The organism is Comamonas sp. FG99 (genome assembly GCF_057808605.1).
Genome location: NZ_JBMDII010000001.1, coordinates 284,286 through 326,108 on the forward strand (window position 1 = coordinate 284,286; position 41,823 = coordinate 326,108).

Annotated in this window: 39 protein-coding genes; 13 read left to right on the forward strand and 26 right to left on the reverse strand. The window is 69.3% G+C overall.

Going from position 1 to position 41,823, the window contains the following annotated elements; genetic code table 11:
* The first annotated feature begins 58 nt into the window (after positions 1-58).
* Both ACODRX_RS01270 and ACODRX_RS01275 read left to right on the forward strand, forming a co-directional pair.
* The gene (locus ACODRX_RS01270; protein ID WP_488869212.1) at positions 59-1,255 is read left to right on the forward strand and encodes an ABC transporter substrate-binding protein; all 1,197 of its coding nucleotides are present in this window, start codon (positions 59-61) and stop codon (positions 1,253-1,255) included.
* Positions 1,256-1,356: 101 nt separating this feature from the next.
* Positions 1,357-2,271 (forward strand): dienelactone hydrolase family protein, encoded by a 915-nt coding sequence (locus ACODRX_RS01275; protein WP_488869213.1) that lies wholly within the window; start codon positions 1,357-1,359, stop codon positions 2,269-2,271.
* Positions 2,272-2,275: 4 nt separating this feature from the next.
* Here the strand turns inward: ACODRX_RS01275 and ACODRX_RS01280 are convergent, their stop codons facing one another.
* Both ACODRX_RS01280 and ACODRX_RS01285 read right to left on the reverse strand, forming a co-directional pair.
* On the reverse strand, positions 2,276-2,554 hold the full coding sequence (locus tag ACODRX_RS01280) for a DUF333 domain-containing protein (RefSeq protein ID WP_488869214.1): 279 nt from the start codon (positions 2,552-2,554) through the stop codon (positions 2,276-2,278).
* Positions 2,555-2,580: 26 nt separating this feature from the next.
* Entirely contained in the window at positions 2,581-4,503 is a 1,923-nt protein-coding gene (locus ACODRX_RS01285; RefSeq protein WP_488869215.1) for an MFS transporter, read from the reverse strand.
* Positions 4,504-4,771: 268 nt separating this feature from the next.
* On the opposite strand from ACODRX_RS01285, the gene ACODRX_RS01290 reads away from it, so the two are divergent.
* Positions 4,772-4,999 (forward strand): DUF3820 family protein, encoded by a 228-nt coding sequence (locus ACODRX_RS01290; protein WP_488869216.1) that lies wholly within the window; start codon positions 4,772-4,774, stop codon positions 4,997-4,999.
* A 119-nt stretch (positions 5,000-5,118) separates the two neighbouring features.
* Here the strand turns inward: ACODRX_RS01290 and ACODRX_RS01295 are convergent, their stop codons facing one another.
* The 12 genes from ACODRX_RS01295 to ACODRX_RS01350 all read right to left on the reverse strand — a co-directional run bounded on the left by ACODRX_RS01295 (position 5,119) and on the right by ACODRX_RS01350 (position 16,039).
* Positions 5,119-5,757, reverse strand: coding sequence for a 2-hydroxychromene-2-carboxylate isomerase (locus ACODRX_RS01295; protein ID WP_488869217.1), 639 nt, complete (start codon positions 5,755-5,757; stop codon positions 5,119-5,121).
* Positions 5,754-6,041: a DUF1289 domain-containing protein gene (locus ACODRX_RS01300; protein ID WP_488869218.1), complete on the reverse strand. Its 288-nt coding sequence runs from the start codon at positions 6,039-6,041 to the stop codon at positions 5,754-5,756. Before ACODRX_RS01300 ends, ACODRX_RS01295 begins: the two co-directional genes overlap by 4 nt.
* Complete coding sequence (locus tag ACODRX_RS01305) at positions 6,042-6,542, reverse strand: YbaK/EbsC family protein (RefSeq protein WP_488869219.1); 501 nt, start codon at positions 6,540-6,542, stop codon at positions 6,042-6,044. It abuts the gene before it with no gap.
* 5 nt (positions 6,543-6,547) lie between these two features.
* Positions 6,548-7,456: a hydroxymethylglutaryl-CoA lyase gene (locus ACODRX_RS01310; protein ID WP_488869220.1), complete on the reverse strand. Its 909-nt coding sequence runs from the start codon at positions 7,454-7,456 to the stop codon at positions 6,548-6,550.
* Positions 7,457-7,481: 25 nt separating this feature from the next.
* The gene (locus ACODRX_RS01315; protein ID WP_488869221.1) at positions 7,482-9,053 is read right to left on the reverse strand and encodes a sulfatase-like hydrolase/transferase; all 1,572 of its coding nucleotides are present in this window, start codon (positions 9,051-9,053) and stop codon (positions 7,482-7,484) included.
* Positions 9,053-9,973 (reverse strand): 2-hydroxyacid dehydrogenase, encoded by a 921-nt coding sequence (locus tag ACODRX_RS01320; protein ID WP_488869222.1) that lies wholly within the window; start codon positions 9,971-9,973, stop codon positions 9,053-9,055. The genes ACODRX_RS01315 and ACODRX_RS01320 overlap by 1 nt, the downstream gene beginning before the upstream one ends.
* Before the next feature lie 63 nt (positions 9,974-10,036).
* Positions 10,037-12,046 carry an acetyl/propionyl/methylcrotonyl-CoA carboxylase subunit alpha gene (locus ACODRX_RS01325; protein WP_488869223.1) on the reverse strand — a complete coding sequence of 670 codons (2,010 nt, stop codon included), beginning with the start codon at positions 12,044-12,046 and terminating at the stop codon, positions 10,037-10,039.
* Between the two features lie 50 nt (positions 12,047-12,096).
* Entirely contained in the window at positions 12,097-12,834 is a 738-nt protein-coding gene (locus ACODRX_RS01330) for a DUF4126 domain-containing protein (RefSeq protein ID WP_488869224.1), read from the reverse strand.
* 59 nt (positions 12,835-12,893) lie between these two features.
* On the reverse strand, positions 12,894-13,682 hold the full coding sequence (locus ACODRX_RS01335) for an enoyl-CoA hydratase/isomerase family protein (protein ID WP_488869225.1): 789 nt from the start codon (positions 13,680-13,682) through the stop codon (positions 12,894-12,896).
* Between the two features lie 85 nt (positions 13,683-13,767).
* On the reverse strand, positions 13,768-14,169 hold the full coding sequence (gene vapC, locus ACODRX_RS01340; protein ID WP_488869226.1) for a type II toxin-antitoxin system VapC family toxin: 402 nt from the start codon (positions 14,167-14,169) through the stop codon (positions 13,768-13,770).
* Complete coding sequence (locus ACODRX_RS01345) at positions 14,156-14,392, reverse strand: type II toxin-antitoxin system VapB family antitoxin (RefSeq protein ID WP_488869227.1); 237 nt, start codon at positions 14,390-14,392, stop codon at positions 14,156-14,158. The genes vapC and ACODRX_RS01345 overlap by 14 nt, the downstream gene beginning before the upstream one ends.
* Before the next feature lie 39 nt (positions 14,393-14,431).
* A complete protein-coding gene (locus tag ACODRX_RS01350) occupies positions 14,432-16,039 on the reverse strand; it encodes a carboxyl transferase domain-containing protein (RefSeq protein WP_488869228.1) in 1,608 nt (535 codons plus the stop codon).
* Between the two features lie 87 nt (positions 16,040-16,126).
* On the opposite strand from ACODRX_RS01350, the gene ACODRX_RS01355 reads away from it, so the two are divergent.
* The gene (locus ACODRX_RS01355) at positions 16,127-17,851 is read left to right on the forward strand and encodes a Na+/H+ antiporter (RefSeq protein WP_488869229.1); all 1,725 of its coding nucleotides are present in this window, start codon (positions 16,127-16,129) and stop codon (positions 17,849-17,851) included.
* A 36-nt stretch (positions 17,852-17,887) separates the two neighbouring features.
* Here ACODRX_RS01355 and ACODRX_RS01360 read toward each other — a convergent pair whose 3' ends face one another.
* On the reverse strand, positions 17,888-19,606 hold the full coding sequence (locus tag ACODRX_RS01360; RefSeq protein WP_488869230.1) for an AMP-binding protein: 1,719 nt from the start codon (positions 19,604-19,606) through the stop codon (positions 17,888-17,890).
* Between the two features lie 112 nt (positions 19,607-19,718).
* Here ACODRX_RS01360 and ACODRX_RS01365 point away from each other — a divergent pair, with 112 nt between their 5' ends.
* The 5 genes from ACODRX_RS01365 (at position 19,719) to ACODRX_RS01385 (ending at position 25,351) form a co-directional block, all read left to right on the forward strand.
* The gene (locus ACODRX_RS01365) at positions 19,719-20,777 is read left to right on the forward strand and encodes an AraC family transcriptional regulator (protein ID WP_488869231.1); all 1,059 of its coding nucleotides are present in this window, start codon (positions 19,719-19,721) and stop codon (positions 20,775-20,777) included.
* Between the two features lie 54 nt (positions 20,778-20,831).
* Positions 20,832-21,596: a YoaK family protein gene (locus ACODRX_RS01370; RefSeq protein WP_488869232.1), complete on the forward strand. Its 765-nt coding sequence runs from the start codon at positions 20,832-20,834 to the stop codon at positions 21,594-21,596.
* A gap of 55 nt (positions 21,597-21,651) precedes the next feature.
* Positions 21,652-22,932, forward strand: a complete 1,281-nt coding sequence (locus ACODRX_RS01375; RefSeq protein ID WP_488869233.1) for an MFS transporter — start codon at positions 21,652-21,654, stop codon at positions 22,930-22,932.
* Positions 22,933-23,032: 100 nt separating this feature from the next.
* Positions 23,033-23,701 (forward strand): glutathione S-transferase family protein, encoded by a 669-nt coding sequence (locus ACODRX_RS01380; RefSeq protein ID WP_488869234.1) that lies wholly within the window; start codon positions 23,033-23,035, stop codon positions 23,699-23,701.
* An 18-nt stretch (positions 23,702-23,719) separates the two neighbouring features.
* A complete protein-coding gene (locus ACODRX_RS01385) occupies positions 23,720-25,351 on the forward strand; it encodes an AMP-binding protein (protein ID WP_488869235.1) in 1,632 nt (543 codons plus the stop codon).
* Positions 25,352-25,443: 92 nt separating this feature from the next.
* Here ACODRX_RS01385 and ACODRX_RS01390 read toward each other — a convergent pair whose 3' ends face one another.
* From ACODRX_RS01390 to ACODRX_RS01410, 5 genes are read right to left on the reverse strand one after another with little or no spacing between them, the layout of a single operon-like run.
* Positions 25,444-26,442, reverse strand: coding sequence for a Bug family tripartite tricarboxylate transporter substrate binding protein (locus tag ACODRX_RS01390; RefSeq protein WP_488869236.1), 999 nt, complete (start codon positions 26,440-26,442; stop codon positions 25,444-25,446).
* A 39-nt stretch (positions 26,443-26,481) separates the two neighbouring features.
* Positions 26,482-27,261 carry an SDR family NAD(P)-dependent oxidoreductase gene (locus ACODRX_RS01395; protein ID WP_488869258.1) on the reverse strand — a complete coding sequence of 260 codons (780 nt, stop codon included), beginning with the start codon at positions 27,259-27,261 and terminating at the stop codon, positions 26,482-26,484.
* 22 nt (positions 27,262-27,283) lie between these two features.
* Positions 27,284-27,745, reverse strand: a complete 462-nt coding sequence (locus ACODRX_RS01400) for a MaoC family dehydratase (protein ID WP_488869237.1) — start codon at positions 27,743-27,745, stop codon at positions 27,284-27,286.
* Positions 27,746-27,766: 21 nt separating this feature from the next.
* Entirely contained in the window at positions 27,767-28,867 is a 1,101-nt protein-coding gene (locus ACODRX_RS01405; protein ID WP_488869238.1) for an acyl-CoA dehydrogenase family protein, read from the reverse strand.
* A 12-nt stretch (positions 28,868-28,879) separates the two neighbouring features.
* Positions 28,880-30,133 (reverse strand): acyl-CoA dehydrogenase family protein, encoded by a 1,254-nt coding sequence (locus tag ACODRX_RS01410; RefSeq protein ID WP_488869239.1) that lies wholly within the window; start codon positions 30,131-30,133, stop codon positions 28,880-28,882.
* Positions 30,134-30,372: 239 nt separating this feature from the next.
* On the opposite strand from ACODRX_RS01410, the gene ACODRX_RS01415 reads away from it, so the two are divergent.
* Complete coding sequence (locus ACODRX_RS01415; protein ID WP_488869240.1) at positions 30,373-31,302, forward strand: LysR substrate-binding domain-containing protein; 930 nt, start codon at positions 30,373-30,375, stop codon at positions 31,300-31,302.
* Here ACODRX_RS01415 and ACODRX_RS01420 read toward each other — a convergent pair.
* From ACODRX_RS01420 to ACODRX_RS01440, 5 genes are all read right to left on the reverse strand, one after another.
* A complete protein-coding gene (locus ACODRX_RS01420; RefSeq protein WP_488869241.1) occupies positions 31,268-32,503 on the reverse strand; it encodes an MFS transporter in 1,236 nt (411 codons plus the stop codon). The two genes, ACODRX_RS01415 and ACODRX_RS01420, sit on opposite strands and share 35 nt — an antisense overlap.
* On the reverse strand, positions 32,500-33,657 hold the full coding sequence (locus ACODRX_RS01425; RefSeq protein ID WP_488869242.1) for a thiolase: 1,158 nt from the start codon (positions 33,655-33,657) through the stop codon (positions 32,500-32,502). The genes ACODRX_RS01420 and ACODRX_RS01425 overlap by 4 nt, the downstream gene beginning before the upstream one ends.
* 15 nt (positions 33,658-33,672) lie before the next feature.
* Positions 33,673-34,071, reverse strand: a complete 399-nt coding sequence (locus ACODRX_RS01430; RefSeq protein WP_488869243.1) for a Zn-ribbon domain-containing OB-fold protein — start codon at positions 34,069-34,071, stop codon at positions 33,673-33,675.
* A 93-nt stretch (positions 34,072-34,164) separates the two neighbouring features.
* The gene (locus tag ACODRX_RS01435) at positions 34,165-35,289 is read right to left on the reverse strand and encodes a CaiB/BaiF CoA transferase family protein (protein WP_488869244.1); all 1,125 of its coding nucleotides are present in this window, start codon (positions 35,287-35,289) and stop codon (positions 34,165-34,167) included.
* 84 nt (positions 35,290-35,373) lie between these two features.
* A complete protein-coding gene (locus ACODRX_RS01440; RefSeq protein ID WP_488869245.1) occupies positions 35,374-36,156 on the reverse strand; it encodes an IclR family transcriptional regulator in 783 nt (260 codons plus the stop codon).
* Positions 36,157-36,462: 306 nt separating this feature from the next.
* Between ACODRX_RS01440 and ACODRX_RS01445 the strand changes: the two genes are divergently transcribed.
* The 3 genes from ACODRX_RS01445 to ACODRX_RS01455 are packed head-to-tail and all read left to right on the forward strand — an operon-like array spanning position 36,463 to position 40,433.
* Complete coding sequence (locus tag ACODRX_RS01445) at positions 36,463-37,218, forward strand: gluconate 2-dehydrogenase subunit 3 family protein (protein WP_488869246.1); 756 nt, start codon at positions 36,463-36,465, stop codon at positions 37,216-37,218.
* Between the two features lie 18 nt (positions 37,219-37,236).
* A complete protein-coding gene (locus tag ACODRX_RS01450; protein WP_488869247.1) occupies positions 37,237-39,012 on the forward strand; it encodes a GMC family oxidoreductase in 1,776 nt (591 codons plus the stop codon).
* An 11-nt stretch (positions 39,013-39,023) separates the two neighbouring features.
* Positions 39,024-40,433 (forward strand): c-type cytochrome, encoded by a 1,410-nt coding sequence (locus ACODRX_RS01455; protein WP_488869248.1) that lies wholly within the window; start codon positions 39,024-39,026, stop codon positions 40,431-40,433.
* Between the two features lie 18 nt (positions 40,434-40,451).
* On the opposite strand, the gene ACODRX_RS01460 is transcribed toward ACODRX_RS01455, so the two are convergent.
* On the reverse strand, positions 40,452-41,765 hold the full coding sequence (locus ACODRX_RS01460) for a nucleobase:cation symporter-2 family protein (protein ID WP_488869259.1): 1,314 nt from the start codon (positions 41,763-41,765) through the stop codon (positions 40,452-40,454).
* Between the last annotated feature and the right edge of the window lie 58 nt (positions 41,766-41,823).

The window sequence follows — 41,823 nt, forward strand, 5'->3', positions numbered from 1 at the left end:
CCGCATGGTTGAGACGGCAACCGCCTCCGCCCTAACCACACCTCTTACAGGAGACTTCATGAAACGCAATCGCTTGACCCTGGCGCTGGCCGCGCTCGGATGCCTGGGCACTCTCGGCGCCGCGCACGCGCAGGACAAGGTGAAGATCGGCTACATCAGCGACATGTCCAGCTTGTATGCCGACCTCGAAGGCAAGGGCGGCGCCACCGCCATCCAGATGGCCATCGACGACTTTGGCGGCAAGGTGCTGGGCAAGCCCATCGAGCTGCTCGTCGTGGACCACCAGAACAAGGCCGACATCGCCGCCAGCAAGGCGCGCGAATGGATAGACACGCAGAACCTGACCATGATCTTCAGCGGCACCAACTCCGGCACCGCGCTGGCGCTGGCCAAGGTGGCGGACGAGAAAAAGCGCGTGATGATCAACAACGGCGCCGGCTCCTCGGCGCTGACCAACGAGGCCTGCACCCCCTACTCGGTGCACTACGCCTACGACACGGTGGCGCTGTCCAAGGGCGCGGCCGGCGCCATCGTCGACAACGGCGGCAAGAGCTGGTTCTTCCTGACCGCGGACTATGCCTTCGGCCACGCCATGGAGGCGGATGCGTCCACCGTCGTCAAGGCCAAGGGCGGCTCGGTGGTGAGCGCCGTGCGCCACCCGCTGAACGCCTCGGACTTCTCCTCCTTCCTGCTGCAGGCGCAGAACTCCAAGGCCCAGGTGCTGGCGCTGGCCAATGCCGGCGGCGACACCATCAACGCCATCAAGGCGGCCAAGGAATTCGGCATCGACAAGACGATGAAGATCGCGCCGCTGCTGGTCTTCTACAGCGACATCCACAGCCTGGGGCTGAAGAACACGGCCGGCATGCAGTTCGTCACCAGCTGGTACTGGGACATGAACGATGCCTCGCGCAAGTTCGCCGACGCCTACATGAAGAAGACCCAGCGCCGCCCCACCGAGATCCAGGCCGCCGACTACTCGGCCACCATGAACTACCTCAAGGCGGTGCAGGCCGCCGGCACCACCGATGCCGACAAGGTGATGGCTACCTGGCGCGGCATGAAGATGGACGACTTCTTCGCCTCGGGCTCCATCCGCGCCGACGGCAGCTACATCCACGACATGTACCTGGTGCAGGTCAAGACGCCGCAGGAGTCCAAGGGCACCTGGGACTACTACAAGATCGTGAAGAAGCTGCCCGGCGACGAAGTCTTCACCACCAAGGCCGAGACCAAGTGCGCGCTGTGGAAGTGAGCTGACCAGTCACCCTGCTACCCGACGCCTGGCGCACCGCCAGGCGTTTTTTCTGGCACCCCTCATAATGGGCCTGCCACCTTTGCGGCAAAGGAACCACCATGCCCCATACGCCAGACCCCGAATTCGACTCCCTGCTCCCCGGCCGCTCGACCCTCGAAGGCAGTACGCGCCGCACTGCGCTGCAGATGGCGCTAGGCAGCCTGGGGGTGGGCTACGCGGCGGCCACGCTGCCCGTCAACGCGCAGACCGCCATCCGGACCCCAGCCACCGGGCTCACGGCCGGCCCCGTCCACTACACGGTAGACGGCTTCGAGGTGCCCGCCTACCATGCCGCGCCCGCGGGCCGCAAGAACCTGCCCGTGGTGCTGGTGATCCAGGAAATCTTCGGCGTGCACGAATACATCGCCGACACCTGCCGGCGCCTGGCGCATGCCGGCTACCTGGCGATCGCGCCCGAGCTGTATGCGCGCCAGGGCGATCCGCGCAAGTACACCGACATCGGCGCGCTGCAGCGCGAGCTGGTCTCCAAGGTGCCCGACGCCCAGGTGCTGGGCGACCTCGACGGCGCGCTCGCCTGGGCCGCGGCCCACGGCGGCAACACCGCCAAGGCCGCGATCACCGGCTTTTGCTGGGGCGGGCGCATCACCTGGCTGTACGCGACCAGCGGCCGGGTCAAAGCCGGCGTGGCCTGGTACGGGCGGCTCGAAGGCACGCCCAGCATGCTCACGCCCCGCCACCCGGTCGAGCTGGCGAATGCGCTGAAGGCGCCGGTGCTGGGCCTGTACGGCGGCAAGGACCAGGGCATCACGCCGGACTCGGTGGACGCGATGCGGCACGCCCTCGCCCAGGCCGCCGCCGGCGGCAATCCGGCCGCCAGGGCCTCGCAGTTCCACATCTACCCCGAGGCCGGCCACGCCTTCCACGCCGACTACCGCGCCAGCTACCGCAAGGACGCGGCCGAAGACGGCTGGAAGCGCATGCTGGCCTGGTTCCGGCAGCACGGCGTGCGCTGAAGCATCAATTCTGGCCGTTGTCGCGCCAGAACAGCTCCCAGGCATCGACGGTCTTGCCACCGGGCAGGCGGCAGGCCGCATCCAGGCTCTTGGGGGTCTTGAGCACCAGCGTGCCGCCGAGCTGCACGCAATAGGCCGAGGCCGGGCTGCGCGGGCCGGAGTACTGGGTGGCGTAGCTGTCGCCCTCCTTGCTCTCCTGCTCATCCAGCGGCTTCAGGCCGGAGCCGCTGCTGCAGGCGGCCAGCACCAGCGACGCGGCGACCGCAAATATCCAGGCTTTCATAGTCACATCTTCCTTAGCTGGCGCTATTATCTCGCGCCCAGCAAGGCGGCCACCTGCTGCTGCAGCTGGCCGGGACTCACCGCCGCCGCCTCGACGGCCGGCGCCACGCGCAACTCCACCCGGTTGAGCCAGCCGCGGCGAAACGGCCGGGTCATCGCCCCTTCGGGCTCGATGCGGCTGAAGAACGAGCCCCACAGATTCGTCAGCGCCATGGGCACCACCGGCACCTGCAGGCCATCGGCCCGGGCCTGCTCCAGGATCTTCATCACGCCGCCCTTGAACGCCGCCAGCTCGCCGTCGCGGGTGATCGCGCCTTCGGGAAAGATGGCCAGCAGATCGCCCTCGCGCAGCACCTGGGCGGCGGTGGCGAAAGCCGCCTCGTAGACCGCCGGGTCCTCGTGCTGGGGCGCGATCGGAATCGCCTTGGCCAGCCTGAACAGCCAGCCCAGCACCGGCGCCTTGAAGATGCGGTGGTCCATCACGAAGCGGATGGGCCGGGGGCTGGCCGCCATCATCAGCACCGGATCGACGAAGCTCACATGGTTGCAGACCAGCACTGCGGCGCCGGCGGCGGGAATGCGCTCGGCGCCGCGCATGCGAAAGCGGTACACCAGGTGCGTGGCGATCCAGGCGATGAAGCGCAGCAGGTACTCGGGCACCAGCAGGAAGATATAGCCCGCCACCAGCGCATTCGCGATGCCGGTGAACAGGAAGATCTGCGGCACGCTGAAACCCGCCGACAGCAGCGCGCCAGCCAGCACCGCGCTGGCGATCATGAACAGCGCGTTCAGGATATTGTTGGCCGCGATGATGCGCGCGCGATGCGTGGGCTGGCTGCGCATCTGGATCAGCGCATACATGGGCACGCTGTACAGGCCGGCGAACAGCGACAGCAGCAGCAGATCGGCGACCACCCGCCAGTGCGCATGCCGCGCCAGGAAATCGCCCACCGACAGCAGCGGCGACGGCGGCAGCCCGCGCGCGGCAAAGTACAGGTCGATCGCGAACACGCTCATGCCGATGGCGCCCAGCGGCACCAGGCCGATCTCCACCTGGCGGCGCGACAGCACCTCGCACAGCAGCGACCCCGTGCCCACGCCCACCGAGAACACCACCAGCAGCAGCGAGGCCACATGCTCGTCGCCGTGCAGCACCTCCTTGGCGAAGCTGGGAAACTGGCTCAGGAACACCGCGCCGAAGAACCACATCCAGCTGATGCCCAGCAGCGAGCGAAACACCACCGGGCTCTGGCGCGCCAGCCGCAGGTTGCGCCAGGTCTCGCTCACCGGATTCCAGTTGATGGCCAGGCCCGGATCGGTCGCCGCCACCGGCGGCACCGCCTGCGCGCTGAGGCGCCCCAGCAGCGCCACCCCGATACAGGCCGCGGCCACCAGCCCATGGCCGATCTGCGGGATCGCCACCAGGATGCCGCCCACCACATTGCCCAGCAAAATGGCGACGAAGGTGCCCATCTCGATCATGCCGTTGCCGCCGGTGAGCTCGTCTTCGCGCAGCACCTGGGGCAGGTAGGCGTACTTGACCGGCCCGAACAGCGTGGAGTGCAGCCCCATCAGGAACACGCATGCCAGCAGCACCACCGGGCTCGCTTGCCAGAAGCCCAGCCCGGCGAGCAGCATCACGCCGATCTCGAAGCTCTTGACGAAGCGCACCATGCGGTGCTTGTCGAGCTTGTCGGTCAGCTGCCCCGCGGTGGCCGAGAACAGCAGGAAGGGCAAGATGAACAAGGCCCCGATCACCAGCCCGGCGAGCGACGGCGGCAGCCACGCTACCGACAGCTGGTAGGTCACCATCACCGTGAAGGCGAACTTGAACAGATTGTCGTTGGCCGCCCCGGCGAACTGCGTCCAGAAAAACGGCGCAAAGCGGCGCTGGCCCAACAGCGCGAACTGGTTCGGATGGGCCTGGCGGGCAGGGTCTGGGTTGGTCATGGTGCGCGATCTCCTCGATGGGGGCTATTGTGCTTGGACTTGGCGGGCCCGGGCCCTGAACATTGCCCACCACAGCCCAGCCAGGCCGTTTCAGCCCGGGACGGGGACGTATCCCTGGTGCCCTCCTGCGGTCACGATGGCGCGAGTGCGGCGACTGCCAGCGCGATCCGTGGCGCCAACTGCATCCGGTCAACTATCATGGCGCTTCATCGTGGCGCGGCGGCAGGGCCCACGCAGGGATCGACCATTGGGAAAGGCGGCGTAGAAATTGACCCCGGAACACCTGGAGCAGCTGCTCACCACGCCGATGCCCTTCGGCAAGCACCAGGGCAGGATGATCGCCGACCTGCCCGGCAACTACCTGCGCTGGTTTGCGCGCGAAGGCTTTCCCGCCGGCAGGATCGGCCAGTTGCTCGAACTGATGTACGAAATCGACCACAACGGGCTGGGCCACCTGCTGCAGCCCCTGCGCCAGGCCCAGGCAAGGCGCGGCTGACAGCCCTACCCCGTTCAAGGGTTGCACCGCTGCAAGCGCCCATGGCGCTGGTGAAAGTTGAGCGTTAAGGGTTTTGCGTTGAGCGTGAAAACCGCACAACGCACAACGCTCAACCGCTTTCAGGCCAGGCCGTTCGGCACCCGGGCCGCGCCCTCCCAATGGGGCTCGAACCAGGCGTCGCCCAGCAGGTAGGCGCGCAGCATGGGCAGGCCATCGAGCCCCCAGAACAGCTTGCCGTCCACCACCGCGGCAGGCACGCCGAACACGCCCGCGGCCAGCGCGGCATCGGTGTTGGCGCGCAGCAGCTCCTTGGCGCGCTGCGCCGCGTCGTCGCCCGGCTGCAACTGCTCGGCCAGCTGCGCATCGAGCGCGGCGATGCGCCCGGCATCCAGCGCATCGAGCCCGCCCAGCCATACATGGCGCAGCAGCGTGTCGGCCACGTAGCGGTTGATGCAGCCATCGGCGCTGGTCTGCAAGGCCTTGCGCAGCAGCGGCAGGGGGTTGAACGGGTGCTGCGCCGGCATGTCCAGCCCGCAGCCCAGCGAACGGCCGAGCCAGCTGGCATGGCGGTAGGTCCAGTCGCGCTTGGGCGGTATGCCCGCGGGGCCGGGGTTGCCGTGGCGCTGCAGCAAGGCGCCCAGCAACACCGGCCGGTAGCGCACATGGCAGCTCAGGCCCTGCAGTGCATCGGGCAGCTGGTCGAACGCCAGCCAGGCATAGGGCGAGACGAAGTCGAGGTAGAAGTCGATGGTCTTCATGGCGCTACCGCATCGGTGGGCTGCTGCCGGCCCGCGGTGGTCAGCTGCGCGCGCGCCAGCAGCGCATGCCAGATCCGCAGCCGCTCGGCGCCATCGGCCTTGGACCAGGCGCGGATCTCGTCGATGCTGCGAAAGCACCCCTCGCAATGGCTGCGATCGGGCGTCATGCGGCAGATGGAGACGCAGGGCGACGGCACCTCGCCCTCGTAGCCGGCGCGGAACACGCCGCTGGCGTTGACCACCTTGGTGCGCACCGCCAGGCTCTTGACATGCTCGGGCAACATTCAGGCGCCCTCCTGTACCACGTCGGCCACCGGTGCGCCGGTGAGCTTTTCGAGGTCTTGCGGCGCCAGCGGGAACACGCCGTGCGGATGCCCTGCCGCCGCCCAGATCTCGGTGAAGCGAAACAGCTCGCGGTCGATCAGCGTGACCGGCGGGCTGGCATGCGCCAGCGGCGAGACGCCGCCGATGGAAAAGCCGGTGCGGCTCTTGACGAACTCGGCATCGGCGCGGCCGATGGGGCCGACCAGCGCGGCCACCTTCTTCTCGTCCACGAGCCGGTCGCCCGAGGTCACCACCAGCACCGCGGCCGCGTCGCTCCTGCGGCGGAAGATGATGCTCTTGGCGATCTGTCCCACCTCGATGCCCAGCGCATCGGCCGCCTGCTGCGCGGTGCGCGCCGCGGCGTCGAGCATGCGCGGCGCATGCGGGTGGCCCAGCGCGGCGAGCGCGGCGCCCACGCGCTGCACGCCTTCGGGCAATTCATGCAGTTCGGCTCCGCACATCCGGCTTACCCCGCACGCTTGTTCATCAAGGCCACCGCCACGCGCGAATTGGGCTTGCGCTGCAGGAAGTCGCTGATGTAGGCGCCCGCATCCACCAGCGCATCGAGGTCGATGCCGGTGTCTATGCCCAAGCCCTGCAGCAGGTAGACCACGTCCTCGGTGGCGACATTGCCGGTCGCGCCCTTGGCATAGGGGCAGCCGCCCAGGCCCGCCACCGACGACTGGAAGTTCCACACGCCCAGCTGCAGCGCGGCCAGGGTGTTGGACAGCGCCTGGCCGTAGGTGTCGTGGAAGTGCCCCGACACCTCGTCGATGCCGAAGTGCGCCAGCGTGGCTTCGATCGCGCGCTGCACCTTCAGCGGCGTGCCCACGCCGATGGTGTCGGCCACGTCCACGCGCTGCACGCCTATGCCCTTGAGCAGGCCGGCCAGGTAGCCCACGCGCTCGGGCGCGACCTCGCCCTCGTAGGGGCAGCCGACGGTGCAGCTCATCGCGCCGCGCACCTGGATGCCGGCGGCCTTGGCGGCCTCGACCACCGGCGCGAAGCGCTCGATGCTCTCGGCGATGCTGCAATTGATGTTCTTCTGGCTGAAGGCCTCGCTGGCCGAGCCGAAGACCACGATCTCGTCGGGCCGGTCGGCCAGGGCCGCCTCGAAGCCCTTGAGGTTGGGGGTCAGCACCGAGTAGCGCACGCCCGCGCGGCGCTGCACGCCGCCCATCACCGCGTGGTTGTCCGCCATCTGCGGCACCCACTTGGGGCTGACGTAGCTGGTGACCTCGATCTCCTTGAGCCCCGCGGCCTGCAGCCGGTGCACCAGCTCGATCTTGACCTCGGCCGGCACCGGCGCTTTCTCGTTCTGCAGGCCGTCGCGCGGGCCCACGTCGATCAGTTGGACTCTGGAAGGGTATTTCATGGTGGTTCCTGGGGGTCTCAAAAATTCAGTGCCGCCGCTTCAGCGCCGCGGCCACGTCGTAGGGCGTGAAGCGTTCGCACTGCCGCCCGTCGGCCGGCGGCGGATACGGCTGGCGCTGCGCCAGCGCAGCCGCCGGGGCCGGCCCAACAGGCAGTGTAGACATCTGGCCCATGCCAAGCAAATCATCGAGCGCAAAAGGCACGAGCAGATTGGTGAATTGCAGCTGGCCGCCGGCCGCCAGCGCCTGCTGCGCGCGGGCCTGCCATTGCTGCCACCAGGCCGCGTTGTCGGCCCGAAAGCGCGCATTGCCCCACAGCAGCAGCGGCACCTCGTAGGCACTGCGGGTGGAGCCGTGCACATAGGAGCCGCCGCAGGCGGGAAAGGCCAGGCCATGGTCGGATATGTAGAGCAGCACGACGCGGCGCTCGTCGAGGCGGGACAGGCGCGCGATCCAGTCCGCGAGCAGGCCGCTGCTGTAGGCGATGCTGTTGTCGTACGCATCCGGCCAGCGCGCGGCGGCGGGCGGGGTGCGGCCCTCCACCCGCGGATGGCTGCCGTACATGTGCAGCGTGAGCATCAGCCTTCGGGGCGGCGGCGCGTCTTCCAGCGCCTGGTCCAGCAGCGGGGTCAGCGCCTCGTCCCACAGGCCGGGCTGCAGCGGATGGTACTGCGCCGAGCGCTGGCGGAAGGCGGTGAAGAAAAAGCTCTGCTCCACGCCGAAGCTGCCCTGGTTGCTGAGCGTCACCACCTTGAAGCCGGCCTTGGCCGCCTTGTCCAGGTAGGTCAGCACGCCGCCCTCGGGCAGGGGCTCGACCTGGCGGCCGGTGAGCAGCAGCGGCACGGTCTGCGCGGTGTTGTTGCCGTTGGCCTGCACCGGCAGCGCCACCATGCCTTCGCGCCAGGGCTGCAGCGCCGCATTCGTGGGGTTGCCCTGGTAGCCCAGCAGCGACCAGCGCTGGGCGCTGGCGCTTTCGCCGATCACCAGCACCACCAGGTCGGCCAGCGGCGGGCGCGCCGGCTCGGGCACCGGCGGCACGCTGAACATGTGGGCCGACGATTGCCGGTAGCGCAGGTAGGACTCGGCGAACACCGAGGGATAGACCCGGTCCACCTTGCGCAGCGTGCCGCCCAGGCTGTCGCCCTTGGCCGCGCTGGCCAGCCCCCAGCCCAGCCACAGCAGCAGGCTGGCCGCCCCCAGCCGGCGCCAGCGGCCGTGCAGCACCGCGGCGCGGGACCACAGCCAGTACACGGCCGCGCAGGCCGGCAGCAGCCACCAGGCCAGCCGCAGCGCATCGCTGCGGCGGTAGGAGAGCAGATATTCCCAGGCTTCGCCCAGCGACGAGCCGAACACGGTGAACCAGAAATACTCGTCGGGCACCGAATTCACCGCCAGGAAATAGGCCAGGTGCGCCAGCCCGATCAGCGCCAGCAGCACCGCGGCCGCGCGCATCGTGGGCCGCCACAGCAGGCAGCAGGCCAGCAGCGCCGCCGAGGCCGCGGCATCGAGCGCCGAGCGGCGGCCAGGCCACATGAAGACCAGCGGCGCAAACAGCCACAGCCAGGCCAGCGCGGTGGCGGCGCCCCTGCCGGCGCGCATCAATAGCCCCGCCCGGCATCCACGATGCCGCCGATGGCCTCGCCACGGTGCAGCGCGCGGATCTTGCCCAGGATCTGCGCCAGCGACTCGGCCTCCAGCGTCTGCCCGGAGATGTGCGGCGTGAGCGTGACCTGCGGGCAGCGCCACAGCGGGTGCTGCGGCGCCAGCGGCTCTTCGCGCAGGACGTCGAGCGTGGCGCCGGCCACCTGGCCGCTGGCGATGGCGGCGAGCAGCTCGTCCTCCACCACATGGCGGCCGCGCGCGATATTGATCACGAAGGCGCCGCGCGGCAGGAGCGCCAGGCTGCACCGGTTGATGATGCCCTCGGTCTCGGGCGTGAGCGGCAGCAGGTTCACCAGCACCTGCGCCTGCGCCAGGAAGGCCTCGAACTGCGCCGCGCCATGCAGGCACTGCACGCCCGCCAGCTGCCTGGCGCTGCGGCTCCAGCCCAGCACCGGAAACTCGAAACCCTGCAGCGCGCGCGCCACCCGCTGGCCCAGCACGCCCAGACCCATCACGCCCACGCGGAAATCCGCGCGGCGGCGCACCGGCAGCGGCTGCCACAGCGCCTCGCGCTGCTGCGCCGCATAGCCGGCGAAGCCCCGGTAGTAGCCGATGACCGCATGGCAGACGTATTCGGCCATCTGCACCGCCATGCCGGCATCTTCGAGCCGCACCAGCGGCACGCCCGGCGGCAGGCGCAGGCGCAGCAGCGCGTCCACGCCCGCGCCCATGTTGAAGATGGCCTTCAGGCCCGGCTGCTCGTCCAGCAGTTGCTGCGGCGGCATCCACACCAGCGCATAGTCGGCCTGGGGCGAGCCCGGCGTCCAGGCCCAGGCCCGGGCATCGGGAAACGCCGCCCGTATTCCATCCAGCCAGCCCTGCGGGCTGCCTCCCTTCGAATACACCACCAGCTTCATCAAGCGCCTCAATCGCGAAAAGCGACATTGTCAGCGCAATCCGAGGCGGCGCGCAGCATGGCTTTAGCCGGACGCCTGGAGCTTGAGCAGCTCGGCGCCTTCGCTCACCTGGTCGCCAGGCTCGAACAGCAGCTCCAGCACCTCGCCGTCGTCGGGGGCGGCGATGGTGTGCTCCATCTTCATCGCCTCCATCACCGCCAGCGGCTGGCCCTTGCTGACCTTGTCGCCCGCCTTGACCGCGAAGGACACCACCTTGCCCGGCATGGGCGCGGTGAGGCGCCCGCCCTCGCCGGCATGCTCGCCGGCATGCGCCAGCGCATCGACCAGCGTGATCTCGGCCGCGCCGCGCGGCGCGAAAACGTGCACCACCTCGCCCAGCGGCCAGGTCTGCACCAGGTCGCGCCGGCTGGCGTAGCTCAGATCGATCGCATCGCCTTGCAGCGCGAACACCAGCGGGCCGCTGGCAGCGCCCACGTCGAGCAGCAGCGTGCCGCCATGCTGGTAATGCAGCGTGGCCTGCAGCTTGTCGCCGCCGAACTCGAAGTCGAAATTGCGGTGCGTGGTGCCGTGTGATTGCCAGCCGTCGCGGCGGCTGAACGGGTCGCCGCCCTGCTGCGCCTGCTCGCGCACCAGCTGCTGCGCCACCGCGGCGGCCGCGGCGGTGGCGGCCGGGAGCGTGGCCTGCTTGAACAAACGCTCTTTCTCGCGCTCGATCAGCGCCGTATCCAGCCGCGCCGCGGCGAACGAGGGCGTGGCCAGCACATGGCGCAGGAACTGCACATTGGTCTGCAGGCCGACGATGCGCACCGCCGCCAGCGCCGCGTCGAGCCGCGCCAGCGCCTGCGCGCGCGTGTCGCCGTGCACGATGAGCTTGGCGATCATCGAGTCGTAGAAGGGGCTGATCGCATCGCCCTCGCGCACGCCGTCGTCGATGCGCACCTCGCCGATGGCGAAACTGCTGCAATCGGGCTTGCGGTAGACCTGCAGGGTGCCGGTGGCGGGCAGGAAGTTGTTGTCGGGGTTCTCGGCGCAGATGCGCGCCTCGATCGCGTGGCCGATGATGCGCAGCTCCTCCTGGCGCTTGGGCAGCGGCCGGCCGCTGGCCACCAGCAGCTGCCACTGCACCAGGTCCTCGCCGGTGATCGCCTCGGTCACCGGGTGCTCCACCTGCAGCCGGGTGTTCATCTCCATGAAGTAGAACTTCATCGCATCGGGCTGCTCGTAGCCGCCGGGCTGCTCGACGATGAACTCCACCGTGCCGGCGCCCACATAGCCCACGGCCTGGGCGGCAGCCACCGCGGCCGCGCCCATCTTCTGGCGCAGCGCAGGCGTCATGCCGGGCGCGGGCGCCTCCTCCAGCACCTTCTGGTGGCGCCGCTGCACCGAGCAGTCGCGCTCGAACAGGTAGACGCAGTTGCCCTGGGTGTCGCCAAACACCTGGATCTCGATGTGGCGCGGACGCAGCACGTATTTCTCGATCAGCACCGCATCGTTGCCGAAGCTGTTGATCGCCTCGCGCTGGCAGCTTTGCAGCGCGGCGGCGAAATCCTCGCTCTTTTCCACCAGGCGCATGCCCTTGCCGCCGCCGCCCGCGCTGGCCTTGATCAGCACCGGGTAGCCGATGCGGTCGGCCTCGCGCTGCAGCAGCGCCGGATCCTGGTCGTGGCCGTGGTAGCCGGGCACCAGCGGCACGCCGGCCTGCTCCATCAGCTGCTTGGACTCGGCCTTCAGGCCCATGGCGCGGATGGCCGCTGCCGGCGGGCCGATGAAGACCAGGCCGGCCTCGGCGCAGGCGTTGGCAAAGTCTTCGTTCTCGGAGAGGAAGCCGTAGCCCGGGTGGATGGCCTCGGCGCCGGTGGCCTTGGCGGCCTCCAGGATGCGCTCCCAGCGCAGGTAGCTGTCCTTGGGCGCGCTGGCGCCGATGTGCACCGCCTCGTCGCAGGCGGCGACATGCTTGGCGTGCGCGTCGGCGTCCGAGTAAACCGCGACGGTGCGGATACCCATGCGCCGGGCCGTGGCCGCGACACGGCAGGCGATCTCACCGCGGTTCGCAATCAGGATCTTTTTAAACATTATCAAATCTCCTTAAAACGCTTATATATCAAGCGCTAACAGCTATATATTCAGTAGCCACCCGATGGCTGGCCCAGCCAGCCGCGCACCCGGCGCACCACCGCCTTCAAAAACTTCCACAGCACCCAGGTCGCCAGCCACATCAGCACGACCACCACCGCCAGCACCACCGCGAATACCAGCGGATGGTTGATGGCCAGCCAGATCGCGCCGACCGAGGCGCCGTCCTCCACCAGGCTGGCGGTCCAGTTCGACAGCGGCTCGGGCGAGGTGTTGATCGCGGCGCGCGTGGTGGTCTTGGCCACCTGGCTGGACAGCGCCAGCGTGCCGCCCATCAGCGCGGCCGCCGTGGCCATGGTGGCGTTGTCGGCGCCGAACACGCTGGCCGCCAGCGCCGCGCCGGCCGGCACGCGCAGCACGCTCTGGAGCAGGTCCCACACCGAATCGACGCCCGGGATCTTGTCGGCAAAGAACTCGACGAACAGCAGCGCGCCGCTGATGAACAGGATCACCGGGTGCTGCAGCACCGACAGCCCGCCGGGCAGCGCCACCCAGCCCAGCGCGCCGAGCATGCCGGTGACGAACACCACCGCATACAGCCGCAGGCCGCTGGCCCAGCCCAGCGCCGCGGCCAGCGCCATCAGCGAGGACCAGTCCCACTGCGCCATGGCATGGCCCACCTGGCCTGCGACCTGGCCGGCCGCCTCGCCCACCTGCCGGGCGGCGTCCTTGTCCAGGTGCAGGCCCACGCTGTGGAGCCAGTTCACGATATCGGTCCAGAGATCCATGGTGTCCGCCTTTCAATGCTTGCCAGCAAGCACTGATGTAGGGCCCTGCCGCCGCGGCGTCAACCCGCCAGCCAGTTCGGTTTGCGCTTGTTCAAGAAGGCCTGCACGCCCTCCTTGCCCTCGTCGCTGGCACGGATGTCGGCGATGCCCTCGACGGTGGCGCGGATCAGCCCCGCGTCGACCTCGCGCCCGGCCACCTCCAGCACCAGCTTCTTGCAGGCGCGCACGGCCGCGGGGCCGGCGGACAGCAGGTGCTTGAGCAGGCCGTCCAGCGCGCCGTCCAGCCCGTCGGCCTCGGCCACCTGATGCACAAAGCCGATGCGCAGCGCCTCGGCCGCGTCGAAGCGCTCACCGGTCAAGAAGTAGCGGTGCGAGGCGCGCGGGCCCATGGCCCGGATCACATAGGGGCTGATGGTGGCGGGGATCAGGCCGATCTTGACCTCGGACAGGCAAAAGCCCGCCGTGCTCGCCGCCACCGCCATGTCGCAGGCCGCCACCAGGCCCATGCCGCCGGCATAGACGTCGCCCTGCACGCGGGCGATGGTGGGCTTGGGGCATTCGTAGATCACGCGCAGCATCTCGGCCAGCTTGCCGGCATCGACCAGGTTCTCATCCCGCGTGTAGTCGGCCATGCGGCGCATCCAGTTCAGGTTGGCGCCGGCGCAAAAGGCCGGTCCCTCAGCAGCCAGCACCACCGCGCGCACCGCCGGGTTGGCGCCCACGGTCTCGAAGGCGCGGGTGATCTCGGCGATCACCTCGTCGCTGAAGGCATTGCGCACTTCGGGCTGCGTGAGCGTGATGGTGGCCACGGGGCCGTTGACTTCCAGGGTCAGGTAGGTGCTTTTCATGGTGTGCTCCTTGCTATCGGTAGTGCGTGCGCGCCGTTGGCCGCGGCATGAAAGGTGGTGAAGTATTGCGCCCGGGCTGCCATGCTCAATGCCCCCAGACGCGCAGGCCGCGGTGCTGCGCCATGGCGTCGTAGTCGCGGTCGCTGTGCAGCAGCAGGTAGTCGTTCTCGATGCAGAACGCGCCCACCATCACATCGATGGCGCTGCGCACGGTGATGCCGCGCGCGCGCAGGTGGCGGTAGTGCCCGGCGGCGGCCAGCGCGAGCTGCTCGCCGCCGCAGGGCTCGATGCTGAGGGTTTGCAGCAGCAATCGCGCCTGGCGCATGGCCCGTTCATCGCGAAAGCCGCGCAGCACCTCGAAGAGCACCAGGTCGGGCAGCACCAGGCGCGTATGGCCGTCGCGCAGCAGCTGGCGCAGCTCCTCGCGCGCCGCCGATTCGCGCGCATTGAAGTAGTCGATCCAGACACTGGAGTCAACGACCAGCACGGCCCGGCCCCTTCTTGCTGCCGCCGGCCGCTGGCTGCGTCCAGTCGATGGACTCGTCGCCCTCCCACTTCAGCTTGCCTTCCCACTTGAGGATTTCGCGGTAGGCCGCCTGGCGCGCCAGCAGGCGCAGGCCGGCCTCCACCGTCTCCTTCTTGGTGGTGAAGGGGCCTGCATGCATGGCCTGGGCCAGCAGCTCGTCGTCAATATCGATGTTGGTACGCATGATGTGCATTAAACAACAAATTCATACACATAACACACATTACATGCGGAACACGCCGAACTTGGTGTCCTCGATGGGCGCGTTGCGCGTGGCCGCCAGGCCCAGCGCCAGCACGCGGCGGGTGTCGGCCGGGTCGATCACGCCGTCGTCCCACAGCCGCGCCGAGGCGTAGTAGGGGTGGCCCTGGTCCTCGTACTGCTGGCGGATCGGCGCCTTGAAGGCCTCTTCCTGTTCTGCGCTCCACTGGCCGCCCTTGGCCTCGATGCCGTCGCGCTTGACGGTGGCCAGCACGCTGGCCGCCTGCTCGCCGCCCATCACGCTGATGCGCGCGTTGGGCCACATCCACAGGAAGCGCGGCGAATACGCCCGGCCGCACATGCCGTAGTTGCCGGCGCCAAAGCTGCCGCCGATGATGATGGTGAACTTGGGCACGCTGGCGGTGGCCACCGCCGTCACCAGCTTGGCGCCGTGGCGCGCGATGCCCTCGTTCTCGTACTTGCGGCCCACCATGAAGCCGGTGATGTTCTGCAGGAACACCAGCGGGATCTTGCGCTGGCAGCACAGCTCAATGAAATGCGCGCCCTTGACCGCCGACTCGGAGAACAGGATGCCGTTGTTGGCGATGATGCCGACCTTCATGCCCTCGACCCGCGCGAAGCCGCACACCAGGGTGCTGCCGAAGCGCGCCTTGAACTCGTCGAACTCGCTGCCGTCCACGACGCGGGCGATGATCTCGCGCACGTCGAAGGGCTTGCGCGTGTCCACCGGGATCACGCCGTACAGCTCTTCGGCCGGGAACAGCGGCGGCAGCGGCGGCTGGTCGGCCGGGTCCGCGGGCTTGGCCTTGTTCAGGTTGGCGATGGAGCGGCGCGCCAGCGCCAGCGCATGGGTATCGTTGTCGGCCAGGTGGTCGGCCACGCCCGACAGGCGGGTGTGCACGTCGCCGCCGCCCAGGTCTTCGGCGCTGACCACCTCGCCGGTGGCGGCCTTCACCAGCGGCGGGCCGCCCAGGAAGATGGTGCCCTGGTTCTTGACGATGATGGATTCGTCGCTCATCGCCGGCACATAGGCGCCGCCGGCGGTGCACGAGCCCATGACCACCGCGACCTGGGCAATGCCCTGGGCGCTCATGTTGGCCTGGTTGAAGAAGATGCGGCCGAAGTGCTCGCGGTCGGGAAAGACCTCGTCCTGGTTGGGCAGGTTGGCGCCGCCGGAGTCGACCAGGTAGATGCAGGGCAGGCGGTTCTGCGCCGCAATTTCCTGCGCCCGCAGATGTTTCTTTACCGTGACCGGGTAATACGTTCCGCCTTTGACCGTAGCATCGTTGCACACGATCATGCAATCCACGCCACTGACCCGCCCTATGCCCGCGATCATGCCCGCGCCCGGCGCATCGTTGTTGTACATGTTCAATGCCGCCAGCGGCGCCAGCTCGAGAAAGGGCGTGCCCGGATCGAGCAGCAGGCGCACGCGCTCGCGCGGCAGCAGCTTGCCGCGCGCCAGGTGCTTGGCGCGCGCGGCTTCGCCGCCGCCCTGGGCGATCTGAGCGGCCTTGGCGCGCAGGTCGTCCACCAGCTGGCGCATGGCCTGCGCATTGGTCTGGAAATCCGCGGAGCGGGCATTCAACTGGCTTGCTAGTTTGCTCATCGCTATCCTCTGTCTCTGTCAGTTCGTATATTCTTTCGAGGCGCCGGACAGCCGCCGGCACACTCCCATCACCACGCAGCTTTCCCCATGCATACCGTAGAAATCGTCTTGCTCGTGCTGACGATCGGTGCCGTGACAGGCATCATCGCACGCTACGTGCAGGCCATCCCGCTGCCACTGATCCAGATCGCCATCGGCGCGGTGCTGTCGTGGCCCGACGCGGGCCTGCACATCCATTTCGACCCGGAGCTGTTCCTGCTGCTGTTCATTCCGCCGCTGCTGTTCGCCGACGGCTGGCGCATCCCAAAGCGCGAGTTCTTCGCGCTGAACCGGCCGATCCTGCGGCTGGCCTTCGGCCTGGTGCTGTTCACCGTGCTGGGCCTGGGCTACCTGATCCACTGGATGATTCCGGAGATGCCGCTGTCGGTGGCCTTCGCGCTGGCCGCGGTGGTCTCGCCCACCGATGCGGTCGCGGTTTCGGCCATCACGCGCAACCTGGGCATGCCGGCCGACACCATGCATGTGCTCGAAGGCGAATCGCTGCTCAACGACGCCTCGGGCCTGGTGGCGCTCAAGTTCGCGGTGGCCGCCACGCTGACCGGCCTGTTCTCGTGGACCGGCGCGGCGCGCGAGTTCGCCTGGGTGGCGCTGGGCGGCATCGCGGTGGGCACGGCCGTGGGCTGGGGCTTCAGCTACCTGCGCGAGGTGGTCACGCGCCGCGTGGGCGACCTGGCCTCCACGCAGATGGTGCTGCTGCTGTCGCTGCTGCCGTTCGCGGCCTACATCGCGGGCGAGCAGATCGGCGTCTCGGGCATCCTGTCGGCCGTGGCGGCGGGCGTGGCCACCAACTTCGCCGACCTGAACCGCGCCGACTACATCACCGAGCGCATGCAGAACGCCGGCACCTGGGCCATGGTGGAGTCGGCCTTCAATGGCGCGGTGTTCCTGCTGCTGGGCCTGCAGCTGCCGGCGATCATCGGCTTCACGCTGCGCGAGGCCGGCCACGACTGGTGGATCCTGGTGTCCTACGTGGCCATCATCTCGGTCGCGCTGTATGCGCTGCGCTGGATCTGGCTGGTGGTGGGCGTCAACCGCAGCCTGCACCATGCGCACCGCAGCGGCAAGGCGGCCGCGCCGCCCTGCCGCGCGCTGGTGCTGGCCACCACGCTGGCGGGCATCCGTGGCGCGGTGACGCTGGCCGGCGCGCTGTCGGTGCCGCTGCTGCTGAACAACGGCGAGCCCTTTCCCGCGCGCGACCTGCTGATCTTCCTGGCCACCGGCACCATCCTCTTCACGCTGGTGATCGGCGCCATCGGGCTGCCGCTGGTGCTGCGCTATGTGCCGCCGGCCGACGATCCGCCCTCGGTGGTGGAGGAGCGCAATGCCCGCATCGCCGCCTGCCATGCCGCCATTGCCAGCATGGCCGTGCCCGAGGCCGAGCGCGCCCGGCACAACACAGAGTGGCTGGCCCGGCAGCAGGAGGTGGCCGGCCGGGTGAGCCGCGAATACCGCAACCGCCTGGACCTGCTCGAAGAGGACAAGGCGCCCGAGACCGCCGACGACGAGGACGCCAACGCCCCCAGCGCGGTGCAGCAGCGGCGCGAGCGCTATGTGGTCGAGCTGGAGATGCGCCTGCTGTGCACCCAGGTGGAGCGCCGCGCCATCTATGCCGAGCGCCAGCGCCACCGCATCAACGACGAGTCGCTGCGCAGCCTGGTGCAGGAGCTGGACCTGGCCGAGATCTCGCTGCGCAAGCGCCTGGACGTGGCGCGGCGCGCCGCCGCCAAGCACCGCAGGCCGGACGCGCATTGAGGAAAGGCAGCAGCGGATCACGGCGCGGTACCGGTATCAGGCGGTGCGGTCGATTTCCAGCTGCAGCGACTCGATCATCGCCTCGCGGATCTTGAACTTCTGGATCTTGCCGGTCACCGTCATCGGAAAGGCATCGACGAAGCGGATGTAGCGCGGCACCTTGTAGTGCGCGATGCGGCCCTTGCAGAACTCGCGCACCGCGTCCTCGGAAAGCGCCTGGCCGGCCTTGACCACGATCCAGGCGCACAGCTCCTCGCCGAAGCGCTTGTCGGGCAGGCCCACCACCTGCACGTCCTGCACCTGGGGGTGGGTGTAGAGGAATTCCTCGATCTCGCGCGGGTAGATGTTCTCGCCGCCACGGATCACCATGTCCTTGATGCGGCCGACGATGTTCACATAGCCCTCGGCATCCATGGTCGCCAGGTCGCCGGTGTGCATCCAGCCCTCGGCGTCGATCGCCTCGCGGGTCTTGGCTTCGTCGCCCCAGTAGCCATGCATCACCGAGTAGCCGCGCGTGCACAGCTCGCCCGAGGTGCCGGGCGACACGGTCTCGCCGCTGTCGGGGCTGACGACCTTCACCTCCAGGTGCGGCTGCACCTTGCCGACGGTGGACACCCGCTTGGAAAGCGGCGTGTCGGTCGAGCTCTGGCAGCTGACCGGGCTGGTCTCGGTCATGCCGTAGGCGATGGTGATCTCGGACAGGTGCATCTCGCTGACCACGCGCTTCATCACCTCGATGGGGCAGGGCGAGCCGGCCATGATGCCGGTGCGCAGCGTGGACAGGTCGAACTCGGCAAAGCGCGGATGGTCCAGCTCGGCGATGAACATGGTCGGCACGCCGTGCAGCCCGGTGCATTGCTCGGCCTGCACCGTCTCCAGCACCAGCAGCGGATCGAAGCCGTCGCTGGGATAGACCATGGCGGCGCCGTGCGTCATGCAGGCCAGGTTGCCCAGCACCATGCCGAAGCAGTGGTACAGCGGCACGGGAATGCACAGCCGGTCCTGCTCGCTGAGCTTCATCGCCTCGCCGATGAAGAAGCCGTTGTTCAGGATGTTGCGGTGCGTCAGCGTCGCGCCCTTCGGAAAACCCGTGGTGCCGCTGGTGAACTGGATGTTGACCGGATCGTGCGGCGTGAGCGTGGCCGCGATCTGGGCGATGCGCGCATCGGCGGCGTCGCCGCTGGCGATGAACTGCGAGAAGCGCTGCATGCCCGGCTGCTCGGCGCCCTGGCCCGGAATATCGATCCAGACGACGCGGCGCAGATCGGGCAGCTGGGCGGCGGCCAGCTGCCCGGGCTCGGCGCCGGCCAGCTCGGGCGCCAGCTCGCGCACCATGCCCAGGTAGTCGCTGGTCTTGAAGCGCTCCATCGCGAACAGCGCCTTGCACTGCACCTTGTTCAGCGCGTATTCCAGCTCCGAGGTGCGGTAGGCCGGGTTGATGTTGACCAGGATGATGCCGACCTGGGCGGTCGCCATCTGCAGCAGCACCCACTCGGCATTGTTGTGCGACCAGATGCCCACGCGGTCGCCCTTGGACAGGCCCGCATTCAGCATCGCGCTGGCCAGCTGCAGCGCGCGCTGCTGCAGCTCGGCGTAGCTCCAGCGTATGCCCTGGTGGCGGCTGATGAGCGCATCGCGCCCGGGAAAGCGGCCGGCGGTATCGGCCAGTTGCTGGCCTATGGTCTTGTCCAGCAGCCGCGGGCTGCTGGCGCCGCGCGCATAGCTGCTCGTCAGAACGGGCGTTGTGTCGGTCATGCCGGTCTCCTGGAATCTTTTCGCTTACCCCGCAGCATACGTGAGGCGGCTCGGCAAATGGGGGCACAGAGGTTGCAAAAATAGCCAGACCAGCGTTAATATCCGCGCCAGCATGCAACGCACCGAGACGCCCTCCCCCCTGCCCACATCCGCCGTGCTGCACCACCAGACGGCTACGCCCATGGCCTTCGTGCGGGCGATCGCGCTGGCCTACGCCGCCCGGGGCATGGACCCCGCGCATGCGCTGCGCCTGGCACAAATTGACCCCCAGGCGCTGGCCGGCGACCAGGGCATCACCGCGCTGCAGTTCGAGACCCTGTCGGACGCCGCGATGCAGGAGCTGGACGACGAGGCCCTGGGCTGGTTCGGCCGGCGCCTGCCCTGGGGCAGCTATGGCATGCTGGCGCGCGCATCGCTGACCAGCCCCAACCTGGGCGTGGCGCTCAAGCGCTGGTGCCGCCACCACGGGCTGCTCACCGACGAGCTGCAGCTGCGCCTGTCGGTGCGCGGCGGCCAGGCCAGCGTGGAGCTGGAGGAGATGCGCGACTTCGGCGCCCTGCGCGAGTTCTGCCTGGTGTCGATGCTGCGCAACATGCACGGGCTGTCGAGCTGGTACGTGGATGCGCTGCTGCCGCTGGCGCAGATCGATTTTCCGTTCGCCGCGCCGCCGCACGCCGAGGTCTACGGGCTGATCTTCCCCGGCGCGGTGCGCTTTGGCGCGCGCCAGGCCGCGATGCACTTCGACGCCCGCCACCTCGAGCTGCCCATCGCCCGCGACGAGCCGGCCCTGCGGCGCATGCTGCAGCGCGCGCTGCCGCTCACGGTGCGCCCCTACCGGCGCGACCGGCTGATGGCGCAGCGGGTGCGGCAGATCCTGGCCTCCGACCCGTCGATGGCGCACAGCGCCGAGAGCCTGTCCAAGAAGCTGCACCTGTCGCTGCGCACCCTGCACCGCCAGCTCAAGGAGGAAGGCGCCTCGCTGCAGGCGCTGAAGGACGATGTGCGCCGCGAGCGCGCGCTCGACCTGCTGCACCGCACCGCCCGCCCGATCAAGCAGGTGGCCCAGCAGGCCGGCTTCAGCAACGACAAGAGCTTCATCCGCGCCTTCCGCGGCTGGACCGGCATGTCGCCGGCCGAATACCGGCGCAGCACCAAGAAAGTCATGGCGTAGGCTTTTGCCAGCACCGGGCGGCGCGGGTAGGCGATACTGGCGCCGGAGCCACCCATGCGCAGAATTCGCCACCTCACCAGCCGCCACCGCGCCCCGTCGACCAACATCGCACTGGGGCTGCTGCTTGCGTTCAACGCCGGAGCCGTCAACGCCGGCGGATTCCTCGTGCTGCACATGTATACCTCGCACATGTCGGGTTTCGCCTCGCAGCTGGCCGAAGGGCTGGTCCTCAAGAACGGAACGTTTTTCCTGAACGCGCTGGGCGCCATCCTGGCGTTCACCGCCGGTGCGATGGTATGCGCCATGCTGGTGAACTGGAGCCGCCAGCGCCGGCTGTACTGCGTCTACGCCCTGCCGCTCATGCTGGAGGCGCTGCTCATGTTCCCCTTCGGCCTGATGGGCACCGCGATGCTGACCTGGAACACGCCCTTCGCGCTGCCGCTCACCGTGCTCCTGCTGTCGTTCATCATGGGGCTGCAGAACGCGGTGGGCTCCAAGACCTCGGGCGGCAGCATCCGGACCACGCACATGACGGGCAACATCACCGACCTGGGCATGGAGCTGGGCAAGGCCATCTTCTGGAGCCGCAGCGGCCGTGCCTCGCACCCCCGGGTGCAGCACAACTGGCAGCGCATGCGCATCTCCGCCGGCCTGCTGGGCATGTTCGTGCTGGGCGGCATCGCCGGCGCGCTGGGCTTCAAGTTCATCGGCTTCATCTGCGTGGTGCCGCTGGCCGCGCTGCTGCTGGCGCTGTCGGTGCCGCCCTTCCTGCGCGACGTGCCCCACACCAGGGCGCTGTACAAGCTGCTGGGCCGCTGAGCGCCGGCTCCGCCAGGCGCGTGGGCGACTCGGCCCGCGCGGCGGCGGCGGCACAATGGCCGCCACCCTGCCGCCCCACACCATGCCCACCCCTTCGCGCCCGGCCCCCTTGAGCGCGCCCGCCTTCCACGGCTGGCGCATCGTGGCCGCCTGCATGCTGCTGGCCACGGTGAGCTGGTCGCTGGGCATCTTCGGCATGGGCGTGTACGTGTTCGCGCTGACCGGGCGGCAGGGCTTTTCGGTCAGCACCGTCTCCACCGCCATCACCGGCGCCTACGTGGTCAGCGCGCTGCTGATGATGGCCGTGGGGCGCTTCATCGCCCGCCGGGGCTCGCGCCCGGTGGTTGCGGCCGGCGCGCTGGCCATGGCGCTGGGCGTGGCCGCGCTGCCGCACTGCCGCCAGCCCTGGCAGCTGTATGCCGCCTTCCTGGTGCTGGGCCTGGGCGTGGCCTGCCTGTCGACCAACACCATCGGCAGCACGCTCGCGCCCTGGTTCGAGCGCCACCAGGGCCGCGCCATGTCCACCGCCATGCTGGGCGCCAGCATCGGCGGCATGCTCGGCACGCCACTGCTGATGGGCGGGCTGCGCCTGTGGGGCTTCGAGGCCACCGCCGCGCTCGCCGCCGGCACCGCGCTGGTGCTGCTGCTGCCGCTGGCCGCGCTGGTGCTCAAGCGACGGCCGCAGGACCTGGGCCAGTTCCCCGACGGCATGGCCGCGCCGGCCGGGCAGCAGCCGGCCGCCGCCGCGCCCTGGCAGCTGCGCCAGGTGCTGGCCACGCGGCAGTTCCGCAGCCACATCCTGGCCTTCGGCCTGGCGCTGATGGTGCAGATCGGCTTTCTGAGCCACCATGTCTCCATCACGCTGCCGGCGCTGGGCGCGCAGGGCGCGGCCGCCGCCGTATCCGCCGCCGCGGTGGCCGCGTTCGCGGGCCGGCTGCTGCTGGCGCGCTATGCCGACCACATGGACGTGCGCAAGAGCGGCGCGGCCGTGCTGCTGCTGGCCGCGGCCGCGCTGGTCGGCATGGCGCTGTGGCCCCGGCCCTGGGCGCTGATGGCGCTGTCGGTCGCCTACGGGCTCACCGTGGGCAATGTCACCACGCTGGCGCCGATGATCATCCGGCGCGAGTTCGGCGCGGCCTCGTTCGGCGTGGTCTTCGGCCTGGCCGCCACGCTGAACCAGCTGGCGATGTCGCTCGGCCCCACGCTGTTCGGCACCCTGCACGACGCCTTCGGCAGCTACGGCCCGGCGCTGGTGCTGTGCGCCGCGCTGAACCTGGCGGCGGCGCTGGCCCTGGTCTGGGGCGGCCGGCGCGCACTGCCGGCGCCGGGGCACTGACGCGGCACGCTTTGCACCCCAGCCGGCAGCGCCGCCCTGCCGGCCGGCGCCAAAACATGCCATCATCGGCGGCATCGGCAAACAACGGGAGACAGCCGCCATGATGGAGCTCTACCACTGCGTCAGCGCCCGCTCGTTCCGCACCCTCTGGGCGCTGGAGGAGCTGGGCCTGCCCTACCGCCTGCAGATGCTGCCGTTTCCGCCGCGCGCGCTGGCCAAGCCCTTCCTCGAGCTGAACCCGCTGGGCACGGTGCCGCTGCTGGTGGACGGCGAGCTGCGCATGACCGAGTCCGGCGCCATCTGCCAGTACCTGGCCGCGCGCGTGCCGCAGTCGCCGCTGGCACTGCAGCCCGGCGAGCCGGAATACGGCGCCTGGCTGAACTGGCTGCACATGGCCGACGCAACGCTGACCTTCCCGCAGACCCTGATCCTGCGCTACCGCTATTTCGAGCCGGCCACGCGGCGCCTGCCGCAGGTGGCCGAGGACTACGAGCGCTGGTTCCTGGGCCGGCTGCGCGCGGTGGAGGCCGCCGCCGGCCAGCACGAATACCTGTGCGCCGGGCGCTTCACCATGGCCGACATCGCCGTGGGCTATGCGCTGATGCTGGCCGACTACATCGGCCTGATGTCGCAATGGGGCCCGGCCACGCAGGACTACTGGATGCGCCTGCAGCAGCGCCCGGCCTTCCTGCGCAGCCTGGAGATCGAGCAGCAGGCCGCCCTCGACCAGCACATCGATCCCACGCCATCCCCCTTGATCCGTCCTTGATCCGACCCTGATCCGCCCATGATCCCCATCACCGAAGACAGCACCATCGCCCAGATCCTGCAGGCCGCGGTCCAGCGCTATGCCAACCACAGCCTGATCGCGGTCCCCGCCAACCCCAACCGCGGCTACCTGCCGCAAGGCGCCGAGTTCAGCTACCGCCAGGTGGGCGCGCTGGTGGCGGCGCTGGCGCAGCGCTACCGCGACGCCGGCTATGGCCTGGGCCACCGCGTGGGCCTGTTTCTGGAGAGCCGGCCCGAGCACCTGCTGCACAAGCTGGCGCTCAACAGCCTGGGGATCTGCTGCGTGCCCATCAACCCCGACTACCGCCGCCGCGAGCTGAACTACCTGATCGACCACTCACAGGTAGACCTGATCGTCTGCCTGCCCTCGCGCGAGGCGGCGGTGCGCGAATCGCTGCAGGACACGCGGGTGCAGCCAGGCGTGGCCGCCACCGATGCGGACGACTACACGCGCATCGCGCTGCCGCCCGCCGCCCGGGCCCGCGAGCCGGGCGAACCCCATGCGGACACGCCCGCCAGCATCCTCTACACCTCGGGCACCACCGGCCAGCCCAAGGGCTGCGTGCTGTCGCATGCCTACGAGATCGCGGCCGGGCACTGGTACGCGTCGCAACCGGGCTTCGTCTCGATCCGCGAGGGCTGCGAGCGGCTGTTCAACCCGCTGCCGCTGTTCCATGTCAACGCCTCCATACTGTCGTTCTACTGCATGCTGCTGTCCGGCGGCTGCCAGGTGCAGACCGACCGCTTCCAGCCCGGCCGCTGGTGGCAGGAGGTGAGCGAGAGCCGCGCCACCATCGTGCACTACCTGGGCGTCATCATCCCGCTGCTGCTCAAGCAGCCCGAGAGCGGCTGGGAAAAGCAGCACCGGGTGCGCTTCGGCTATGGCGCCGGCGTGGAGCCGCAGCTGCATGCGGCCTTCGAGGAGCGCTTCGGCTTTCCACTGATCGAGCTGTGGGGCATGACCGAGGTGGTGCGCACCATCGCCGACTACAGCGAGCGGCGCCAGGTGGGCACGCGCTCGTTCGGGCGCGGCGGCCCGGGGCTGGAGGTGATGGTGGCCGACGAGGCCGGCCAGCCCGTGCCGCACGGCCAGCCGGGCGAGATGCTGGTGCGCTACAGCGCCCAGACGCCGCGCAAGCATTTCTTCAGCGAGTACCTGGACAACCCCGAGGCCACCGAGCAGGCCTGGGCCGGCGGGTGGTTCCATACCGGCGACGTGGTGGTGCAGGATGCCGACGGCCTGCTGCACTTCATGGACCGGCGCAAGAACATCATCCGCCGCTCGGGCGAGAACATCGCCGCCGCCGAGGTCGAGGCGGTGCTGCTGTCGCACCCCAGCGTCAAGCAGGTGGCGGTGCTGGCCGCGCCCGACGCCATCCGCGAGGAAGAAGTGCTGGCCGCCATCGTGCTGAGCGACGGCGTGGCCGCAGACGACGCCACCTGCCGCGCGCTGTTCGACTTCTGCCGCCAGGAGATGGCCTACTACAAGGTGCCCGGCTGGTGGTGGTTCACCGCCGAGATCCCCACCACCGGCACGCAGAAGATCCAGAAGCACCGCATCCTCGCCGCCGGCCAGGATGCGCGCTCGCTGCCCAACGCGATCGATATGCGTGGATTCAAAAAACGATAGCTATCACCGTATGTTATATGGCGATTTCAACATAAAAACTATTTGAAATCGTTTTATAACAATCGAAAGCAGCTCTCTTTTTTGATGGTCCGCTATTCATTCAGCGTCACGCCGGTCTGCTGGATCACCTGGTGCCACTTGGCCACCTCGTTGCCGACAAAGGCGCGGAAGGCATTCGCGTCCATGTGGGCGGGCACATCGGCGCCCAGGCCTTCGAGGCGCTCGCGGGTCTTGGGCGTGTTCAGGATCTCCATCACCTGCTGGTTCAGCAGGCGCACCACCGGCGCCGGCGTGCCCGCCGGCGCGTACAGGCCCACCCAGTTGTTCAGGTCCATGCCCTTGTAGCCCAGTTCGTCGAAAGTGGGCACCTGGCTGTAGAGCTTGCTGCGCTGCCTGCTGGTGATCGCGATCGCATTGAGCTTGCCCGAGCGCACCATGTCGCCCAGGCTCACCGTGTCGACGAAGGCCGACGGGATGTGGCCGGCCATCACGTCGCTCATCGACGGGCCGTTGCCCTTGTAGGCCACATGCGCAAACGGGATGCCGGTGAGCCGCTTGGCCACCTCGCCCGAGATGTGGGTGGCGCCGCCCGCGCCGGCCGAGCCGAAGGGCACCGAGGCCTGGGCCTTGGCCCAGGGCAGAAAATCCTGGAAGCGCTTGTACGGGCCGCTGCCCTGCGTGACCAGCACATTGGGCATGGTCATCAGGAGCGCGATCGGCTCGAAGCTCTTGACCGGGTCGTAGCGCAGGCTGGCCTGCAGCGAGGGCGCCATCACATGGCCGGTGGCGCTGATCAGCAGCGTGTAGCCGTCGCCCTTTTGCGCGGCCACGTATTCGGTGCCCAGCTGCCCGCCCGCGCCGGGCTTGTTGGTGACCACGAAGCTCTGGCCCAGGCGCTGCGACAGCTCGGTGGCGATGATGCGGCCGATCAGGTCGGTGGCGCCGCCGGGCGCGAACGACACCACCAGGTTCACCGGCTTGTCGGGGTACTTGCCCTCGTCGGCCAGGGCGCTGCCCGGGCCGCCCGCCAGCAGCGCCGCGGCGGCCAGCGCCATGGCGCCGCGCCGGGTGGTCTTCCTATTCAATGGCATGTCTTTGTCTCCGAAATCGTTGTTCTGCATGCGCGGCTCTCACATGCCGATGGTGTAGCCGCCGTTGACCGAGATATGCTGGCCGTTGACGTACGAAGCCGCGTCCGACAGCAAGAAGCACACCGGGCGCGCCACCTCGTCGGCCTGGGCCCAGCGGCCCAGCGGGATCTGGGCCTTGTAGGTATCGGCGAATTTCTCGCCGCGGATGGTCTCGGTCATCGGCGTCTCGACCACGCCGAAGCCCACCGTGTTCACGCGGATGCGGTAGCGCCCCCATTCGCGCGCGGCGCTCATGGTCAGGCCCAGCACGCCGGCCTTGGCGGCGCTGTAGTTGATCTGGCCGATGGTGCCGCGGCGCCCCGCGTCGGACGAGATATTGACGATGGAGCCCATGCTCTGGCGCTGTTCGCCGGCCTTGGCGCGGGCGATCAGGTGCCGGCCCACCGCCTGCAGAAAGTAGAACGAGCCCGACAGGTGCACGTCGATCACCTGCTGCCATTCGGCGAGCGTCATCCTGTCGATCATCGCCGGGCGGGTGATGCCGGCGTTGTTCACCAGCCCGTCCACCGCGCCGAAGCGCTGCACCGCCGCGGCCACGGCCTGCTCGGCAAAGGCCGGATCGGCCACGCTGCCCGCGAGCAGCAGCACGCGCTCGTCGCCCGCCGCTGCGCGCAGCGGCTGCAGCCGGCCCGCGTCCAGGTCCACCGCCGCCACGCGGGCACCGAGCGCCAGCGCCTGGTCGGCGATGGCGCGGCCTATGCCCTGGGCCGCGCCGGTGACCAGTACCACCCGGCCTTCGAGGGTGAAGGGAGATTGCATATCCATCATGGCCTCGCTTTCATCAGTACCTGATCTGCATGATCCATTCGGCGACCAGCACCGGCCGGTCCTGGCCCTCGATGCGCACCTCCACATCCCAGTAGCAGCGCAGCTCCTGGGGCTTGACCTCATCGGCCCGCGCCAGCGCGAAGCGCCCGACCAGCGCCGAGCCGCAGGGCACGGGGCCGGTGAAGCGCACCTTGTCAAAGCCGTAGTTCAGCGCCAGCTTGCGGTTGGGAAAGGAGAAGCACTGGTGGTACCAGCCGGTGAGCAGCGACAGCGTGAGCAGCCCGTGCGCGATGGTGGTGCCGAAGGGCGACTCCTTGGCCGCGCGCTCCGGGTCCACATGGATCCACTGCGGGTCGCGCGTCACATCGGCAAAGGTGTCGATCATCTGCTGCGTGACGACGATGGCGTCGCTCTGCACCGCGGGCTGGCCCGCGAAGGCCTTGATGGCGTCGATGGATTCCAGGACTTTCTTCATTGGCGTGTCTCCTCGGACTGTTTACTCTTGCATCAGCGCGGCGTAGCGGCGCTGCTGTTCGTCGGCATTGCCCCAGCTCATGTCGATGGTGTGCAGGCGGCGCACGTAGTGCGTGGGCTCGAACTCGTTGGTGATGCCCATGCCGCCGAAGCACTGCGTGGCCTGCTCGGCCAGCTGCCGCGCATGGCGGCCGACGCGGCACTTGGCCAGCGCCACCTGGCGGCTGCGCTCAAGCGCATCGCCCTGCAGCAGGCCCGCGGCGCCGATCAGCACCGCCGAATGGGCCAGCTCCACCGCGATCATCAGCTCCACCAGCCGGTGCTGCAGTACCTGGAACTGCGCCAGCGCCTGCTTGAACTGCCGGCGGCCTTGCAGGTAGTCCACCGTCTGCTGCCACAGCGATTCCATCAGGCCCAGGGCCTCGGCGCACAGCACCACGCGGCCGATGTCCACGGCCTGCGCCAGCCGGGCCGCGGCGGCATCGCCGCTGGCGAGCAGCTGCGCATCGGCCAGCGGCACGCCGTCGAACACCACCTCGGCCGAGTTGTGGCCGTCGAGCTGCGGCACGCTCCACACCCGCACGCGCGGATGGCTGGCGGGCACGCACAGCAGCTGCGGCGCGCCGGCCTCGTCCTGCGCGGGCACGATCAGCCACTGCGCCAGTCCGCCGGCGATCACCGCGGACTTGCGCCCGTGCAGCGCGCCGTCGCGCAGCCGCACGCCCTCGGGCTCGGCGCGGTGGTTGTCGTCTTCCAGCGCCAGCGCAAACAGTAGCTCGCCCGCGCAGGCCCGGGGCAGCCAGCGGGCCTTGAAGGCTTCGGGCGCAGCCTGGTCCAGCAGCCACAGCGCGCTGGCGGCGCAGGCGGCGAACGGCAGGCGGGCATTGCCCCGGCCCAGCGCGCGCGCCACCACCACGGCTTCGAGCACGCCCATGCCCATGCCGCCATGGGCCGGCTCCACCAGCAGGCCGGCCACGCCGGATTCGGCCAGCAGCCGCCAGCGCGCCTGCCACTCGGCATCGGCCACCTCGAACACCGGCCGCTCGCCGCGCAGCCTGCCGGCCACCAGCCGGGTGACAAGGTCTTCCAGCATGCGCTGGTCATCGCTCAGTTCGAAATTCATGCGGTTTCGGGCTCAGAGAAAGGTTTTCGCGGCGATGCTCTTTTGCACCTCGGTGGTGCCGCCGTAGATGGTGGCCTTGCGCCAGTCGATGTAGTTCGCGGCCAGCGCGTTGTCGAAGGCGCGCAGGTGCTCGCACTCCAGCGCCTCGCCGCGGCGCGCGGCCCTGAGGTACTGCACCCCGCGCGGGCCGGTGCAGTCCATCAGCGCCCGGGTCAGCTCCTGCTGCAGCTCGGTGCTGGTGAGCTTGAGCACCGAGGCCTTGGCCCCGTCCTTGCCGGCGTGGCTGCCGCCGTCTTCGCCCGAGAGCACGCGCATCACCGTCCACTCGTGCACCTGCACCCGCATCTCCAGCTCGGCCAGGCGCTGGCGCATCAGCGGGTCGTCCCACAGCCGGGCGCCGGCGCGGTAGTGGGTCTGCGCCGCCTGGCGCGCGAAATGCAGCAGGCGCTTGCACAGCCCCACCGCGGCCATCTCGGCGCGCTCGAAGCCGAGCAGGAACTTGGCCACCGTCCAGCCCTGGTTCTCCGCGCCCACCAGGTTTTCCAGCGGCACGCGCACGTTGTCGAAATACACCTCGTTCAGGTCGTGCCCGCCGTCGGCCGAGATGATCGGCCGCACGGTGATGCCGGGGCTTTTCATGTCGATCAGCACGAAGGAGATGCCCTCTTGCGCCTTGGCCTTGGCGTCGGTGCGCACCAGCGCGAACATCCAGTCGGCCCAGTGCGCCCAGGTGGTCCAGATCTTCTGGCCGTTGACCAGGTAGTGCTCGCCCTGTGCGTCGCTGCCGCGCACCGCGCTGGTCTTGAGCGAGGCCAGGTCCGAGCCCGAGCCCGGCTCCGAGTAGCCCTGGCACCACCAGGTCCGCAGGCGAAACAGGTCGGGCAGGAATTTCGCCTTCTGCGCTGGCGTGCCGAACTGGTGCAGCACCGGGCTGATCATGTTCAGGTGCGGGATGACGCGCGGCGCGCAGGCCAGCTGGCATTCCTCGTCGAAGATCTTGCGCTGCACCGCGGTGAAGCCCTGGCCGCCGTGCTCGCGCGGCCACGACGGGCCCTGCCAGCCGTGGTCGGCGAGGATGTTGTGCCAGCGCTCGAAATCCTCTTTCTCCAGCCAGGCGAAGCTGGCCACCTTGCGGCGCAGCTCGCCCGGCAGGTGCTGGCGCAGGAAGGCGCGCACCTGCTCGCGGAAGGCCTGGTCGGATGCGTTGTCGGTGAGATCCATGGGGCCATCGTAGGCAAGCGCCCGGCCGCTGGGCAGCTTCGACATAATGGCGAGTGCTAAGCCATTCTTAACACCATCCCTTTCAAGGTGTTGTGCCGTTGCGAGTGCCCATGGGCAGGCAGTTGAGCGTTGAGGGTTGTGCGTTGAGCGTGAAACCCGCAAAACCCAAAACGCACAACGCACAACCTCTTCACTGCGTACAGGGCGCCTATTCGACTCAAGACCTTGAAAGGGATGATTCTTAACACCTGCACCGGAGACAAGGCCCCGCGATGGAAGCCCCGATGACCCTGAGCGAGATCCAGGATTTTCTCGCCGTGGCCGACAGCGGCAGCATCCGCGCTGCCGCCCGCGCGCGCGGCATCACCGCGCCGGCCATGACGCAGAGCATGTCGCGGCTGGAGGCCAAGCTGCATGTGCCGCTGCTGGTGCGCACCACCAAGGGCGTGCAGCTGTCGGATTACGGCAAGGCCTTCCTGGTGCGCGCGCGGGCCATCGCCCGCGAGGTGCAGAAATCCGTCGACGAGCTGGCCCACATGCGCGGCGACAGCCGGGGCATGCTGTACTTCGGCACCTCGGCCACGCCCACCACCACGCTGATCCCGCATGCGGTGGCGGATTTCCGGCGGCTGATGCCGCAGGTCAGCCTCAACATCGTCGGCGGCCTGTACCGCGACCACATGCCGCTGATCCGCTCGGGCGAGATGGAGTTCGCCGTGGGCCCGCTGCCCGCCAGCGGCATAGGCGCGGATTTCGCGGTGGAGGTGCTGTTCGAGAACAACCTGGTGCTGGCCGTGCGCCGCGGCAGCCCGCTGGCCCAGGCCCGGTCGCTGCGCGAGCTGCAGCATGCCGAGTGGATACTCAGCGGCCCGGCCTCGCAGGGCCCGGGCGCCGCCATCCTCGACCTGTTCGCCAACCACCCCGGGCTGGCGCCGCCGCGCATCCAGGTGCAGTCGTCGTCGCTGTCGGTGGTGCAGACGCTGATGATGGAGTCCGACCTGGTCTGCGCGCTGCCGCAGGAGTTCATCCATTCGCGCTGGCTGCAGCCCTTTCTGGAGCAGATCCCGGTGCGCGAGCAGCTGCCGGCCTACCCGATCAGCATGTTCCACCGGGCGGACTACCCGCTGTCTCCCGCCGCCGAGCTGCTCGCCACGCTGATCCGGCGGCATGCGCACTACTTCATGCAGGGCAGGATGGAGAAGCCGGCGGCGTAGGCCGCGAGTACAGCGCAAACGCCAGCTGCGCGCAGCCCGCGGCGATGCCCACGCCCGCGCCCACCTGCCAGGCCAGCGAATAGCTGCCCAGCAGGTCGTAGGCCAGGCCGCCGCCGAAGGCGCCGAAGAAGCTGCCCAGCTGGTGGCAGCAGAACGCCACCCCGGCCAGCATGGCCTGCCAGCGCAGGCCGAAGGTCTGGGCGATCCAGCCCGACACCAGCGGCACCACGCCCAGCCAGAGAAAACCCATGGCCGCCGCGAACACCAAGGTGCTGGCCGGCGTGGGCTGGCTGCCGAAATACCAGACGAACATCAGCGAGCGCAGGATGTAGATCGCACCCAGCAGCGCCTGCTTGTTGTAGCGGCCGCCGGCCCAGCCGAAGCACAGGCTGCCGAGGATGTTGAAGCCGCCGATCAGCGCCAGCGCCTGGGCCGACAGCATCGGGTCCATGCCGCACAGGTCGAGGTAGGCCGGCAGGTGCGTGGTGAGGAACACCAGCTGCATGCCGCAGACGAAATAGGCCAGCACCATCACCACGAAGCGCATCTGCCGCAGCGCGGCGCCCAGCGCCTGGCGGGCGCTGGTGGCTGCTTCGCCGGCGATGCTGCGCGCCGGCGCGCGGTCCACCCGGCCGGCCACCCAGGCCGCGGGCAGCATGGCCAGCGCCAGCAGCACGAAGGCGGCCGCGCCCGCGCGCCAATCCCAGGCCATGCTCGCGGCCTGGCCGATGGGCGCGGCCAGCAATGCGCCGGTGGAGCCCGCCGCCGAAACGATGCCCAGCACCATGCTGCGCGATGCCGGCGACACGGTCTGCGCCGCGACCGCCATGGCCACCGCGCTGCCGGTGGCGGCCAGCGCCACGCCGATCAGCAGCCCCGCGCCCAGCACCACGCCGAGCATGCCCTGCGCCGTTGCCAGCAAGGCCAGGCCGAGGACATAGATGATCGAGCCGAGCAGCATCAGCGGGCGGTAGCCCAGCCGCACGGCCAGCGCGCCGGCAAAGGGCTGGAGCACGCCCCAGGTCAGGTTCTGCACCGAGATGGCGATGGTGAATTCGCTCACCGACATGCCCAGCTCGCGCGTGAGCGGCGGCATGAAGATGCCTAAACTCTGGCGCAGCCCCATGGCCAGGCTGAGCATCAGCGAGGCGCCGGCCAGGATGGGCAGCGCCGGGCGCAGCGCAGCCCAGCGCGCGCTCATAGCGTGGCTTCCGTGCCCAGGATCACCGTGGCCTGGCTCGACAGCTCCACGCCGTTGCCATGCGCCAGCGCCACCTCGGCGCCGGGCACCTGGCGCGCGCCGGCCTGGCCCATCAGCTGCTGCGTGGCCTCGACCAGCGTGAACAGGCCATACATGCCCGGATGCACGCACGACAGGCCGCCGCCATTGGTGTTGACCGGCAGCTCGCCGCCCGGCGCGATGCGCCCGCCCTGCACGAAGGCGCCAGCCTCGCCCTTGCCGCAAAAGCCCAGGTCTTCGAGGAACAGCAGCGTGTTGATGGTGAAGGCGTCGTACAGCTCGAGCACATCCACGTCAGCGGGTTTCATGCCCGCCTGCGCGAAGGCGCGCGCGCCCGAGTCGACCGCGCTGGTGCGCGTCAGATCGGGCATGGCGGTGATGTCGCGGTGGTCGGTGGCCGCGGCCGCGCCCAGCACGTAGACCGGGCGGGCCGCCAGGTCCTTGGCGCGCGCGGCGCTCACCATCACGATGGCGGCGGCGCCGTCCGTCACCAGGCAGCAGTCGCGCACCGACAGCGGCGAGGCCACCATGCGCGAGGCCAGGTACTCTTCCATGGAGAGCGGCTCGCGCATATAGGCATCGGGGTTGAGCTGCGCCCAGCCGCGCGCGGCCAGCGCCACCTCGCCGAGCTGCTCGCGCGTGAGCCCGTACTCGTGCATGTAGCGCGATGCGGCCAGCGCATAGGCGCCGGCGGGGCGGATCAGCCGGTAGGGCGCGTCGTAGGCCGACTGCTTGATCGACGACACCAGCTTGCCCTCGGCGCTGCGCTGGTTGCTGCCGTAGGCGATCAGCGCCACCTCGCACTGGCCGGCCTCGATGGCCAGCGCCGCCCACATCACATGGGTGAGGAAGGCCGAGCCGCCGGTGCGGTTGTTCTCGGTGATGCGCGGCTGTATGCCCAGGTACTCGGCAAAGCCCAGGCCGGAGAGGAAGTCGTCGGGCAGGCCGATGAACAGGCCGTCGACATCGGACGGCTTCAGGCCCACCTGGGCCAGCGCCTGCAGGCTGGCCGCGGTGGCCAGGTCCATCGAGCTGTAGCCGGGCGCCTCGCCCATGCCATAGGTGCTGGCCGCGACAACGGCCGTCTTGCCCCGGGGAAAACGGTCAACAGACATGCTGGCTCCTGATGGTTATTGGATGGGCGTGAACACGACGAGGGGCTTGCCGCCCTCTTCGATCACCTTCGCCTGCACCGCCATGCCGATGCGCACCTGCTGCGGCGCGATGCCATCCACCCGCGACAGCAGGCGCGGACCCTCTTCCAGATCGACCAGCACCACGTTGTAGGGCTCGGCCGGGGGCTTCTGGTTGATCACCGTCACCGCGTGGACGGTGCCGCGCCCGCTGGGCGCCACCCATTCGAGGTCGGTTTCGCCGGTGGCCGGCGCGGCCACCCGGGGGTAGAACACGTGGCGGCCGGTGCTGCGCGAGCGCTGGATGCGGAATTCGCCCCGCGCCAGAAACTGCAGGTACTCTTTTTCGGGCTGGGGAAGCGGGGGAGACTGGAGTGTGGCTGCGCTGCTGCTCATGGGGTCTTGGTGCATCGGTGGTAGGAACACGATGCTAAGGCCGGCCGCCCCGCCCGCGTAAGCTGGCGCAGAGGCACAAGTGCTAAGCGCTGCTTAGCTGTTGCGGGCGGGCGCCCGCCACACCGCCGCCGCCCCGGCCTGCGCCAGCCGCTCCATCACCTGCTGCGTGTGCGCACCGGACGCGCACAGCTCGCCGGGCGCATAGGCCGCGCCGCCGAAGCGCGGCGCCGGCGCGGTCTGCAGCGCCCCCTGGTGTTCGGTGTATACGCCGCGGGCCTGCATGTGCGGGTGCTGCGCCGCCTCGACCGGGCTGAGCACCGCGCCGAAGCACACGTCGGTGGGCTCCAGCAGCGCCTGCCAGTGGGCGCGCGGCTGCGACAGGAACAGCGCCGCCAGCCGTGCGCGGCGCGCGGGCCAGGCGGCCTGGTCCCACTGCGGGCTGGCGAAGCCGGGGTCGGCCTGCAGGCCCAGCGTGGCCAGCAGCAGCGCATAGAACTGCGGCTCGATCGCGCCGATAGTGATGTGGTGGCCGTCGGCGCAGACATAGGTGTCGTAGAACGGCGAGCTGTCGTACATGCTCTTGCCGCGCTCGTCCGCCACCACGCCGCGCTGGCGGGCGCTGAGCATCAGGTTCAGCATGTGGGCCGCGCCATCGACGATGGCCGCATCCACCACCGTGCCCTTGCCGGTGGCGCGCGCCTGCACGATGCCCGACAGCAGCCCGGTCATCAGGTACAGCGCGCCGCCGCCGATGTCGCCCAGCACCGCGAACGGCGACACCGGCCGCGCATCGGCCGGGCTGCTGCCCCACAGCGCGCCCGACAGCGCCGCATAGTTGGTGTCATGGCCGGCGCGGCTGCTGAGCGGGCCGTCCTGGCCCCAGCCGGTCATGCGGCCGTAGACCAGGCGCGGGTTGATGCGCAGGCATTCCTCGGGGCCCAGGCCCAGGCGCTCCATCACGCCGGGGCGCATGCCCTCGATCAGCACATCGGCATCGGCCACCAGCGCCAGCACCAGCTGCCGGCCCTCCTCGGTCTTGAGGTCGGCGAACACCGAGCGCTTGCCGCGGTTCAGTATGCTGCCGGTGGGCGCGGCATCCTTGGCCTCGCGCACCACCGAGATCACATCAGCGCCCAGATCGGCCAGATGCATGGCGCAGAACGGGCCGGGGCCCAGGCCACCGATCTCCAACACCCGGACCGTCTCCAATACCTTCATATCTTCTCTCCTTGAGTTACCCATGGCACGGCGAGTCATCCACACCGCAGAAACTGGCGAGCACCGCCCCGCACCGGGGGCGCTTCATGACAGGCCCGCTGAACCGAGCACGCTCTCGGCCGAGCGCACCAGCGTCAGCAGGCGCGGGCCGACCTCGGTCTCGAGCTTGCTGCACAGCGGGCTGTAGACGGGCAGGGTGAGCGCGAACACCCACAGCTCGCCATCGAGCGGCTGCGACATGCACACCGCGATCGACTGCAGCTCGCGGTGCAGGTCGCCATGGCTGCGGCAAAAGCCGTGGTCGGCGATGTCGCGGCGCGCATCCTGCAGGCGCTGCTCCAGCAGCTCGGCGCGCTGCGGGTCCGACAGGCGCAGGTCGTGCAGGTAGGCCTCGCGCTCCTCGCGCGGCAGCCCGAGCAGATAGGCCCGGCCCGAGGCCGTGCGCGACAGCGAGGCGCGCACCCCCACCTCGGGACGGAAGATCGGGTTGCCCAGGCTGTTGGCCTGCTCCACCAGGCACAGCTCGCGCCTGAAGCCGACCGCCAGCTGCACCTGCCCTTCGGTAAAATCCGCCAGCGCCTGCATCTGCGGCCGCGCGAACTGGCGCAGCGCCATGCGCGCCAGCACCGGCGACGAGAGATTGAGCAGGGCTATGCCGGGCACGTATTTGGACAGCCGCTCCGAATAGCGCAGCAGCCCCAGCTCGCACAGGGTTTCGGTCAGCCGAAACAGTGTGGGCTTGGGCAGGCCGGTCATCTCCATCAGCTCCTTGCCGCTGAGCTCCTGGCATTTGTTGGAAAAGCAGCGAAGAATGGACACGCCGCGCACCAGCGCGCTGACCAGTTTTCCATCGGCTTCCGCGTTCATAAAACCCTCTGCTTATTGGTTGATGTCGAGACATTAGTCTCGATTTTCTCCAGTTTAACCAAGAAGACGGGCAAAAACCCAGCTTCCATACCTGCGGTAAACCCCAGACACGCCCGACTCATTCGCTAGGGTTTTGCAGGCGCACACATTGGATAGCGCTATCCAAAACCCTAGAATCTAGGCCATGCCAACCGGGGGCGGCGATCTCAAGCCGCTCTCCTACAAGTAGGCGGGCATACCTTTCACGGTGCCTGCAGTCCGCTGCCGGCACTATCGCCAGCATCCCGCCCAACCACCCACGCCGCCATGAATCAAGACCACTCGATGCGGAACCCGGGCCGCCGCGCGTTCTTTCGCCGCTCGCTGCCATTGATCCCCGTTGCCACCCTGGCCGCCGCCGGCGGCGGCGCAGCCGTCGTCGCCACGCGCGACCACCTGCCCGCAGTTCCCGGCCCGGCGGTGAACACCGCGGCGGATGCCGCGGCGCAATACCAGCCCAGCTTCTTCAGCGCCGAGGAATACCGCTTCCTGCAGTCGGCGGTGGCGCGGCTGATTCCGCAGGACGAGCTGGGCCCCGGCGCGCTGGAGGCCGGCGTGCCCGAATTCATCGACCGCCAGATGGGCACCGCCTACGCGGCCGGCAGCCTCTGGTACATGCAGGGGCCGTTCCAGCCCGATGCCGCGCCCGAGATGGGCTACCAGCTCAAGCTCAGCCCGCGCGAGGTCTACCGCCTGGGCATCGCCGCCGCCGACCGGTGGAGCGAAAACACGCTCGGCAAGAAGTTTGCCGAACTCTCCGCCGCCGAGCAGGACAAGGCCTTGTCGGCCCTGGAGCACGGCATCGACGGCTTTGACGGCCCGCCGTCCCGGACCTTCTTCTCGATGCTCTGGACCAATACCCGCGAGGGCTTCTTCAGCGACCCGCTGCACGGCGGCAACAAGGGCATGGCGGGCTGGAAGCTGATCGGCTTTCCCGGCGCGCGCGCCGATTTCATGGACTGGGTGGAGCGCGACGAGAAGTACCCGCTGCCGCCCGTGTCGATCCAGGGCCAACGGGGGTAAGGCGAGATGGCAAAGACCATGAAGAAAACCGACGTGGTGGTCATCGGCTTCGGCTGGACGGGCGCCATCATGGCCAAGGAACTGACCGAGGCCGGCCTGAACGTGGTGGCGCTGGAGCGCGGCCCGGCGCGCGACACCGACCCCGATGGCGTGTACCCGCAGACCATGGACGAGCTGACCTACAACTCGCGCAAGAAGCTGTTCGTCGACGTCTCCAAGGAAACCGTCACCATCCGCCACACCGAGAGCGACGTGGCGCTGCCCAACCGCCAGCTCGGCGCCTTCCTGCCCGGCACCGGCGTGGGCGGCGCGGGCCTGCACTGGTCGGGCGTGCATTTCCGGGTCGATCCGGTGGAGCTGCGCCTGCGCAGCCACTATGAGGAGCGCTACGGCAGGCAGTTCATTCCCGAGGGCATGAGCATCCAGGACTTCGGCGTGAGCTATGAGGAACTGGAGCCGCACTTCGACTTTGCCGAGAAGGTGTTCGGCACCTCGGGCACGGCCTGGACGGTCAAGGGCGCCAAGGTCGGCGAGGGCAAGGGCGGCAATCCCTTCGCGCCGGACCGCTCCAGCGACTTTCCGCTGCCCGCGCAGAAGAACTCGGTCTCGGCCATGCTGTTCGCCAAGGCCGCCGAAGCCGTGGGCTACCACCCCTACAACATGCCTTCGGCCAACACCTCGGGGCCCTACACCAACCCCTACGGCGCGCAGATGGGGCCATGCAACTTCTGCGGCTTTTGCAGCGGCTATGCCTGCTACATGTACTCCAAGGCCTCGCCGAACGTGAACATCCTGCCCGCGCTGCGCATGGACCCGCGCTTCGAGCTGCGCACCCTGTGCCAGGCCACGCGCATCAACCTGGCCGAAGACGGCAAGACCGCCACCGGCGTGACCTATGTGGATGCCTCGGGCCAGCAGGTGTTCCAGCCCGCCGACATCGTGGCCGTGTGCAGCTTCCAGTTCAACAACGTGCGCATGCTGCTGCTGTCGGGCATAGGCAAGCCCTACGACCCGGTGAGCAACACCGGCGTGGTGGGCCGCAACTTCGCGTTCCAGAACATGGCCACCATCAAGGTCTTCTTCGACAAGAGTCAACACCACACCAACACCTTCATCGGCGCGGGCGGCAACGGCATCGCGCTGGACGACTTCAACGCCGACAACTTCGACCACGGCCCGCACGGCTTCGTGGGCGGCTCGCCATTCTGGGTCAACCAGGCCGGCACCAAGCCGATTGCCGCCTCGGTCACACCGCCGGGCACGCCCGGCTGGGGCGGCGCCTGGAAGGCCGCCACGGCCGAGTACTACGCCCACCATGTCTCGATGGACGCGCATGGTGCCCACCAGAGCTACCGCGCCAACTACCTGAGCCTGGACCCGACCTACAAGGACGCCTATGGCAATCCGCTCTTGCGCATGACCTTCGACTGGCAGCCCAACGACATCCGCATGAACCAGTTCATGCAACAGAAGATGGGCGTGCTCGCCAAGGCCATGGGCGGCAAGGCCATGGGTATCTATGGCAAGCAGGAAGGCACGCGCTTCGACACCAGCAGCTACCAGACCACGCACCTGAACGGCGGCGCCATCATGGGTACCGACCCGGCCACCAGCGCGCTCAACCGCTACCTGCAGTCCTGGGACGTGCACAACGTCTTCGTGCTCGGCGCATCGGCCTTCCCGCAGGGCCTGGGCTACAACCCCACCGGCCTGGTCGCCGCGCTGGCCTACTGGTCGGCGCGCGCGATCCGCGAGCAATACCTCAAGAGCCCCGGCGCACTGATCAAGGCATGAGGAGCACGCCCATGAAGACACCCAAGCCATTGCGCGTCCTGCCCCTCACGCTGGCCGCCAGCCTGACCCTGCTGGCCGGAGCCGCCGGCCTGGCCTATGCCCAGAAGGACGGCGCGCCGGCAACCGCCGCAACGGCTGCGCGCAGCGATCCGCAGCCCATGGTGACTGCGGCGCCGCACGCGCAGCCCGCATCGGCGCCGCAGCCCGCCAGCGATGCGGTGAGCCGCGGCGCCTACCTCGCCCGCGCAGGCGACTGCGTGGCCTGCCACACCGCACCCGGCGGCCAGCCGTTCGCCGGCGGGCTGGCCATGCCCTCGCCCATCGGCACCATCTACAGCTCTAACATCACGCCCGATGCCAAGACCGGCATCGGCGGCTACAGCTTCGCGGACTTCGACCAGGCCGTGCGCCATGGCGTGGCCAAGGGCAAGGGCAGCCTCTACCCGGCCATGCCCTACCCTTCGTACGCGCGCGTCAGCGAGCAGGACATGCAGGACCTGTTCGCCTACTTCCAGAGCCTGCCGCCGGTGGAGCACGCGGTGCCGGCCAACGGCATTCCCTGGCCGCTGTCCATGCGCTGGCCGCTGGCCATCTGGCGCGGCCTGTTCGCGCCCGATGCGGCCAAGGTGCAGCTCAAGCAGGCCCCCGCGATGGCCGCCAGCGGCGCGCCCAAGGCCGAGCTGCAGGCCCGCGGCGCCTACCTGGTCGAAGGCCTGGGCCACTGCGGCACCTGCCACACGCCGCGCGCCATCACCATGCAGGAAAAAGGCCTCACTGCGGCCGACGCGCAGTTCCTCGCCGGCGGCGCGGCCATGGACGGCTGGATCGCCAAGAACCTGCGCCCAGGCGGCAGCGACGGCCTGGCGCCCTGGAGCGAGCAGGACATCGCGGCCCTGCTCAAGACCGGCCGCAACCCGCACACCGCCGTGTTCGGCGGCATGGCCGAGGTGGTCAGCCACAGCACGCAGCACATGGCGGATGGCGACCTGCGCGCCATCGCTGCCTACCTCAAGGCCCTGCCCGCCGATGGCGCCGCTGCGCCCGCCCGCGCCTACGACGCCGCTGCGGCCGAGGCGCTGTGGCAGGGCGACGACCGCCAGCGCGGCGCGGCGCTGTACCTGGACAACTGCGCCGCCTGCCACCGCAGCGACGGCAAGGGCTACCAGGAGGTATTCCCGGCGCTGGCCGGCAACAGCGCCGTGCTTTCGGCGGATGCGCACAACCTGCTGGCCATCATCCTGAACGGCCACCGGGTGCCGGCCACCGCCACGCGGCCCTCGACCTTCACCATGCCGGCCTTCGGCTGGCGCCTGTCCGATGCGCAGGTGGCCGACGTGGCCAGCTTCGTGCGCGCCAGCTGGGGCAACCAGGCCGGCGCGGTGGATGCGGCGCAGGTGGCCAAGCTGCGCAAGAAGGAATAGGGCCGGTTCACACGAATCCTAGGCCTGCGCCGGGCGCGCATCGGCGCCCGTGGCCGCCTTGCGCTGCTGGCCGTTCAGGTACAGGTTCAGCAGCAGCGCGGTCAGCGCCGCCAGCACGATGCCGCTGTGCGTGAAGGCCGACAGCCACTGCGGCATGCGGCTGAACAATTGGGCATTGACCAGCGGCATCATGCCCACCACCACGCTGACGGCCACGATGAACAGGTTGTTGCGCGATCCGCCCGAGTCGCGGTAGTTGACGCCCGCCAGCACCTTGATGCCGGTGGCCACCACCATGCCGAACATCACGATGCCGGCCCCGCCCAGCACCGACTGCGGAATCAGCGCGAACACCGTCGAGAGCTTGGGAAACAGCGCCAGCACGACCATGATGCCGCCGGCGGTGGCGCAGACCCAGCGGCTCTTGACGCCGGTCACGCCGACCAGCCCCACGTTCTGCGAGTAGGTGACATAGGGGAAGGTGTTGAACACGCCGCCGATCATGGTGGCCAGCCCGTCGACGCGCAGGCCGCGCGTGATGTCGCCGGCATCGACCTTCCTGCCCACCATCTCGGCCACCGCCAGCATCATGCCGGTGGTCTCCACCATCACCACCACCATGATGATGACCAGCGCCATCACCGAGCCGAGGTGAAAGCTCGGCAGGCCGAAGTGCAGCGGCTCGACCAGCTCGAACCAGGGCATGCCCGCGACCCGGCCGAAATCCACCTTGCCCATGGCGGCCGCCAGCGCGAAGCCCACGCCTATGCCCAGCAGCACCGCCACGTTGCGCAGGAAGCCGCGCGCGTGCTTGGTGATGACCACGATGGTCAGCAGCACCACCAGGCTGATGAAGAGATTGGCCGGGTCGCCGGCCGCCGGCCCGCGCCCCGCCACCCAGTTGACGCCGACCGGGATCAGGTTGAGCCCGGTCACCGTGATGACCGTGCCGGTGACCACCGGCGGGAAGAAGCGCACCATGCGCCCGACCAGCGGCGCCAGCAGCATGGTGGCCGCGCCGGCCACGATGATGGAGCCGAACATGCCCAGCAGGCCCACCTCCGGATTCGCCACCATCACCAGCATGGGCGGCACCGCGGCAAAGGTCACGCCCATCATCAGCGGCAGGCGGATGCCGAATTTCCATACGCCCACCGCCTGGATCAGCGAGGCCAGCCCGCAGACGAACAGGTCGGCACTGATCAACAGCGCGATCTGCTCCGTCGTGAGCCTGGCGGCGCCGCCGATCAGGATGGGCACGGCGATCGCGCCGGCATACATCACCAGCACATGCTGCAGCCCGAAGGCCAGCAGCTTGTTGGGCGGCAGCATTTCGTCGACCGGCGCCGGGGGGGGGGGGGGGGGGGGGGGGGGGGGGGGGGGGGGGGGG

Coding starts and splice junctions, on each gene's coding strand:
- ACODRX_RS01410 (WP_488869239.1), bottom strand. CDS start 30,133: ATGTCGAAGCTGCCCAGCGGCCGGGCGCTTGCCTACGATGGCCCCATG.
- ACODRX_RS01320 (WP_488869222.1), bottom strand. CDS start 9,973: ATGAAGCTGGTGGTGTATTCGAAGGGAGGCAGCCCGCAGGGCTGGCTG.
- ACODRX_RS01270 (WP_488869212.1), top strand. CDS start 59: ATGAAACGCAATCGCTTGACCCTGGCGCTGGCCGCGCTCGGATGCCTG.
- ACODRX_RS01405 (WP_488869238.1), bottom strand. CDS start 28,867: ATGAATTTCGAACTGAGCGATGACCAGCGCATGCTGGAAGACCTTGTC.
- ACODRX_RS01460 (WP_488869259.1), bottom strand. CDS start 41,765: ATGCTGCCGCCCAACAAGCTGCTGGCCTTCGGGCTGCAGCATGTGCTG.
- ACODRX_RS01275 (WP_488869213.1), top strand. CDS start 1,357: ATGCCCCATACGCCAGACCCCGAATTCGACTCCCTGCTCCCCGGCCGC.
- ACODRX_RS01450 (WP_488869247.1), top strand. CDS start 37,237: ATGAAGAAAACCGACGTGGTGGTCATCGGCTTCGGCTGGACGGGCGCC.
- ACODRX_RS01280 (WP_488869214.1), bottom strand. CDS start 2,554: ATGAAAGCCTGGATATTTGCGGTCGCCGCGTCGCTGGTGCTGGCCGCC.
- ACODRX_RS01435 (WP_488869244.1), bottom strand. CDS start 35,289: ATGAAGGTATTGGAGACGGTCCGGGTGTTGGAGATCGGTGGCCTGGGC.
- ACODRX_RS01325 (WP_488869223.1), bottom strand. CDS start 12,046: ATGTTTAAAAAGATCCTGATTGCGAACCGCGGTGAGATCGCCTGCCGT.
- ACODRX_RS01300 (WP_488869218.1), bottom strand. CDS start 6,041: ATGTTGCCCGAGCATGTCAAGAGCCTGGCGGTGCGCACCAAGGTGGTC.
- ACODRX_RS01305 (WP_488869219.1), bottom strand. CDS start 6,542: ATGTGCGGAGCCGAACTGCATGAATTGCCCGAAGGCGTGCAGCGCGTG.
- ACODRX_RS01375 (WP_488869233.1), top strand. CDS start 21,652: ATGGCCGCCACCCTGCCGCCCCACACCATGCCCACCCCTTCGCGCCCG.
- ACODRX_RS01390 (WP_488869236.1), bottom strand. CDS start 26,442: ATGCCATTGAATAGGAAGACCACCCGGCGCGGCGCCATGGCGCTGGCC.
- ACODRX_RS01335 (WP_488869225.1), bottom strand. CDS start 13,682: ATGAAAAGCACCTACCTGACCCTGGAAGTCAACGGCCCCGTGGCCACC.
- ACODRX_RS01355 (WP_488869229.1), top strand. CDS start 16,127: ATGCATACCGTAGAAATCGTCTTGCTCGTGCTGACGATCGGTGCCGTG.
- ACODRX_RS01315 (WP_488869221.1), bottom strand. CDS start 9,053: ATGCGCGCCGGCAGGGGCGCCGCCACCGCGCTGGCCTGGCTGTGGCTG.
- ACODRX_RS01430 (WP_488869243.1), bottom strand. CDS start 34,071: ATGAGCAGCAGCGCAGCCACACTCCAGTCTCCCCCGCTTCCCCAGCCC.
- ACODRX_RS01385 (WP_488869235.1), top strand. CDS start 23,720: ATGATCCCCATCACCGAAGACAGCACCATCGCCCAGATCCTGCAGGCC.
- ACODRX_RS01440 (WP_488869245.1), bottom strand. CDS start 36,156: ATGAACGCGGAAGCCGATGGAAAACTGGTCAGCGCGCTGGTGCGCGGC.
- ACODRX_RS01395 (WP_488869258.1), bottom strand. CDS start 27,261: ATGCAATCTCCCTTCACCCTCGAAGGCCGGGTGGTACTGGTCACCGGC.
- ACODRX_RS01370 (WP_488869232.1), top strand. CDS start 20,832: ATGCGCAGAATTCGCCACCTCACCAGCCGCCACCGCGCCCCGTCGACC.
- ACODRX_RS01295 (WP_488869217.1), bottom strand. CDS start 5,757: ATGAAGACCATCGACTTCTACCTCGACTTCGTCTCGCCCTATGCCTGG.
- ACODRX_RS01285 (WP_488869215.1), bottom strand. CDS start 4,503: ATGACCAACCCAGACCCTGCCCGCCAGGCCCATCCGAACCAGTTCGCG.
- ACODRX_RS01380 (WP_488869234.1), top strand. CDS start 23,033: ATGATGGAGCTCTACCACTGCGTCAGCGCCCGCTCGTTCCGCACCCTC.
- ACODRX_RS01455 (WP_488869248.1), top strand. CDS start 39,024: ATGAAGACACCCAAGCCATTGCGCGTCCTGCCCCTCACGCTGGCCGCC.
- ACODRX_RS01420 (WP_488869241.1), bottom strand. CDS start 32,503: ATGAGCGCGCGCTGGGCTGCGCTGCGCCCGGCGCTGCCCATCCTGGCC.
- ACODRX_RS01345 (WP_488869227.1), bottom strand. CDS start 14,392: ATGCGTACCAACATCGATATTGACGACGAGCTGCTGGCCCAGGCCATG.
- ACODRX_RS01360 (WP_488869230.1), bottom strand. CDS start 19,606: ATGACCGACACAACGCCCGTTCTGACGAGCAGCTATGCGCGCGGCGCC.
- ACODRX_RS01445 (WP_488869246.1), top strand. CDS start 36,463: ATGAATCAAGACCACTCGATGCGGAACCCGGGCCGCCGCGCGTTCTTT.
- ACODRX_RS01400 (WP_488869237.1), bottom strand. CDS start 27,745: ATGAAGAAAGTCCTGGAATCCATCGACGCCATCAAGGCCTTCGCGGGC.
- ACODRX_RS01330 (WP_488869224.1), bottom strand. CDS start 12,834: ATGGATCTCTGGACCGATATCGTGAACTGGCTCCACAGCGTGGGCCTG.
- ACODRX_RS01310 (WP_488869220.1), bottom strand. CDS start 7,456: ATGAAATACCCTTCCAGAGTCCAACTGATCGACGTGGGCCCGCGCGAC.
- ACODRX_RS01415 (WP_488869240.1), top strand. CDS start 30,373: ATGACCCTGAGCGAGATCCAGGATTTTCTCGCCGTGGCCGACAGCGGC.
- ACODRX_RS01350 (WP_488869228.1), bottom strand. CDS start 16,039: ATGAGCAAACTAGCAAGCCAGTTGAATGCCCGCTCCGCGGATTTCCAG.
- ACODRX_RS01365 (WP_488869231.1), top strand. CDS start 19,719: ATGCAACGCACCGAGACGCCCTCCCCCCTGCCCACATCCGCCGTGCTG.
- ACODRX_RS01425 (WP_488869242.1), bottom strand. CDS start 33,657: ATGTCTGTTGACCGTTTTCCCCGGGGCAAGACGGCCGTTGTCGCGGCC.